At 46.1% G+C, this 57671-nt stretch carries 41 protein-coding genes, 2 tRNA genes and 1 other annotated feature (1 of these 44 cut by a window edge); of the genes, 12 read left to right on the forward strand and 31 right to left on the reverse strand.

Annotated elements, in window-relative coordinates; genetic code table 11:
• From NYE58_RS29320 to NYE58_RS29370, 11 genes are all read right to left on the reverse strand, one after another.
• Positions 1 to 284: the 5' end (the start) of an S-layer homology domain-containing protein gene (locus tag NYE58_RS29320; protein WP_341003698.1), read on the reverse strand. It extends 1693 nt beyond the left edge of the window; the window shows 284 of its 1977 coding nt (coding positions 1–284); it begins with the start codon at positions 282 to 284; its stop codon lies off the left edge, out of view.
• Positions 285 to 419: 135 nt separating this feature from the next.
• Positions 420 to 1202 (reverse strand): tyrosine-protein phosphatase, encoded by a 783-nt coding sequence (locus NYE58_RS29325; RefSeq protein WP_076277510.1) that lies wholly within the window; start codon positions 1200 to 1202, stop codon positions 420 to 422.
• Between the two features lie 102 nt (positions 1203 to 1304).
• Positions 1305 to 1973, reverse strand: coding sequence for a ribosome biogenesis GTP-binding protein YihA/YsxC (yihA, locus tag NYE58_RS29330; RefSeq protein WP_076277511.1), 669 nt, complete (start codon positions 1971 to 1973; stop codon positions 1305 to 1307).
• Positions 1974 to 1985: 12 nt separating this feature from the next.
• Complete coding sequence (gene lon, locus NYE58_RS29335; RefSeq protein WP_341003701.1) at positions 1986 to 4349, reverse strand: endopeptidase La; 2364 nt, start codon at positions 4347 to 4349, stop codon at positions 1986 to 1988.
• A gap of 234 nt (positions 4350 to 4583) precedes the next feature.
• Complete coding sequence (gene lonB / locus NYE58_RS29340; RefSeq protein ID WP_038573063.1) at positions 4584 to 6293, reverse strand: ATP-dependent protease LonB; 1710 nt, start codon at positions 6291 to 6293, stop codon at positions 4584 to 4586.
• A gap of 186 nt (positions 6294 to 6479) precedes the next feature.
• Positions 6480 to 7175, reverse strand: coding sequence for a BlaI/MecI/CopY family transcriptional regulator (locus tag NYE58_RS29345; protein WP_341003704.1), 696 nt, complete (start codon positions 7173 to 7175; stop codon positions 6480 to 6482).
• A gap of 201 nt (positions 7176 to 7376) precedes the next feature.
• A complete protein-coding gene (ispG, locus tag NYE58_RS29350) occupies positions 7377 to 8504 on the reverse strand; it encodes a flavodoxin-dependent (E)-4-hydroxy-3-methylbut-2-enyl-diphosphate synthase (RefSeq protein WP_036685055.1) in 1128 nt (375 codons plus the stop codon).
• A gap of 112 nt (positions 8505 to 8616) precedes the next feature.
• Positions 8617 to 9873, reverse strand: a complete 1257-nt coding sequence (gene clpX / locus NYE58_RS29355; RefSeq protein ID WP_036685052.1) for an ATP-dependent protease ATP-binding subunit ClpX — start codon at positions 9871 to 9873, stop codon at positions 8617 to 8619.
• Between the two features lie 12 nt (positions 9874 to 9885).
• Positions 9886 to 10476, reverse strand: a complete 591-nt coding sequence (clpP, locus tag NYE58_RS29360; protein WP_076129430.1) for an ATP-dependent Clp endopeptidase proteolytic subunit ClpP — start codon at positions 10474 to 10476, stop codon at positions 9886 to 9888.
• Positions 10477 to 10861: 385 nt separating this feature from the next.
• A complete protein-coding gene (tig, locus tag NYE58_RS29365; protein ID WP_036685045.1) occupies positions 10862 to 12196 on the reverse strand; it encodes a trigger factor in 1335 nt (444 codons plus the stop codon).
• A 98-nt stretch (positions 12197 to 12294) separates the two neighbouring features.
• Positions 12295 to 13140, reverse strand: coding sequence for a hypothetical protein (locus NYE58_RS29370; RefSeq protein WP_036685042.1), 846 nt, complete (start codon positions 13138 to 13140; stop codon positions 12295 to 12297).
• 279 nt (positions 13141 to 13419) lie between these two features.
• On the opposite strand from NYE58_RS29370, the gene NYE58_RS29375 reads away from it, so the two are divergent.
• Positions 13420 to 13493: transfer RNA gene (locus tag NYE58_RS29375), tRNA-Arg, on the forward strand.
• 608 nt (positions 13494 to 14101) lie between these two features.
• On the opposite strand, the gene pstA is transcribed toward NYE58_RS29375, so the two are convergent.
• The 4 genes from pstA to NYE58_RS29395 form a co-directional block, all read right to left on the reverse strand.
• Positions 14102 to 14929, reverse strand: coding sequence for a phosphate ABC transporter permease PstA (gene pstA / locus NYE58_RS29380; protein WP_341004312.1), 828 nt, complete (start codon positions 14927 to 14929; stop codon positions 14102 to 14104).
• A gap of 50 nt (positions 14930 to 14979) precedes the next feature.
• A complete protein-coding gene (gene pstC / locus NYE58_RS29385) occupies positions 14980 to 15927 on the reverse strand; it encodes a phosphate ABC transporter permease subunit PstC (protein ID WP_036685038.1) in 948 nt (315 codons plus the stop codon).
• 82 nt (positions 15928 to 16009) lie between these two features.
• Positions 16010 to 16870, reverse strand: coding sequence for a phosphate ABC transporter substrate-binding protein (locus NYE58_RS29390; protein WP_038573065.1), 861 nt, complete (start codon positions 16868 to 16870; stop codon positions 16010 to 16012).
• Positions 16871 to 16924: 54 nt separating this feature from the next.
• Complete coding sequence (locus NYE58_RS29395; RefSeq protein WP_076220484.1) at positions 16925 to 18361, reverse strand: stalk domain-containing protein; 1437 nt, start codon at positions 18359 to 18361, stop codon at positions 16925 to 16927.
• Positions 18362 to 18802: 441 nt separating this feature from the next.
• Here NYE58_RS29395 and NYE58_RS29400 point away from each other — a divergent pair, with 441 nt between their 5' ends.
• The 6 genes from NYE58_RS29400 (at position 18803) to NYE58_RS29425 (ending at position 25664) form a co-directional block, all read left to right on the forward strand.
• Positions 18803 to 18994 carry a hypothetical protein gene (locus NYE58_RS29400; protein WP_341003708.1) on the forward strand — a complete coding sequence of 64 codons (192 nt, stop codon included), beginning with the start codon at positions 18803 to 18805 and terminating at the stop codon, positions 18992 to 18994.
• A gap of 25 nt (positions 18995 to 19019) precedes the next feature.
• Positions 19020 to 19301: a hypothetical protein gene (locus NYE58_RS29405; RefSeq protein ID WP_341003711.1), complete on the forward strand. Its 282-nt coding sequence runs from the start codon at positions 19020 to 19022 to the stop codon at positions 19299 to 19301.
• A 412-nt stretch (positions 19302 to 19713) separates the two neighbouring features.
• Positions 19714 to 20445 (forward strand): ABC transporter ATP-binding protein, encoded by a 732-nt coding sequence (locus NYE58_RS29410; protein WP_076129437.1) that lies wholly within the window; start codon positions 19714 to 19716, stop codon positions 20443 to 20445.
• On the forward strand, positions 20442 to 21491 hold the full coding sequence (locus NYE58_RS29415) for an ABC transporter permease (protein ID WP_341003712.1): 1050 nt from the start codon (positions 20442 to 20444) through the stop codon (positions 21489 to 21491). The genes NYE58_RS29410 and NYE58_RS29415 overlap by 4 nt, the downstream gene beginning before the upstream one ends.
• Before the next feature lie 57 nt (positions 21492 to 21548).
• Complete coding sequence (locus NYE58_RS29420; RefSeq protein ID WP_341003713.1) at positions 21549 to 22238, forward strand: TetR/AcrR family transcriptional regulator; 690 nt, start codon at positions 21549 to 21551, stop codon at positions 22236 to 22238.
• Between the two features lie 81 nt (positions 22239 to 22319).
• Positions 22320 to 25664 (forward strand): DEAD/DEAH box helicase, encoded by a 3345-nt coding sequence (locus tag NYE58_RS29425; protein ID WP_341003715.1) that lies wholly within the window; start codon positions 22320 to 22322, stop codon positions 25662 to 25664.
• 73 nt (positions 25665 to 25737) lie between these two features.
• Here NYE58_RS29425 and NYE58_RS29430 read toward each other — a convergent pair whose 3' ends face one another.
• From NYE58_RS29430 to NYE58_RS29440, 3 genes are all read right to left on the reverse strand, one after another.
• A complete protein-coding gene (locus NYE58_RS29430) occupies positions 25738 to 27471 on the reverse strand; it encodes an exosporium glycoprotein BclB-related protein (protein ID WP_341003717.1) in 1734 nt (577 codons plus the stop codon).
• 427 nt (positions 27472 to 27898) lie between these two features.
• Positions 27899 to 30235: a collagen-like protein gene (locus NYE58_RS29435; RefSeq protein WP_341003719.1), complete on the reverse strand. Its 2337-nt coding sequence runs from the start codon at positions 30233 to 30235 to the stop codon at positions 27899 to 27901.
• A 45-nt stretch (positions 30236 to 30280) separates the two neighbouring features.
• Entirely contained in the window at positions 30281 to 30640 is a 360-nt protein-coding gene (locus NYE58_RS29440; RefSeq protein WP_036687001.1) for a hypothetical protein, read from the reverse strand.
• A 249-nt stretch (positions 30641 to 30889) separates the two neighbouring features.
• Positions 30890 to 31108: a binding site (T-box leader), on the forward strand.
• Positions 31109 to 31148: 40 nt separating this feature from the next.
• On the opposite strand from NYE58_RS29440, the gene NYE58_RS29445 reads away from it, so the two are divergent.
• The gene (locus NYE58_RS29445) at positions 31149 to 33014 is read left to right on the forward strand and encodes an arginine--tRNA ligase (protein ID WP_341003720.1); all 1866 of its coding nucleotides are present in this window, start codon (positions 31149 to 31151) and stop codon (positions 33012 to 33014) included.
• 59 nt (positions 33015 to 33073) lie between these two features.
• Here the strand turns inward: NYE58_RS29445 and NYE58_RS29450 are convergent, their stop codons facing one another.
• The 7 genes from NYE58_RS29450 to NYE58_RS29480 all read right to left on the reverse strand — a co-directional run bounded on the left by NYE58_RS29450 (position 33074) and on the right by NYE58_RS29480 (position 44095).
• Positions 33074 to 36418 (reverse strand): GH36-type glycosyl hydrolase domain-containing protein, encoded by a 3345-nt coding sequence (locus NYE58_RS29450; protein ID WP_341003723.1) that lies wholly within the window; start codon positions 36416 to 36418, stop codon positions 33074 to 33076.
• Between the two features lie 46 nt (positions 36419 to 36464).
• Entirely contained in the window at positions 36465 to 38633 is a 2169-nt protein-coding gene (gene bglX / locus NYE58_RS29455) for a beta-glucosidase BglX (protein ID WP_339809302.1), read from the reverse strand.
• A gap of 109 nt (positions 38634 to 38742) precedes the next feature.
• A complete protein-coding gene (locus NYE58_RS29460) occupies positions 38743 to 40347 on the reverse strand; it encodes an extracellular solute-binding protein (protein ID WP_076129208.1) in 1605 nt (534 codons plus the stop codon).
• Between the two features lie 57 nt (positions 40348 to 40404).
• Positions 40405 to 41304, reverse strand: a complete 900-nt coding sequence (locus tag NYE58_RS29465) for a carbohydrate ABC transporter permease (RefSeq protein ID WP_036686985.1) — start codon at positions 41302 to 41304, stop codon at positions 40405 to 40407.
• 17 nt (positions 41305 to 41321) lie between these two features.
• On the reverse strand, positions 41322 to 42245 hold the full coding sequence (locus NYE58_RS29470) for an ABC transporter permease (RefSeq protein WP_036687012.1): 924 nt from the start codon (positions 42243 to 42245) through the stop codon (positions 41322 to 41324).
• Positions 42246 to 42307: 62 nt separating this feature from the next.
• Entirely contained in the window at positions 42308 to 43057 is a 750-nt protein-coding gene (locus tag NYE58_RS29475; RefSeq protein ID WP_076278016.1) for an alpha/beta hydrolase, read from the reverse strand.
• Between the two features lie 24 nt (positions 43058 to 43081).
• Entirely contained in the window at positions 43082 to 44095 is a 1014-nt protein-coding gene (locus NYE58_RS29480) for a LacI family DNA-binding transcriptional regulator (protein ID WP_076142395.1), read from the reverse strand.
• A gap of 444 nt (positions 44096 to 44539) precedes the next feature.
• On the opposite strand from NYE58_RS29480, the gene NYE58_RS29485 reads away from it, so the two are divergent.
• Positions 44540 to 45448, forward strand: coding sequence for a serine hydrolase domain-containing protein (locus NYE58_RS29485; protein ID WP_076278017.1), 909 nt, complete (start codon positions 44540 to 44542; stop codon positions 45446 to 45448).
• A 1471-nt stretch (positions 45449 to 46919) separates the two neighbouring features.
• Here the strand turns inward: NYE58_RS29485 and NYE58_RS29490 are convergent.
• Both NYE58_RS29490 and NYE58_RS29495 read right to left on the reverse strand, forming a co-directional pair.
• Positions 46920 to 46993: transfer RNA gene (locus NYE58_RS29490), tRNA-Arg, on the reverse strand.
• 209 nt (positions 46994 to 47202) lie between these two features.
• Positions 47203 to 47559 carry a hypothetical protein gene (locus NYE58_RS29495; protein ID WP_036686975.1) on the reverse strand — a complete coding sequence of 119 codons (357 nt, stop codon included), beginning with the start codon at positions 47557 to 47559 and terminating at the stop codon, positions 47203 to 47205.
• A gap of 144 nt (positions 47560 to 47703) precedes the next feature.
• On the opposite strand from NYE58_RS29495, the gene asnB reads away from it, so the two are divergent.
• Positions 47704 to 49548, forward strand: coding sequence for an asparagine synthase (glutamine-hydrolyzing) (asnB, locus tag NYE58_RS29500; protein ID WP_341003724.1), 1845 nt, complete (start codon positions 47704 to 47706; stop codon positions 49546 to 49548).
• Between the two features lie 113 nt (positions 49549 to 49661).
• Here the strand turns inward: asnB and NYE58_RS29505 are convergent, their stop codons facing one another.
• From NYE58_RS29505 to NYE58_RS29520, 4 genes are all read right to left on the reverse strand, one after another.
• A complete protein-coding gene (locus NYE58_RS29505; protein ID WP_076146344.1) occupies positions 49662 to 50498 on the reverse strand; it encodes an aldo/keto reductase in 837 nt (278 codons plus the stop codon).
• 155 nt (positions 50499 to 50653) lie between these two features.
• Positions 50654 to 51109 carry a cupin domain-containing protein gene (locus NYE58_RS29510; protein ID WP_036686965.1) on the reverse strand — a complete coding sequence of 152 codons (456 nt, stop codon included), beginning with the start codon at positions 51107 to 51109 and terminating at the stop codon, positions 50654 to 50656.
• A 102-nt stretch (positions 51110 to 51211) separates the two neighbouring features.
• The gene (locus NYE58_RS29515) at positions 51212 to 52147 is read right to left on the reverse strand and encodes an SPFH domain-containing protein (protein WP_076129203.1); all 936 of its coding nucleotides are present in this window, start codon (positions 52145 to 52147) and stop codon (positions 51212 to 51214) included.
• Positions 52147 to 52671: an NfeD family protein gene (locus NYE58_RS29520; RefSeq protein WP_341003725.1), complete on the reverse strand. Its 525-nt coding sequence runs from the start codon at positions 52669 to 52671 to the stop codon at positions 52147 to 52149. The genes NYE58_RS29515 and NYE58_RS29520 overlap by 1 nt, the downstream gene beginning before the upstream one ends.
• Positions 52672 to 53183: 512 nt before the next feature.
• Between NYE58_RS29520 and NYE58_RS29525 the strand changes: the two genes are divergently transcribed.
• Together NYE58_RS29525 and NYE58_RS29530 are read left to right on the forward strand one after the other, a co-directional pair.
• Complete coding sequence (locus NYE58_RS29525; RefSeq protein ID WP_076278018.1) at positions 53184 to 55139, forward strand: glycosyl hydrolase family 18 protein; 1956 nt, start codon at positions 53184 to 53186, stop codon at positions 55137 to 55139.
• 60 nt (positions 55140 to 55199) lie between these two features.
• The gene (locus tag NYE58_RS29530; RefSeq protein ID WP_076278019.1) at positions 55200 to 57632 is read left to right on the forward strand and encodes a glycosyl hydrolase family 18 protein; all 2433 of its coding nucleotides are present in this window, start codon (positions 55200 to 55202) and stop codon (positions 57630 to 57632) included.
• Positions 57633 to 57671 lie beyond the last annotated feature (39 nt).

Here is a 57671-nt window from a genome sequence, read left to right on the forward strand (position 1 = left end):
GGCTCCAAAGCAAGCTTATCCAGAATTGGAGCAAAAATCTTTTCGAAAGTCGCCTCATCCAGCGCTGCAACCTCAGTCTTCAAATTGTAGAGATAAACTGCATCTGTTGCGGACAATTGTTTGTAAACAGCAAGAACTTTTTCCTTAACTGCGGTACTGCTACTAACTGTAGCCGCAGATGCTGTACCTACCGCACCAAGGCTACCCAGCGGAAGACCCGCTACGGATGCTGCTACCATACTTGCTGCTAATGTTGATACTACTAGTTTCTTTTTCAAAGTCACTAAATATCCACCTCTTCTTATGTAATAAAATATTGTACTACCATAGACCTAGAACCATTCGCCCAAATGCTACACTATTGCGTTTAGCATTAAATCACCCAATAAAACCCATTCTACCACTATTAGGTAGATTAGTCAGCCCTTTCGGAAAAAAAATCCAAACAATTTTTGTCGGTTTCTCCTTGTTTGTACGTGTTTTCCATGAATAACCTCGCCATTGGTCATAATTTGCTGAGCATTGCCGCAAACATAGTCGCGCAGCTCAGGGCCTAGTTCTTTCTCCATAACCACATAAGCAGCGTTTAATCCAAACGGACGATGAACACTGTCATGTGCATCAGAGGCCAATACATGTACTGCATTTCTACGGCATAGCTCCAGTGACAGCTTCTGAAGCTTATTCCCGAAAACGCCTGCAAGACTCTGTGCGGTTACCTGCCCTAGTGATCCTAGCTCTATCAATCTCTCTAGTTTAGAAGGATCAGCAGCTATTTCAGCATTGCGTTCCGGATGAGCGATGACCGGAACGAAACCTTGAATGATCAGCTCGTGGCAGATTTCTTCCATGTTACGTGGTACTCGTGATGAAGGCATTTCCAGTAAAATATACCGCGAATCTGCAAGACTCAGCAATTCCCCCCGCTCCAGATCATTCAGCAGATCACCGTAGATACGGATCTCTTGACCTGGAAGAACAAGCAGTGGATTACCAGCCTGACGAAGTCTTTCGTTCATCAGCTCCACAGCTTCTCTAATCTTGGGGGCGTTATTCATATATTGACCGTTGGCGTGATGTGGCGTGGCGATGACTGAAGTAATCCCTTCTCTGTGGGCGTCTTGCGCCATGGCAAGAGCGGCTTCCCAATCAGAGGCTCCGTCATCCAAAAAGGGTAAGATGTGGCAATGAATATCTATCATATGTTATCTATCGGTCCTTTTCCATAGAAATTTTAGTTTTAAACAAAAAAATACAACCATTCGTACTAGGAATGGTTGCTTGATTGTAAATGAGTTCTTATCTTACGCTTCGGTTGAATCCTCTTGCTGAGATTCATTTGCTATCATTTCAGCATCCTCTGAATCCGGAGATTCATTCTCAGAAGGGCGAATATACCCATCGATTAAGCCCCAAAGCTCGTCTTTGCCGAGACCAATTTCCGAGGAAAATGGAATAAAATTATCCCCTGGCAGCACGCCCAGCTCCTGCTTCATGGTCTTGATATGCTTTTGCCAGCGCGTCTTCGGAATTTTATCCGCTTTGGTCGCTACAACACACATTGGAAGATCGTAATGCTTCAACCAATCGAACATCATCTTATCATTGCTGGTAGGTGAATGCCGCAGGTCCACAATAAGCAGAACAAGCTTCAACGTATCGCGCTCAGAGAGGTATTTTTCAACCATTTTACCCCATACCGCGCGTTGCGTCTTGGAAACCTTGGCATACCCGTAACCTGGAAAGTCAACAAAATACATGCTGTCTTCATTGATACGGTAATAGTTCATGTGTTGTGTCTTACCAGGCGTGGAGCTTGTCCGAGCCAGATTCTTACGGTTAATCATTCGGTTAATGAGGGAAGACTTCCCCACATTGGAACGCCCTGCCAGAGCAACCTCTGGCAAGGAATCATCAGGGTACTGATCAGGGCCAACGGCACTGATAATAAATTCGGCAATATTAACTTTCATAGGACTTCCTTTCTAATGCACACTACTCGGTGGCTCACTGCTAATTTCATTATGATGCTCAACTAACGCATGATGCAAGACCTGATCCATATTAGATACTGATACGAACTCAACATCATTACGTACGCTCTCAGGAATATCTTTCAAATCCCGTTCATTGTCTTTGGGAAGAAGGATCTTTTTATATCCAGCTCGGTGAGCCGCAAGGGATTTCTCTTTCAATCCACCAATTGGCAGTACACGTCCCCGCAAGGTGATTTCACCTGTCATCGCCACATCCTTCGAAACATAACGTTTCGTGAGCGCGGAGATCAATGCGGTTGCAATCGTAATCCCTGCAGACGGACCATCCTTCGGAATTGCACCTTCCGGAATATGGATATGAATATCAATCTTCTCATAAAAATCGGGCTGGAGGCCCAGCTCCTCCGCCTTCGAACGAGTATAGCTGAATGCGGCCTGTGCCGACTCTTTCATTACGTCGCCAAGCTGTCCGGTAAGGGTTAGTTTACCTGTTCCCTGCACAACCGTAACTTCGATCAGCAATGTATCACCGCCAACCTCAGTCCAAGCCAGCCCAGTGACCGTACCGATCTGATCTTCAAGCTCGGCCATACCGTAACGATATTTGGAAGCCCCAAGATAATCCTTGATGTCGTCAGGAAGAATGACCACTTTCTCTTTTTCCTCAGACACGATTTGTTTCGCAGCTTTGCGGCATAATGCTGCAATCTGCTGTTCCAAATTACGAACACCGGATTCACGGGTATATTCGCGGACAATGCGTAATAAACTATCGTCTTCGATAATCAGTTGATCTTCTGCAAGACCGTGGTTTTTCTTCTGCTTAGGCAATAGATAACGGCTGCCGATTTGCAGTTTCTCCAGTTCCGTATATCCCGGAATGAACAACATTTCCATTCGATCCAGCAAAGGACGCGGAATATTATGCACTACGTTGGCTGTTGTTACAAACATTACGTTCGACAAGTCGAACGGCAGCTCTACAAAATGATCACTAAACGTGTTGTTTTGTTCTGGATCCAACACCTCAAGCAGCGCTGAAGATGGATCTCCACGGAAATCCGCAGCCATCTTATCGATTTCATCCAATAGGATAACCGGATTAATCGTACCCGCCGTCTTCATGCCTTGGATAATCCGGCCCGGCATCGCACCTACATAAGTCCGTCGATGACCTCGAATCTCCGCCTCATCACGTACACCGCCTAGCGAGATACGGACGAACTTGCGGTTGAGCGAGCGGGCGATGGAACGAGCCAGTGAGGTTTTCCCCACCCCTGGAGGACCTACAAGACATAAAATCGGACCCTTAAGCTTCTTAACCAACTGCTGAACGGCCAAATATTCCAATACCCGTTCCTTCGGTTTTTCCAAACCGTAGTGATCCTCATCAAGTACCTGCTCGGCCTTTTTGATGTCAAGATCATCCTCTGTCTGTTCACTCCAAGGGAGACTGAGCAGCCAATCTACATAGTTGCGAATAACGCCGCCTTCCGCAGAGCTGACTGGCATTTTTTCCAGACGGTCGATTTCTTTCTCCATCTTTTCTTTCACGCGTTCCGGAACATTTTTCTCTTCCATTAGCGTCCGCAGCTCTTCCGCTTCTCCTACCCGGCCTTCCTTCTCACCGAGTTCTTTCTGGATCGCTTTCATTTGCTCACGCAAATAATATTCCTTCTGCGTCTTTTCCATCTGCTTTTTGACACGTTGATTGATCTTACGTTCAAGCTCCAGCACTTCACGCTCATTATTAAGAATATCAAGAAGCTTCTCCAGCCGTTTACTGACATCAATTGTCTCGAGAATTTCTTGCTTATCCTTAATTTTTAGCGATAAATGACTCGTAATGACATCCGCAAGTCGACCAGGCTCTTCTATATCGGATACAGCAGCGAGGGTCTCTGGGGTCACTTTTTTGGATAACGTAATATAGTGTTCGAACTGATTGAGTACTGTACGCATCAGCGCGTCACATTCTTGATCGCTATCTTCATCTTCCGGCAGCTCACGCGCCATAACCTCATAGTACTCATCATTATCGATATAATTAATAATTTCGGCCCGTTCTACACCTTCAACCAGTACACGTATCGTACCGTTTGGAAGCTTCAGCATTTGCCGCACATTGGCAACAGTACCGACCCGAAAAATATCGTCCTGACCTGGCTCTTCAATATTCACTTCCGACTGGGAACAAAGAAGAATCAAATTATCTTCAACCATAGCTTTCTCTAACGCCCGAACTGACTTCTCACGGCCCACATCCAAGTGAAGAACCATGCTTGGGTACACAAGAAGCCCTCTTAGCGGCAATAAAGGAAAACGACGACCTTTTGTTTTATTTGTCATCATCGCTTTCGCACCTCCCATGGCTCTCAATTAATCTCATATGCATTCATTCTAACAAAAGCAGCCCCAAAACACCAACAGAGTCCTTAGATTTCAAGAAGAACCGACTTGCTTTTCCTTAAATAGAGACAACGTTTCTTGTAGCATTTAAAAAGGAAGCAGCAGAATTGCCTGCAGCCTCCTTTATTTTACAGCGACAAATCTCACCTTATTCTTCGAATTAGGGATCAATTTAGTTTAACCCTTTGCAGATTCACCAGCCGCATCGGCCTTCAGGAGTGAAGGTGCAGCGGAGAACAGCTCTCCAGCAACTGCAGGCAACCTTACATCTGCTGTATCGGCACCAAACAGATGACGGAACACCTCTTCTACTGTTTCCATTGGAATAACGCGTAATGGCGCGAGGTCAGCGAAGAGAGACTGCCAGTTTTCTTTTGGAATAAGCACTGTAGTGGCACCAGCTTGAAAAGCAGCTTCTACTTTGGCAATTACACCGCCCACTGGCTTAACTCGACCATGGATGCCTATCTCACCTGTGATCGCTACCGTGTTATCCACGGGAAGTCCACGAATAGCGGAGACAATTGCTACTGCCATCGCAACTCCAGCAGAAGGTCCGTCAATCGGTGTACCCCCTGGGAAATTCACATGTAGATCATAACGATCGGGCTCCAGATTCATCGTACGTAGTACAGTCAATACATTCTCAACCGAACCCTTTGCCATACTTTTTCGCCGAATCGTGCGGGAGCCTCCACCGATCTCTTCTTCATCCACCACACCGGTTACGTTCAGTCTGCCTTGGCCGTTCACAGCAGGCGCTGCGGAAACTTCGATTTCGAGCAGAGTCCCCATCCCCGGCCCATACACGGCAAGACCATTGACTAATCCAATCTGCGGTGCCGAAGGAATCTTGCGTTCCGTACGCAGCGGAAGCTGGCTACTACCTGCTACCCATTCTACATCAGCAGCATTTAGTGTATCTCTCTGCTCTGTTAAGGCTAACCCAGCAGCCAGTTGAATCATATTAACTGCTTCCCGGCCGTTGGTTGCATACTGTTGCACCACAGTGACTGCTTCCGGACTTGGTTTAAGCCCAATTTTCTGTATCGCGTCACGCGCGATGACGGCAATCTCATCCGGCAGCAGCGGGCGGAAATAAATCTCCATGCAGCGCGAACGCAGCGCAGGTGAAATCTCATCCGGAGAGCGCGTAGTAGCGCCAACTAGCCGGAAATCAGCAGGCAATCCATTTTGAAAAATATCATGAATATAAGCCGGAGTATTATTATCCTCCGAATTATAATAAGCGCTCTCTAGCAGGACCTTCCGGTCTTCAAGCACTTTAAGCAGCTTATTCATCTGAATAGGGTGAAGCTCTCCTATCTCATCCAGAAAAAGAATCCCGCCATGCGCCTTAGTGACCGCGCCCGGTTTCGGCTGTGGCACACCCGCCACACCCATGGCCCCTGCACCTTGATAAATAGGATCATGCACAGAGCCGATCAACGGGTCAGCAATACCACGCTCATCAAAACGAGCGGTAGTGGCGTCAATCTCTGTGAATTTGGCGTCACTTTTAAAAGGAGAAAGCACATTCTTTTTCGCCTCTTCCATGACAACACGCGCTGCCGCAGTCTTGCCCACTCCCGGCGGACCATAAATAATCACATGCTGCGGATTAGCGCTGCAAAGTGCGGCTTTCAGGGCGCGCAGCCCATCTTTTTGCCCGACAATATCTCCAATAGAAGCCGGACGTGTTTTCTCCGACAATGGTTTAGTTAATGTAATCATCCGCATTTTCCGTAACTTGTCCAGTTCCTTGCGCGACTCTCGTTCTACCGCTGTCTTATTTGTCTTCTGACCCCGCAGCAGATTCCAAAAGTATACGCCGATAACCAGCGCGAAAAAGAGCTGCACGATCATCACAACTATACTTAATTCCATAGGTCATCCTCCTGTTTCGTTCAGTCTACCTTTCCACCCTTGGCTACTATTAGGTAGTATAGCCGTTTCGGTAATTAGTAAACGCGAATTTGAGGATTTGTTGAATTGTTGCAGTAGGATAGACTCTGATAATTAACTATAAGGGCATTAATGAGTATGGGGAGTACGAATGTAGCTTAGATAATATTAAAAAAAGGAGATTGTTGAGGAGGTTGGAGAGGAAGGAATGCGGAGGAGTGAGGAGTTATACTCAACATTTTTGACGCCGATTCCCCTCTTCACAAGAGTAAGCCAGCCTTTTTCACAGAGATTCTTTAGCATCATGCGTACTGTTTTGGGATCTAGCGTGAAATAATCAGCGACTTCTTTAGGGCGTATCACCCCAGCTTGACGCATCACTAAACGCATGATTTCCTTCTCAGCGATTAGCAGTCTGCCACGCGGTGCATCTACAATTTGGTAGCGGCTTAGCGCCAAACGCAGCAGTGTAACACATAACTCAGGGCGCTGTTCAACATCATCATAGGCAAATGAAAATACTTGATAACCCATTCCGTACAGAAAAGTTTCACGATTTAGCTCATTACAAGACTTCAGCCTATCCATGTCTCTTACATGAGCTACATACCCTTTGATCTCAAACAAAAGCTTGATCGGCCCCGGCAAAAAAGCAAAATCAGCAAAATAAGCTCGTCTTTGTAAATCCAGCACCTCATACTCCGGATGAAGATCATTGAATTCACCACAAAGCGGCCACCAGACATTCTGCAAAAATAATTTCTCGGCGTGGCCATGACCTCTCTCCAGCCTCCCCCGACGTTCGCCCGTTCTGCTTGCAAGATGCTGCGCAATAAATTTTTCATGGGCTTGTTCATAGTTCATGTTTACTCATCCCTTCCTCCAAAATGGAAATAAACGCAAAAAAAACGCCCCATGAGCCCCGGATATACCGGAACTGCACAGGACGTTCTTCGCCACTTAGATCACTACTTACCTAACGTCGCCCAAAATTACTATACGATGCTAAGAAGTGTTTATAATATTATGAGATTGAAAATTCTTATAAATACCATTCAGACCAAGTTACTTCGACTGCACCGGAGGTGCAAGGTTAGCGTGGGCGCGGCCCGGGATTTCGCCCGTTGCCTCGTAAGCCACCACAATCGCATCAATTTCCTTCTTCAGCTCGTTTACGAGTTCAGCTTCAGGCACTTTACGGATCATTTGTCCGTAGCGGAAAAGCAAACCTTCCCCACGAGCGCCAGCAATACCGATATCTGCTTCACGTGCTTCACCAGGACCGTTAACAGCACAGCCAAGGACGGAAACTTTAATAGGCACCTTAAGCTTCGAAATGTATTCTTCCACCTCATTAGCGATGGAGAAAAGATCGATATCCAGCCGTCCGCAAGTCGGACAAGAGATCAGCGTCGCCGCGTTAGAGATCAGACCAAACGTCTTCAGCAGCTCACGCGCCACCTTAACCTCTTCAACCGGATCGGCACTAAGCGAGATACGCAGTGTGCTGCCGATGCCCATAGAGAGCAATGCACCAATACCTGCGGAACTCTTCACTGTACCAGCAAATAATGTGCCAGATTCTGTAATGCCCAAGTGCAGCGGATAAGGGATGACTTCCGCAGCCTGACGGTAAGCTTCGATGGCCATTGGCACATCGGATGCTTTTAGAGAAACGATAATGTCGTGGAAATCCAGTTCCTCCAGAATCCCAATATGGTATAACGCACTTTCTACCATAGCTTCTGGGGTTGGGTATCCGTATTTTTCCAAAAGGTGATTCTCCAAAGAACCAGCGTTTACACCAATCCGAATCGGAATTCCTTTTTCTTTACATGCTTTAACTACCGCTTCTACCTTTTCGCGACGACCAATGTTCCCCGGATTAATCCGTACCTTATCGATGCCGTTCTCAATAGCCATCAACGCTAGCTTATAGTTGAAATGAATATCCGCTACGAGTGGGATATGAATCTGTTTCTTGATCTCCTTGATTGCGGCAGCCGCCTCTTCATTGTTGACAGTTACGCGTACTAGCTGGCAGCCTGCTTCCTCAAGCCGCAATATTTCAGCTACAGTAGCCTCCACATCAGCGGTTTTGGTTGTACACATGCTTTGAATCGCAACCTCGTTGTTTCCCCCAATAATGAGCCCGCCAACATTGACAGGACGGGTTTGGTGTCTCAAGAACATGATTTTTCTCCCCCATAACGCCAAAGCTCCACCCCTTCGCTCCCGCTAATGTGAAGCGGGATAAGCGGAAGAAAGGTGGAGACTGTGACATGTATTGTTAAGGAAAAGCGGCTTACGCGCTTTCCTCTTTCTTCTTGTCTTTCTTAAGGTTGAGCTCAGGCAAAGCTTTCTCCTGAACGACCTGTTCCGTGATCACACAATCCTTAATATCATCGCGTGAAGGAACTTCATACATCACATCGAGCATGATGCTCTCAATAATCGCGCGCAGTCCACGGGCTCCCGTATTACGTTTGATCGCTTCCTTGGCAATTGCTTCGAGTGCCAATGGTTCGAACTTCAACGCTACGTTGTCCATTTCCAGCAGCTTGATATATTGTTTAGTGAGTGCATTTTTAGGCTCGGAAAGGATACGTACAAGCGTATTCTCATCAAGCGGCTCCAAAGTCGAGATGACTGGCAGACGGCCTACAAATTCAGGAATAAGACCGAATTTGAGCAAATCTTCAGGCAATACCATCGACAAATATTCACCAGGCTTAAGATCCTTTTGTCCTTCAACTGCTGCGTTGAAGCCAATGATTTTTTTACCGATACGGCGTTTAATCATTTGCTCCAGACCGTCAAAGGCACCGCCAACGATGAACAGGATGTTCGTCGTGTCGATCTGAATAAACTCCTGATGAGGATGCTTACGTCCGCCCTGCGGAGGCACAGAAGCAACAGTTCCTTCCAGAATCTTCAGAAGCGCTTGCTGTACACCTTCGCCGGAAACGTCACGAGTAATGGACGGATTCTCGGATTTACGTGCTACTTTATCAATTTCATCAATATAGATAATGCCGCGTTCGGCTTTCTCCACATCGTAATCTGCAGCTTGAATGAGTTTGAGCAGAATGTTCTCAACATCCTCGCCGACATAACCAGCTTCCGTTAAGGAAGTAGCGTCTGCAATAGCAAAAGGAACGTTGATAATCTTCGCCATCGTTTGTGCTAACAAGGTTTTACCAGAACCTGTTGGACCGAGCAAAAGGATATTACTCTTCGTCAGCTCAACATCTTCGATCTTGCTTTGGCTGTTCACACGCTTGTAGTGGTTATAAACCGCTACAGAAAGAGATTTCTTCGCTTGCTCTTGACCGATTACATATTGATCCAAAATATCGCGAATTTCCTTTGGTTTTGGAATGTCCTTCAGATCAAGCTCTTCCTCATGACCGAGCTCTTCTTCCACAATTTCCGTGCAAAGCTCGATACATTCGTCACATATATAAACGCCCGGTCCTGCTACAAGCTTACGAACCTGCTCTTGTGATTTACCGCAAAAAGAACATTTCAATTGCCCTTTTTCATCATTAAATTTAAACATCTAACCACCCCTTTAAGATTTCATCGGTGAAGAAAGAACCTGGTCAATAAGCCCATATTCCTTGGCTTCTTCCGCGCTCATGAAGTTATCGCGGTCTGTGTCCCGTTCGATTTTTTCAAGGGGCTGACCTGTGCGATCTACATAAATTTGATTCAGCTTCTGTCTCGTCTTGAGGATCCAGTCAGTGTGAATCCAAATATCAGACGCTTGACCTTGAACACCGCCGAGCGGTTGATGAATCATAACTTCGCTGTTGGTCAGCGCATATCTTTTGCCCGGCGCCCCAGCTGTTAGAAGGAGCGATCCCATGCTTGCTGCCATCCCTACACAAATGGTTGAAACATCCGGTTTGATATATTGCATCGTATCGTATATACCCATGCCGGCTGTTACTGAACCACCGGGTGAGTTGAGGTACAAGTGAATGTCCTTCTCGGGATCATCTGCTGCCAAAAACAGCAATTGAGCAATAACCAGATTGGCGACATCATCGTCAATCGCACTGCTTAAGAAAATGATGCGATCCTTGAGCAATCTGGAATAGATATCGTACGAACGTTCTCCACGACTTGTTGATTCCACAACCATTGGTACCAGACTCATGCCACCAACCTCTTTTCTCTGTACAGATTAGTCTTATCGTTTCAGAAATATTTTAACACGTTCACGGCGCGATGTCATTTTTTCACCACAGTGAACAGTCCGCTGCTTGTGAATTGTGACGTTACCGCCCCTATTACCTTATTGCCATACGTTCATACGGATACCTATGTAGTCACATATATTTGCGGCCGAGGATAAAAATAAGGCACGTAACGAAACTTACGTGCCTTATCATATCTGTATGGAGGCCGTGTAACTGGCCGTTCTAGGTAGTGTCAAGCTAAAACGCCTTTGGCGTCCTTTTAAGGACGGTAAGCGTTTATGCGAGAATTATAAGAATAAAGTATAAAGTGAAACTTATACCTTCTTATAATTTTAAAATATCCTACTCAGCTTTAGTGTCTTCAGCAGCTGGTGCTTCTTCTACTGCTTCAACTTCTACACTATTGCTAACAAGGAAATCAATGGTTTTACGCAACGAAAGCTCTTCGCTCAAGCTGCCCAGTGAACCGTTAGCTGCCAAGATACTGCGGATTTCTTCTGGAGTACGTTTGTAAGCTTCAGCCATAGTAGCCAACTCTTCGTTAACTTCTTCTTCGGAAACTTCAATGTTCTCTTGTTTTGCGATAACTTCCAATACCAGGTTGTTGCGAACGCGTTTTTCAGCATCGCCTTTCATTTGGTTCTGCAAGTCTTCACGAGTTTGGCCGGAGAAGCTAAGGAACATATCCATGTTCATACCTTGTTGACGAAGACGAGTGTCGAAGTCACGAACCATATTCTCAACTTCACTGTTGATCATAGCTTCAGGGATTTCAACTTCAGCGTTAGCTGCTGCTTTATCAACAACTGCATTCTCACGAAGGCCTTTCAGTTCTTCCTCTTTACGGGATTCGAGCTGAGCCTTCAAATCTGCTTTGTACTCATCCAAAGTTTCGAATTCACTTACATCTTTAGCGAATTCATCATCCAATGCAGGAAGTTGTTTGCGTTTGATTTCGTGCAGCTTCACTTTGAATACTGCTTTTTTACCCGCAAGGTTCTCTGCATGGTATTCATCAGGGAAAGTAACTTCAACATCTTTGAAATCTCCAGTAGCCATTCCTACCACTTGCTCTTCGAATCCTGGAATGAAGGAGTTGCTGCCAAGCTCAAGAGAGTGACGTTCAGCTTTTCCGCCTTCAAACGGTACATCATCAACATATCCGTCAAAATCGATTACAGCGATGTCGCCGTTAGCTGCTGCTTCTTCTTCAACTACTACAAGCTCAGCATGACGTTCTTGCAGACGAGCAAGTTCAGCACTCAACTCTTCTTCAGTCACTTCAGCTTTTTGTACTGGAACTTCCAGACCTTTGTAATCGCCGAGCTTCACTTCAGGTTTAACCGTGATCTTCGCTTTGAAGATAAAGGATTGGCCTTTAGCAAATTGCTCAATATCAACTTCAGGACGGTCTACAGGGAAGATGTCAGTTTGTTCAACTGCTTCACCGTAAGCTTCAGGAAGAAGAATGTCGATTGCATCTTGGTACAAGCTTTCTACACCAAAACGGGATTCAAAGATCGGCCGAGGTACTTTACCTTTACGGAAGCCTGGTACGTTAGCTTTTTTAACGACTTTGTTAAAAGCTTTATCAAGTGCTGCTGTTACGCGTTCTGCGTCTACTTCTACTTCAAGAACTCCAAGGTTCTTCTCTATTTTTTCCCATGTTGCTTTCATATTATACTTTTCCCTCCAAAATATAGGTTCACAAGTTTACTTCAAATAATGATACAATCCACGCACAGAATAACCATTATATTATATACAACATTACTTTATTTATCAAGTAGAGAAGTCTTTACAAAACCCTTGAGAGCACGATAAGCTCCCTCAAATTGAAAGCGCATGCCGTCTGTGATGCCATACATTCCACGTGTCTCTTCCTCTTGTCGGGAGCCGTTTAAACTCTCAGAAACAAATTGGTGCAACGCTCCTGCCCAAATATCCAGCAAAACGTCTTCGCCTTCCAGCAATTTCCGATATTCATCCGACCCATAAATCGACATGATGAACTGGCCCCAGAGCTCTTGTGCAAAATAATACAGCGTAGGCTCATGCACCTCAGCCTGCCCGGCTACCCGCTCCAGCACATGACTCACCTGCGGAGGAAAATCCTCCGTCTGCAGTGGCACGCTCTCGATCTCTACAAGTACCTTTTCATGTCCGCGAATCAGCTTCACTGTTCCCTGCATCCCACGCCGCTTAAGCGTCTGCAAGGTCCGAAATTGCAGCAGTGGATGAACATTATCCCCCTGTAGCCAAGTGGTCAGCTCCTCGTCAACGCCGCCACCTTCCAGATAGGATAGCTGCTCTAGTGCAAGTATTGTCGCCTCAGACAGAGGCTCGTTCATCACCCGCTGCAGCAGCTTTTTGGGATACCCCGTATCCTCGTTCATTTTAGATTTGGCCAAAAAGCGGGCCATATCCTCTTCCCTTAAATCTTCGTCTTCGGGGTGAACAGCTCCCTCCGCATCTCCATTCTGGGACGCGTAAGGAAATGCCGTTTCGAGCCATTCCAGCAGGGACCGCCATTCCTCGTAATTTCGCTCTTCCTGTCCTTGACACTGCAGCAAAAAACGAAGCAGCTCCATCGCTTCCCCGTAGCGTTCACTTTCCAGCATCACCGTCAGCTGGATTTGATAATAGTCCAGTGTCTTGGGGAAAAGGACGATATTCTCTTTGGTGGCGGGGGAATCCGAATGTTTAATGAGGGCACCTCCTTATGTCTACTTATGTGAATGGAATCCTAACCATTATAAAAGTTATTAATACCTTAAGCTTCTTCCGAAACTTAATAATTGTAGATTATAGCATACCCCGTACTCTTTTTAAAAAACAGCTTGAAAAAAAACACCCCATATGATATGATAACTCCTGCTTGCTTTTCTGCCAGCAACCATGTCCCGGTAGCTCAGCTGGATAGAGCATGCGCCTTCTAAGCGCACGGTCGGGGGTTCGAATCCCTTCCGGGACGTCATATAGAAACAGCCTTCCTTCGGGAAGGCTGTTTCTGTGTTCAGGGGAGGGGTTGGGTGGAGCTCAGGGTTATGTGAAGCTTAGCAATCGTTGATCAGTTTTTATGAGTCAGTTCCACATCATCCCTCGCCGCATTAGAACATTACGGCTAATTTTCCGGAGAAACGCCGCTACATGCTATCTAATTGCATTTTCTGCAACTAAAAGTACCCTTTTACCTCCAAAACTCGCTTTAATTGCATTTCATACACTTATATTCTCAGATTTACGCCTAGAATGGCCTTTTCACCATTTTTAACTGCACAAAGTACAATTAAACCCAAACAAACCTATCCCCATCAAAAATAAGTGTATAAAGTGCAATTAAAAACCACTCATTACTCACCGACTATTACTCTTCACATTCCCATTTCTGATTTTTATATATGGGAACTTTTTTAGCTCTCTATAAGCGTGGCCAATCTAATTACTCAAAAGACACGCGCATTAGCAATTTTATCGATGGATGGAGCACCTTGTTTATTTAATCGGGAATAAAAAACTGTTCACGGCGTTTTCTTCCGCCGAGAGACAGTTTTTTATGCATGTTCTTCCTATATGAGCGAATCAGCGCCCTTTGCGGCGATTTCCGAGCCAGAGCGGAAAACGGAAGGCAAAGTTAATAAACAGAACTACAAATACGAGTACTGCCGCTGATTTGTCAGCGATTTGCCGCGCATCTTCTACAATTGCTTCGGATTGTACATACCAGAGATGCACTGCAAGGGTTTCACCCGGTGAGAACAGGTTAAAGTCCCACATTTCGCCCGAGGTACTGAGACCAGCGGTAAGGATAATAACCGCAGACTCCCCGAAGGCGCGTCCAGCAACGAGACAAATCCCAGTAACAATGGCTGACATTGCAACGGGTAGAACTACTGTGCGGATCACGTGGAATTTAGTCATGCCCAGTGCATATCCAGCTTCACGCATCTCCTCAGGAACAGCACGAACCGCTTCCTCCGTCACACGTGCAAGCATAGGCAGATTCAAAAGCGCCAAGCTTACCCCACCGCCAAGAATCGTCAGGCCGATCCCAAAATATTCAGCAAATATCGCAAGTCCAAGCATACCAAATACAATTGAAGGAACCGAAGAGAGAGCTTCTACACATATACGCAGGCCGCCTGTAAAAGCATTATCCGGAGCATACTCCGCCATATAAATCCCCGCACCTAAACCGATAGGGACGGAAATAAGCAGCGAGATGAACAAAATATAAAAAGAGTTGAAAAGTACAGGACCGATCCCGCCACCTACGTCAATCTCTTCAGGCTGTTTAATCAGGAAGTCAGGCCGCAGTGCTGGCAGACCTTTACTAAGAATCGTGAAGAGCAGCCAGAAGATTAGCAGCATAACTAAAGCCCCAAGCGTATAAAACCCTATAGTCGCCATCTTATTGCGTCTCTGAGCACGCGCTGTATGCTTTGTACTTGCGAATCCGTTCACGCTGCATCCCTCCTTTTTCTACCCAGCACGCGGATGATCAGAATCAGTACAAATGAAATCACCAGCAGAAGAAAGGCCATCATATGTAGGGCATAATTCCAGGTTGACTCAAACTCTACATTCGAGATTTGCATAACGATGTTACTAGTCAAGACCGAGGCAGGTGTAAATAAGGTTTTTGCCAACTGTGGTGTGTTTCCTATAACCATAACTACAGCCATTGTCTCCCCCACAGCACGAGTCATCCCGAGAATGACCGCGGAGATAATTCCTCTGCTAGCCGCAGGCAAAACAACACGCATAATAACTTGCAGACGGGTAGATCCAAGAGCGTACGCAGCATCCCGATATTTGCGAGGAACAGCGACAATTGCATCATCACTGATTCGGCAAATTGTTGGCAGGACCATTAATGCGAGCACGAGGGCCGCAGCCAGTAATCCATCGCCCAAGCTCTCCCCACTAACTCTACGAAGAAATGGAAGTAATACCGTTAAGCCTAAATAACCATATACTATAGAAGGAATACCAACGAGCAAATCGAGCACCGGGCGAATGAAGGTCTTCATCCACTTCGGAGCAATCTCCGCACAGAGCACGGCCATACCCACAGAAATAGGTACTGCGATCAGCAGGGTCAAAGCCGTCAGTGAAAGTGTATTTACAATGAAGGCAGCAGCCCCAAAGGAGTCCTCTTCAGGCGTCCAGTTAAAAGAAAAGAAAAAGTCCGCAGGCGAGAGATGACCAAACAGAAGCAGCGCCGTTTTGCCGATAAATAGAATTACAAGTCCAAGCACGAAGCAAAGTGCAAGAATGCTGAATAAGAAATAAAAGCGGAATAATCGGTTGCTAAACATATGTCTACTGTGACGTTTGGAGTTGGCGCTAACTTCTGTAACGCCCTCCTTAACCTTAGTTGCCAGGTTGTGGACTGGTGCCCCCATACTTTCCCTCCTGTAAGCGGCCAACCCCGTATCAAAATCGGGGCTGGCCGCTGTTACCGTTCAATATGATCTTCAGATGTTATTAACCCTTCATTGCTGCGATCGGAATGAATTTAAGCTTTTTCAGAGATCCTTGTTGGAACTTTTTGCTTTGTACGTATTCGATAAATTCTTTAGTTGCGCCAGTAGGTTGACCTTTAGTCATGTAGTAACCATAAGCCCAAATCTTATAAGAACCGTTAATTACGTTGTCTGTAGTAGCTGCGATACCGTTGTGTTTCACTGCTTTTACGTCGCCACTTACATAAACAAGGTCGATATAACCGATGGAGTTAGGAGTAGTTCCTACTGCTGTTTTCATGTCGCCGGATGAACCTGTTTCTTTGTAGTTCTTAGCTTTTTTAACGATATCTCCGCCATCCAAGGCTTTAGCTTGATAGTTAACGCGGGTACCAGAACCGAAAGAGCGAGTGATGACAACGATATCTGCATCTGCGCCGCCTACTTCTTTCCAGTTGGTGATTTTGCCAGCGAAAATGCCTTTAAGTTGTTCTGTTGTGAGGTTATCTACACCCACATTTTTGTTTACAATCGTTGCAAAAGGAATGACAGCTACTTTGTTCGCTACCTGTCCGTCAAAAGCTTTGAAGCCTGGTACGTCGATGCTAGCATCCCAGTCGCAAGCGCCGATATCAGCGATGCCTTTTTTCACAGCTTGTGGTCCAGTTACAGAACCTTTACCAGATGCTGCGATTTTTACTTTAGGGTGCAGCTTTTGGAATTCTTTTGCCGCTTGCAAGGTCAATGGAAGAAGTGCGGTTGAACCGTTAACGGTGATTTTGCCACTAAGTGAATCTGCTGCTGCTGCAATCCCTGCAAAAGATGCGGTTACCGCGATTACGGCTGTTAAAGCCGTTACTGTTAATTTCTTGAAGATTTTCATTGTACTATTTTCTCCTCTCGGCTCTAGGCCGTTAAAATATGTTTGGGATAATCATTATTTAGTCAGTTGCAGCCCTTTACCGCCTTGGATAACCCATACGCTGTCGCCGCTCACAATCGCAAGCTTGCTTCCGTCTTTAGATACAGATACTTCAGATACATCTTCAGCCGTACGGAACAGTTCGGTCTTTGCACCACTACCATCGATAGAATAGATCACTGTGCTTCCGTCTGCCGTAGTACCTGCCACTACCAAACCATTGCTAACGCCAGTGGACCAATTCACTTCGATATCAAGTGCAATATTAGTGCTGGTTGCGTCCGCTTTTACAAGCTTTAGGGTATTCTTCGCATTGCCGTCTGCATCTGCGCTCAGGTATGCCACATTTCCATCAGCCAAAATCTCTGGATAAAGCTTGTTATCTGCTGTGGTTGTTAATGCAGCTGGTTTAGCATCTTTTGTAGCCAGATCAAGCTTATAAAGCTGCTCTCCTGCCGAGCTGAAGTCTACCGTAAGAGAATCTTCTGTGCTGTCTGCATCATTTTTAGCAACACCCGTCAAATTAACGATATAAACGGCGCTTTTTTCGTCAGCAGAAATGCGCAGTTCAGATTTATTCTCAACCTTGTCAGCCAATACGGATTTAACATCACCAGTCTCTACTGAGATTTTAGCGATTTTTTCTTGCTTGTCTCCTTGGATGAAATAAATGCTTTTCCCATCTTTGGACCAAACCAGATCTGTCTTCACGCTATTGTCGGTGCCTAGTGTTTTAACAGCTCCGCTAGACAAGTTAATCAGATTCAGCAAACCTTTCTCATCATTAAAAGCTCCCCACTGTTGATCCGGCGATACTGCAAAGTCCACCGCACTGTCATTTGACGAAAACACTTCATAGTTACCTGGTTCTGTACTGAATTTGATAAGCTGAGTAGTTTCAGCATCACTTTTGTTCGCAATCAGGTTACCAGCTGCCGTCCAGTGCAAAGTATCAAACAATCCTTCCGGACGTGCAAAGCTCAAAATCGTGCTAGCATCAGCGTCCAGCTCTCCACCTAATGCAATAACTAACTTAGTCAGCTCTACATAGGTTTTACCGTTATAAAACACTGGAGCCACTGTGAACGATTCGGAATTACCATCTACTTGATAGCTCTTTGAGCCTGTTTTGAGTTGCACATTATGTAGTCCTTTGCTGTCGTTAAGTTCAAACCCGCTTGTTCCCAGTACTACCTTAGCCCCAATTTCACCAGCTACCTGAGTCAGCGAGTAAAGCTTGTAACCACTGCTGTTAATGGTGTTAAACACAATCGGCGTTCCGTTTACATTCCAAGTAGTTGTACCTTCTTTAACTGCTGTAACAGCAGCGACTTGATTGGTAGCTACAGATTTTACATTACTGCCGGTGCTAGCTGCAGATACACTTCCAACGCCTACTGTTGCAAGAAGTGCTGAAGCCAACGTTGCGCTAATCCATTTACTGTTTTTCAATTAGATTCACCCTTTTCGTATAGGTAACTGCTAATGTCATTTTCGTCTACAATTGTCAATTCTGTTGCAGAGGAATGTAATGGAAATATTAACTAGTATTCTTTTTTTAAAAAAATCAGGTATATTAGCTCATTTAACAATTTTCTTGCTCTAAACCAAATGAACTAAAGAGCAAAAACAGCCTCTTTTCGTAAAAAGGTGCTTGGTGTGGCTACCTTATTTAGTTGGAGAATTGTTTGGGATTTAGTGTGATGTAGGGACTAGTTTGAGATTGCAGGCGGGTGGGGGAAGCTTGTTGCTGAGGTCGATGGGCACGGTGAGTATATGTGGAGTTCGCTTGGGCGCGTGGGGAAGCTTGTTGAGGAGGTCGCTGGGCACGTGGAGTATATGTGGAGTTCGCTTGGGCGCGTGGGGAAGCTTGTTGAGGAGGTCGCTAGGCACGTGGAGTATATGTGGAGTTCGCTTGGGCGCGTGGGGAAGCTTGTTGAGGAGGTCGCTGGGCACGGTGAGTATATGTGGAGTTCGCTTGGGCGCATGAGGGAAACTTGTTACTGGGGAGAGTCTGCTATCAATTATGTGGCTGCTGCTTACGATTTAAAAACTAACTGGTCTGTTGAGGTGCGTTCTGCGTAAGGGTCATCGTAGGAGATTCGGCTGATTGTACGGGATTTATACCGTTCTTTTGCTAAATTTAGCGGGATTGGGCTCATTGTGCGGGATTTATACCGTTCTTTTACTGACTTCAGCAAGAATGAGCTCACTGTACGGGATTTATACCGTTCTTTTGCTAAATTTAGCGGGATTGGGTACATTGTGCGGGATTTATACCGTTCTTTTGCTGACTTCAGCAAGAATGAGCTCATTGTACGGGATTTATACCGTTCTTTTGCTTGATTTATCTAAATCATGCCTATTTAGTGGCATTTATGCCCTTCTTTAGTCTGGTTTAGGTAAGCCCGTGCTATTTTGAGGCATATATGCCTCTCTTTTAGCTGATTTAAGTGGATCGACGCTATTTAGTGGCACTTTTGCCTTTTATTCAGATCATCTCTATATACATAGTAAAAGGACATGTTGAATTAACAAACGTCAATCGGGATTAAGCTAATACTGTGGGATACCTTTGTATAAAATATATGGTTTACAATTCCTAACTTTTGATGCACAGTAATGAGTGAGTACTCACTCATTATATAATTAGAGTGTTTAACGCAATGCAGTTCATCACCATCACCATCACCATCACCATCACCATCACCATCACCATCACCATCACCATCACCATCACCATCACCTTCTACACCTTCAACTCAAGTAAGTATCCCAGAACATTCAGAATCGAGGAGATAAACATGGGTTCAGAGGTTCCAGTTATTTCAGTGAGCCATGTCGGGAAAGCCTTTGGAGAGAAACAGGTGCTCGAGGATATTTCGCTTCAAGTGGAACGTGCGGAAACCTTTGGCATACTAGGGCCATCGGGCTCAGGAAAAACAACATTAGTGAAGCTGCTTACAGGTATCGATGAGGTAACCTCCGGCGAGGTGAAAATACTTGGCGTGACGATGCCGAAGCTGACTATGCTGCAACAGATTGGGTATATGGCCCAGTCTGATGCCTTGTACACGGAGCTTAGCGCGAAGGAGAATCTGGAGTTTTTTGCAGCGCTATATGGACTAAAGGGGGAGCAACGCTCCAAACGCATCACAGCCGTAATGGAGATCGTTAATTTACAAGATCATTTGCGAAAAAGAGTAGACCAATACTCCGGCGGGATGAAACGCCGCTTATCATTGGCGATCGCGCTGCTTCATGAACCGCCGTTGCTTATTCTTGATGAGCCTACAGTTGGCATAGACCCGGTGCTGCGGCTATCCATCTGGAAGGAACTAAAAGCGCTGAACCAGAAAGGCACCACCATTGTGCTGACCACGCATGTCATGGATGAGGCTGAAAAATGTGACCGGCTCGGAATGATCCGTGATGGCAAGCTACTTGCCGCCGACACGCCTGCCGGACTGCTGCAAGCCACCGGTTCAGCTTCTATTGAAGAAGCCTTTTTATATTATGGAGGTGTGCGTTCATGAGAATCCGAGCGATCACCATAAGGATTTTGCGGCAATTCATTCATGATAAAAGAACGATGGCATTAATGTTCATTGCACCACTCCTCGTTCTAAGCTTAATGAGCTTGGTCTTCAACGGTGACGCCTATGAACCAAAAATCGGTGTGTCCGGTGTACCTCTAAATATGTCAGCTGCGTTAAAAGAACAAAATGCCACCATCAAAGAATATGCCAGCGTAGAGCTGGGAAAGGAAGCTTTAGTAGAAGGAAAAATTGACGCTTTGATCACTTTGAACGGAACCGCCGGAGATTCGCAAGTAACGCCTCAAGTGCTGTTAGAAGGTAGCAACCCTACAGCCAATAAGGCAGTAATCATGACGCTGCAACAAATCTCCCAAAAACTTCTTCCAAGTACAAAGGAACAATTACAGCCGCAGATCAGCTATCTTTACGGTTCTGAGAATATGAAGACGATCGACCGTTTCGGTCCCATTATGATTGGCGTATTTGTTTTCTTTTTCGTATTCTTGATTGCAGGTGTATCCTTCTTAAGGGAACGAACCACAGGCACGCTTGAACGCCTACTTTCGACTCCATTAAAAAGATGGGAGATTGTGCTCGGGTATGTATGTGGTTTCGGCATATTTACCGTTTTTCAGGCGCTATTGATCTCATGGTATTCCATACAGATTCTTGGCATTATGATGACAGGCAGCTTTGGTTACGTGTTGCTGATAACATTACTCCTATCGATGACAGCGCTGACGTTGGGCACACTGCTGTCGGCTTTTGCAGCCAATGAGTTGCAGATGATTCAGTTCATTCCACTCATTATAGTGCCACAAATCTTCCTCAGTGGATTATTCCCGCTCGATACCCTTCCACTGTGGCTCCAGCGCGTTGGCCTCGCTACACCGATCTATTACGGATCAGAAGCTCTGATGAACATTATGGTCCGTGGCAAAGGATGGAGCGCAATTGCAATGGATGTCTATGTACTTATAGGATTTTCGCTGCTATTTATGCTGCTGAATGTATTGGCACTGCGCAAGCATCGCAAAATGTAACTTCACAAAAGCTATTATCATTGAAACAAAATGAATCAAGCATGGAGGGTTATTGTAATGAAAGAGGAAGTTTCTACGGAACAAAATATAGAAGAGCAGTGGATAGAAGAGCTGCTGACCCTTGGCAAAGACGAGAAACTGACACCGAAGCAGATTTCTATTCTACAAGCGGCGATTGAGGTGTTTTCCGAAAAAGGATACTCTGCGACATCCACGAGTGAAATTTCTCAGAAGGCGGGCGTGGCGGAGGGAACGATTTTTCGCTATTACAAGACTAAAAATGATCTGCTGCTTGCCATAGTAGGTCCTACCATGAGTCGCATGCTTGCGCCTTTTGTGCTGCGGAATTTCAACGGCGTGCTTGATATGCCCTACGACAGCTTCGAGGAGTTCCTGCGGGCATTTATGATCAATCGGCTGGATTTCGCCCGCAAGAATTTTAAAATTCTTAAGATTCTTATTCAGGAGATTCCTTTTCATCCAACAGTTAGAGCGCAGTTTGTAGAGAATATTCTTAGCAAAATACTTGAGCGCGTGATTGATATTGTTGAACATTTTAAGGAAAAGGGTGAAATCATCGAGGTGCCTACACCCACACTTATACGCTTCACACTCTCGTCTGTCGTAGGTTATTTGATGAATCGATTGCTGCTGCAGCCAGATAAGGACTGGAACGACGAGGAAGAAATCAACCTGACGATCGCTTTTATCATGCATGGAATAAGTAAAACAACACCCCCTATTTGATGCGCACGCCCGTTCTGTTATCATAAGTACTATATTAAATTCGGACTTTTCGAGATCAAGTTATGAGGAAGGAATTATGTTATGGGCTTTAGTGTATCAGAACGGGTAATCAAACTGCTGTGCGGCAAGTCTATTTTTGAAAAAGGATTAGCTTATTACCAAACTGAAAGTGTCGATATAATTGAAGTTGAAGAATACAATGACTCCATTCCAGATTTGCCCCGCTCTCGATATGAAACCATTGTTCAGGGGGCGATCGACTATGAAGTTATGGTGGTCATTGATATTGATGGGGATGTCCAGGCAGAGTGTAATTGTCCAGCCTACTCCCATGGGGGGCCATTCTGTAAACATATCGCGGCTGTGCTGATCAACGTTGACGCCCTTAAAACTGGCCGAGATCATTCAGAGCCTACCGGAGCTTCGCACCTGTCTTCTATAGAAGATACTGAGATTCTAACCCCACGTATTTTTACAGATACTGTGCGAGACAACGGGGGAAAGTCCAGAGATCAACAGCTCGTGAGCAGCCTACTGGGGATGTTCGGCAACCATATACCGCGTCCTAGCGGTACGGGGGCTTTTGTAGATAACAGACTTCCTCTAAATATAGAGTTTACATGCAAGCCGTTCACTTATAGTTACAGCCACACCATGCTGGGTATAGAAATGAAAGTCGGTCCAAAACGTCTATATATTGTTCAGAAAATAAGGGGATTTCTAGAAAGTGTACACCGCGGAGAATCCTTTGAGTTCACGAAACATTTTATCTATGATCCTGCCATTTACAGCTTCCGGAAGGAAGATACTGTTGTTCTACAGAAGCTGATTGATATTGTATTAAATGAAAAAATGTACCGCGATAACGTCACTCCTTACTCACCTTATGGGGGGAGTATTGGGGGAGATCGGTTGCTGGCCGTCCCTCCTTTTTTCTGGGAGTCGCTTCAGCCTGCGCTTTCAGAGGTCTCGTCGGTATTTTTGCAACAAGAAGAGGTGCTGTACGAAGGCATCCACGTGTCCAATGAGGCGCCTCCACTCAGCTTTGAATTTGAACAGGCAGAAGAGGATGGATATCATCTGGATATTCAAGGACTTGAGCAGATTTCGGTCTTAGAAGATTACGGGATAGTACTGTCGGAAGGTAAGTTGCTGAAGCTATCCCCTCAAGAATGCATACGCCTTGCTGAAATGAAAAAAATGCTGGATTCCTCCCGCCGAAATGGTATCGATATTGCCCCCGAGCAAATGGAGTCTTTTATGGACAAGGTTATTCCTGGTCTGAAAAAGCTAGGCAACGTCCATATCGCCGATTCCATCGCGGATCGGATTGTCCAACATAGGCTTATCGCGAGACTTTATCTGGACCGTGTGAGAGATCGGCTGCTCGCCGGACTAGAGTTCCAATATGGTGACATTGTGATCAATCCCTTAGATGAAAAAGCCCATGTTCGCGGGACGAATTTGATTCTTTTGCGAGACGGGGAGGGAGAAGCCCGCATTCTGGAGCTGATGGAGCACGAATCCTTCGCTAAAACCGAGGGCGGATACATTATGACAGACGAAGAGGGCGAGTACGATTTTTTGTACCATACCATTCCGCTGCTGGAACCGCTGCTTTCGGTCTATGCGACCTCCGCAGTCAAAGCAAGACTGTTCACGAGCACTACACCCCCAAAGGTGAGCATTAGTTGGAATGAAAAGACGGACTGGCTTGATTTTAAATTCGATATGGGCGGGATTCCAGAAGCTGAGATTGTTATGGTTCTGAAATCCCTGCAGGAAAAACGCAAATACTACCGCTTGCCTGATGGGGCCCTGCTAGCGCTGGAGAGCGAGGAGCTTCAAGAAATCATTACCTTTATGAATGATATAGGCATCCGGGAAGGTGAGATCAAAGGGGTGGAATTTTCTCTGCCCGTTGTTCGCGGGCTACATTTGACCTCCACGGATGCTAAGAGTGACTCCATTAAGCTGGGCAGATCCTTTAAAAGGTTACTTGCGAACATGCGGAATCCTGAGAATCTTGATTTTCCTATACCTGACAGTCTGGTTCCTGTGCTAAGGGATTATCAACAGTATGGGTTTCAGTGGCTGAAGACGTTGGCCCATTACCGTTTTGGTGGTATTTTGGCGGATGATATGGGGTTAGGCAAAACGCTGCAAAGTATCGCTTTTCTCCTGTCAGAACTTCCAGAGATCCGTCAGAATGGACTTCCTGCCCTAATTGTCGCTCCTGCGTCTCTCACTTATAACTGGCTTAATGAGCTTAAAAAATTCACGCCAGAGATCAAAGCTGTCATTGCAGACGGTAGTCTAATTGAGCGCGGGCGGATTTTAAAAAATACAGCAAAAGCTGATGTAATCATCACTTCTTATCCGTTGCTTCGCAGAGATGTTCAGCTGTATGCTAAAAAGTCTTTTCATACCCTGATTCTCGATGAAGCACAAACTATAAAAAACCATACTACACAGACAGCCCAAGCTGTAATGGCGCTTCAAGCCCGGCACCGTTTTGCACTTACGGGTACTCCCGTGGAGAATGCGTTGGAAGATTTATGGTCCATTTTCGGCACCGTGTTCCCTGGGTTGTTTCCAGGCAAAAAAGCTTTTCATGATTTACCAAGAGAAACGGTTGCGAAGCGGGCGCGTCCCTTTTTGCTGCGGCGCTTAAAGAGTGATGTGTTAAAGGAACTTCCGGACAAAATCGAATCCGTACAAGCATGTGAACTGCTGCCGGAGCAAAAAAAGTTATATGTAGCTTATCTCGCCCGTTTGAAAAAAGAGGCGCTTAAGCATTTGACCCAAGATAGCTTCGGCAATAATAATCGGATCAAAGTTCTGGCGGGACTAACTCGTCTGCGACAGTTGTGCTGCCACCCTGCTCTTTTTGTCGATGGATATGAAGGAAGCTCTGCTAAATTCGAGCAGCTGCTCGAAATTATAGAAGAATGTCGCAGTTCGGGTAAACGTATGTTAGTATTCTCACAATTCACAGAGATGCTCGGCCTGATTGGACGTGAACTAGGATATCAGGGCATTCCATACTTTTATTTAGATGGTCAAACGCCTGTTTCTCAACGAGTAGATTTATGTAATAAATTTAATGAAGGAGAGCGTGATATTTTCTTAATCTCCTTAAAGGCCGGCGGGACCGGGCTCAACTTAACTGGGGCAGACACTGTAATCCTTTACGATCTTTGGTGGAACCCTGCCGTCGAGCAGCAAGCTGCGGATCGGGCTCACCGTATCGGGCAGAAAAATGTAGTGCAAGTAATTCGTCTCGTCACCCAAGGCACCGTAGAGGACAAGATGTATGAGCTGCAGCAGAAGAAAAAGAACTTGATCGATGAGGTCATCCAGCCAGGTCAAGAAAGCTTGTCTACCCTCACAGAGCAAGACATCCGGGAGATTCTAATGATCTAAATAACAACGTTGGAGAAAAAATCAGGATATCCTGCAGCCCATAGGGCTATCGGGATATCCCTTTTTCTTCAGATTATGCGATTGTAACTCCTGCACTAGCATAGCCAGCAACAGTTGTTGCAACGTCAATGCCAGCCGTGACCGTCGAAGTGAAGACCAACAACAAGCGTTCTCCCACAGTTACAGGGATGCTCAAACCTGTGGTATTACCACTGCTAATAGTTCCAAGAGCAATTAATCCTGTAAGCGGAGGACTTAACGTAACTAAAGCCCCAGGTACTGCTGTGAAGGTATTGTTAGGTGTAGTAGATCTGTATAATTGAGCCGTGATTGTTACCGTAGACCCCACTAAACTAACGGAAGCTGTCGCACTGAAATAGGCTGCCATAGACGTAATCGTTCCAGTTCTAGGAACCGAGAACGCAAAGTTCAGCAAGGTTCCAGCCGCTCCGGTAAGATCTATAGTACCGCCTGTAATACTGATATTAGTTGCACTGCTACCAAAACCAACTGCACTTGAAGTATTCAAAAGCCCCCCTAATACAGTGGTCATTGCTACTGGAAGACCAGAAGAATATGGAATAATTGCACCTGAACCAGTAGCACCTGTTGCTCCAGTTACACCAGCAGTTCCTGTTGCTCCAGTTACGCCAGCACCTGTCGCTCCCGTTACTCCAGCACTTCCTGTCGCTCCCGTTGCTCCAGCACTTCCTGTCGCTCCAGTTACACCAGCACTACCTGTCGCTCCCGTTGCTCCAGCACTTCCTGTCGCTCCCGTTGCTCCAGCACTTCCTGTCGCTCCCGTTACTCCAGCACTTCCTGTCGCTCCCGTTGCTCCAGCAGTTCCCGTCGCTCCCGTTACTCCAGCACTTCCTGTCGCTCCCGTTGCTCCAGCAGTTCCTGTCGCTCCCGTTGCTCCAGCACTTCCTGTCGCTCCCGTTACGCCAGCACCTGTGGCTCCCGTTGCTCCAGCAGTTCCTGTTGCTCCCGTTGCTCCAGCAGTTCCTGTCGCTCCCGTTACTCCAGCGCTACCCGTCGCTCCCGTTACTCCAGCACTTCCTGTCGCTCCCGTTGCTCCAGCAGTTCCTGTCGCTCCCGTTGCTCCAACACTTCCTGTCGCTCCCGTTACGCCAGCACCTGTGGCTCCCGTTGCTCCAGCAGTTCCTGTTGCTCCCGTTGCTCCAGCAGTTCCTGTCGCTCCAGTTACACCAGCACCTGTTGCTCCCGTTGCTCCAGTACTTCCTGTCGTTCCCGTTGCTCCGACGCTTCCTGTCGCTCCAGTAGCTCCAGCACCTGTGGCTCCGGTTTCGCCAGTACTTCCTGTCGCCCCCGTTGCCCCTGCACTTCCTGTCGCTCCCGTGGCTCCAGCACCTGTGGCTCCGGTTACGCCAGCACCTGTCGCTCCCGTTGCACCAACGCTTCCTGTAGCTCCAGTAGCACCTGTAATTCCTATATTTTCTCCATATAATTCAGAGTAGACAAGGCGATGAGCAGTCACTAATTGACCTGTGCTACTCTTCCCCCAAACTGAAATTTGAATGGGATCATCAATCGTAATAGGTGTTGTGAATAGAAATTCAAATGAATCAAAGTTTGCATAATAATCCCTATTAACCACTTGATTAGGAGCTAAATTAACCTGTTCACTTACATATAAGGTTCTTGTCCCATTCATATAATAGCCTTCGACTTGAACCGTTGACGGAGTATCATCACTCTGATTGACAATTTTAAGAGTAACAAGCTGAGTAGGTCTTACACCGCCTACCAGATTATTTTCTATGGGACCAGTAGATAGTTGACTCAATTTTCAACACCTCATTTTTTATGAAATTATAATACTCGTATTATTTGAATTTCGAAAATCAACTCACCTGAACAAAACTATCCTCAAGAGTTACGTATAAACTAGGGTTTTATCTATAATCATTCCTCCCCCTGCTCTAAGTTGATAATCTATGAGCCTACAAATCAGTTCATATTTTTTGGCTCTTTATAGTATTATTCTTATTTTGAATTAAGGTGTGGACATCCATTTAAAAACTACTATTACACATATTTGATTTATTAAAATAAGCTAAAAATCTGTAATGGTTTAATAGAATAAGAATCTAATAAGCAACGTTCCAGTCGACTTATAACATATGCCAACAAAACAGAGGGTAACCCGAGAGCCACACTAACGGCTACCGAATTACCCCTGTTATAAACACTGAACTTGAAGATAAATAAGCTTAAGTTAATTCATGAACAGACCAGACGATACCTGCTGAGTTCGCTCCACCCAAATTCAAAGGAACCGTCAAACCATTTGCCACATAGAACAAGCCAATCACATCACCTGCGGTTAATGCAAATTCTCCAGCTAGCGTCACAGTACCACTTCCCAAAATTGCTCTCAAATCTAATATAAGCGCTACATTCACATCAAGTACTGGGAACAACCCACTTACCAGATTTGTTGCAGTAGGAGAAGTTCTCTGAACTACGAAAGCCGGATTAACTCCAGCACCAAGACTGATAGAAAGTGAGGCAGTTGTGGAATAATTGATAGTCGCTTCAATCGAATATCTACCAGTTGTCGGAATGGTATAATTTCCCCCAACTTCGTCGAAAGACGGGCTATCATAAAAAGGTGTTGTCACAGTCCAGCCAGTTAATTGTGTAGATGTGGAAATTGCCAATGAGGGTTTGAAAGCAGAAAACCCTTCTTGTTGAATGTTCGGACCTGTAGCTCCAGTTACTCCAGTTACTCCAGTTACTCCGGTAGCTCCGGTTACACCAGCTACTCCTGTTGCTCCTGTTGCTCCTGCTACTCCAGTCGCTCCGGTCACTCCAGCTACTCCTGTTGCTCCTGTTGCTCCTGCTACTCCAGTCGCTCCGGTTACTCCTGTTTCACCCGTTGCTCCTGTTACACCAGCTACTCCTGTTGCTCCTGTTGCTCCTGTTGCTCCTGTTGCTCCCGTTGCTCCTGCTACTCCAGTCGCTCCGGTCACTCCTGTTTCACCCGTTGCTCCGGTTACACCAGCTACTCCTGTTGCTCCAGTTGCTCCTGCTACTCCAGTCGCTCCGGTTACTCCTGTTTCACCCGTTGCTCCGGTTACACCAGCTACTCCTGTTGCTCCTGTTGCTCCTGTTGCTCCTGTTGCTCCCGTTGCTCCAGCTACTCCTGTTGCTCCCGTTACACCAGCTTCACCCGTTGCTCCGGTTACACCAGCTACTCCTGTTGCTCCCGTTACACCAGCTTCACCCGTTGCTCCGGTTACACCAGCTACTCCTGTTGCTCCCGTTGCTCCTGCTACGCCAGTCGCTCCGGTTACTCCTGTTTCACCCGTTGCTCCGGTCGCTCCAGTTGCACCAGTCTCTCCTGCTCCGGTCGCTCCGGTAGCACCCGTTGCTCCATCCGCTCCTGTTGCTCCATCCGCTCCCGTTGCACCAGTCGCACCAGTCACTCCATCTGCTCCTGTTGCCCCAGTCTCTCCTGCTCCGGTCGCTCCTGTGGCACCCGTTGCTCCATCGGCCCCCGTTGCTCCAGTCGCCCCAGTTACTCCGTCTGCTCCTGTCGCCCCTGTCTCTCCTGCTCCGGTCGCTCCTGTGGCACCCGTTGCTCCATCGGCTCCCGTTGCTCCTGTTGCACCTGTAGCTCCATCTGCTCCTGTTGCCCCAGTCTCTCCTGCTCCAGTCGCTCCCGTTGCTCCGTCTGCTCCCGTTGCTCCTGTTGCACCTGTAGCTCCATCTGCTCCTGTTGCCCCAGTCTCTCCTGCTCCAGTCGCTCCATCCGCTCCAGTTGCACCAGTCGCGCCAGTTGCTCCATCGGCTCCTGTAGCTCCAGTCTCTCCTGCTCCGGTCGCTCCTGTTGCACCCGTTGCTCCGTCTGCTCCCGTTGCACCAGTCGCCCCAGTTACTCCGTCTGCTCCTGTAGCTCCAGTCTCTCCTGCTCCGGTCGCTCCAGTTACTCCATCCGCTCCGGTTGCACCAGTTGCACCTGTAGCTCCATCGGCACCTGTTGCCCCAGTCTCTCCTGCTCCGGTCGCTCCAGTGGCTCCATCCGCTCCCGTCGCCCCGGTTGCACCAGTCACTCCATCTGCCCCTGTTGCACCTGTCGCCCCAGTCTCTCCTGCTCCGATAGCACCCGTTGCTCCGTCTGCTCCCGTTGCTCCTGTTGCTCCATCCGCTCCCGTTGCACCAGTCGCCCCGGTCGCGCCAGTTATCCCTTGCGTTACACCAAGCAATTCTGCATGTACAAGTCGATGGGCAGTCACAATCTGGCCAACGCTATTTTTTCCCCATACTGAGATTTGAATCGGATCATCTACCAGACTTGTAGTTGTAAAAATAAATTCAAACGCATCAAAATCGGCATAATAATCACGTGTTATAACTTCATTAGGTGCTACATTTATCAGCTCGCTGACATATAAAGTTCTTGTCCCATCCATATAGTATCCTTGAACAAGAGCCATTGATGAATCAATGTCACTTCGGTTATCAATTTTGACAGTAACATGCTGAGTAGGTCTTACACCCCCTACCATACTATTGTCTATCGGTCCGGTAGATAAATAACTCAATTTCTCATCACTCCTTTAACGTTAACTGTGTCACAAAAATAATTATTAAATTAATACTGCCTGCTTCTCCCACGCAACTATGCGATGAGGATCTACCAATGCCCCTGAGTTCTGTTTACCCCAGACTGAAATCCCAACCTCTGCTTCAACCGCTTCTACTGTTGTAAACACAAATTCAAATGCGTCCAAGTCGGCAAAATAGTTCTTAGTTAAAACTTGATTAGGTGCTAGATTTACTGTTTCATTCACATACATCGTTCTTGATCCGTTAAGAAGGAAACCTTGAATAACTAGATTATAAGGATTAAGAGAATCCCGATTAACTACTTTTACGGTTACCAGTTGCGACGGTCTGACCCCTAGGATCGGGCTGTTATCTATAGGTCCAGTAGAAAAAATAGCCATGTTTTATTCACTCCTCCCTTCCACTACAATTTGAAAGATTAGTGGCTCCGTATAGTAATATTCCTTGGCTTGAGTTAGCGTGTGGACTGTTGTGCAAAGGAACAGCTGGTCCTATAACAAGACAGCCTTCTTTTTCCAAATTTATAATCTACTAAACTGATAAGCTAACAACAAAGAGCAACCAAGATTGTTAAGAAGCTAACCACTATTGCTTTTTATGAAATATTAGGTATACTGGTAAAAATTAATTAAGCATCGATGAGCGGGAGAGTAGTTAACGAGATCTAGTCCTCAGCGAGCCGGGAGAGTGTAAGCCGGTACAGATCCCTTTAATGAAGCGCACCCGTGAGATGGACTTCTGAACCTTAGTAGGAAGTCCCGGCTGAAGGCCGTTATCCCGTAAGGTGGCTGAACAACTTGTTCAGCAACGAGAGTGGTACCGCGAGCGCTAAAGCCCTCGTCTCTTTTGAGACGAGGGCTTTTTTGTATTTTCAAAGGAGGGTATACCATGTTAAATCAAATCATCAAAGACGGAATCGAGCACAGTGTACAACGTGTATTCAATACCTTAGGAGCTGACTATCCAGAGGACATTGCCATTCTGATCGAACAGCCAGCAAATCTAGAACATGGTGATTATTCATGCAATATTGCTATGCAGCTAGCCAAAACTCTACGTAAATCCCCAATGGTCATAGCAGAATTAGTGAAAGCAGAGCTTCAATTCCAAGGGCGCTTCGCCGGTCTTTTACAAAAAGTTGAAGTCGCTGCTCCCGGATTTATCAATTTGTATATGAATTGGCAAAGCTGGGCTGAACATTCCTTTGAACTGCCTGCCAGCACTGGCGAAAAAGTCATCATCGAGCACACTTCTATCAACCCCAACAAAGCCGCCCACGTAGGTCATCTAAGAAACGCCTGTATCGGCGATACTCTAGTCAGAATTATGAAAAGAACTGGGTATAACGTAGAGGTCCATAACTACATTGATGATCTCGGCAATCAGCTGGCGGATACAGTTGTTGGATTATTAAATATACCTTTAGAAGGGAAACACCAACGTTTCGGTGATTTTTGCTGGGATCTTTATGCCAAAGTGAACAAAGAATATGCGCTGAACCCTGAGATGACACACAAGCGCACAGATATACTTCACTCCCTTGAACTAGGGGGCGGTAACGAAGCCTGGCTGGGCAACCTTGTAGCTGAACGCATCGTTAGAGAGCATGTAGAGGAAATGAAACATTTTGGAATTTATTATGATTTGCTGGTATGGGAGAGCAGTATTTTAAAAGAGGGATTTTGGGCAGCCGCAGCTGAGCTACTGAAGCAGACAGCCGTTTTTGTACAAGAGACTGAAGGTAAACTCGCAGGCTGCTGGGTGCTGAAGCAAGGAACAGAGGCTAACATTGGAGCGGATTCAGAGGAGCATCAGCTCGATAAGGTGCTGGTGCGTTCGAATGGGATTTTAACGTATACAGCCAAAGATATTGCCTATCATCTCTGGAAATTTGGTCTTTTGACCAAAGATTTCTCCTATAGCGAATTCTCGTCCGGTTTATGGACAACTGGATTAACTGGAACCCAAGAATCTTATGGGCAGGCGGACAGAGTCATCAATGTGATCGATTACAGACAGGAATATCCACAACAGATGGTTAAGCAAGCCTTAGGGGCACTAGGTTATAACGAGCAAGCAGACAAACTCCATCATGTGAGCTATGGTGTTGTATCTCTTAGTCCCGCTTCGGCGGCCGAGCTGGGTATAGATATTTCAGAAGGCAAATCTTCTTATGCTATGTCCGGACGTCAGGGAATCGGGATTAAGGTAAGCGATCTGGTGGAGCTTATGGAACAGAACATTGAGCACTCACGTTCCGATAAAGACGGCCTCTCCAGCCGATTGATTGCCACTGCTGCGATTCGCTACTATCTGCTGCGGTTTAATTTAGGAACGGAAATCGTGTTTGATTTCAAACAGGCTACCGAAATATCCGGCAATACCGGAGTTTATCTGATGTATACTTTTGCGCGTGCGACAAGCGTTTTGAGTAAAGCTACGATCCCAATCCTTACAGCTGCCGCACAGCTTCAGTTCCCTTCCGAATTGGAAAAAGCAGAGCTTGCGCTGCTAAGACAGCTAAGCCTCTGGCCCGAGATATTACATTCAACAAGTATAGAGTTAACGCCAAATACGCTCTGCACTTACGCACATACCTTAGCTACACTGTTCAACAACTTCTATTCTGTATGTCCGATTCTAAAAGGAGATCCAGCTACGATCGAATTCCGCCTCTGGCTCACTTCAAGATTCAAGGACATCTTGGGAGATGTGCTCGAAGTGCTTGGGTTACCGACACCGAGCCGAATGTAAAAAACACAAAAAAGGCAATTTCCGCGCTTAACGCGGAGATTGCCCTTCTATATATAATGTTACTTATAAATCTCTATCACATTTCCAGCTTCCGTGCTGAGACGATCAAAGTCCGCACGTTTGATGCGAACACCACCACTACGATAGCGGTTAGGTGTACCTTCTGTTTGCACTTCCGTACCGTTGATAGTAATTTGACTAATCTCACGACCTGTAAGGTGATAGATAAAGTCTACCTTAGTGCCTGCATATTCAAAGCTGAAGTGCATTCCATCCAGCGATTCCGGCAGAATCGGGTCAACAATTAAGTCTCCACCTTCCGTACGGATCCCCAGTGCATTCGAGATTAACTGGTTCATATAGATCCCAGGACCGCTGGAATAGATTCTCCAGCCACCTTTAACAGCTACGTCACCATTGCGCAGTTTATCGAAATTCTCCTGTGCCTCATAACGGGTGTTAAATTTACCATCCGAGCTACTGAAATAGGAGTTAGCTTGACGTAGTTCAGCGTTTGGCACCACATCGCGGATTCCGATCGGATTAATCGCTGCCAGACCCTTCCAGACCTGATCGGTTTTACCGAGCTTAGCCATAGCCTCTACATAACGGATATGTGCATGCACATATTGTAGTCCAATTTCCCGGCCAAAGTTAGCCGCTTGCTCCGCACGTTTGAAATGGGTGCTGACCCCGCCAACATATTGAGCTGGACGATTCATCAGACGTACACCGTCAGGACAGAATAGTTTATCCTGAATGACATCATAGTGTGCTTCGGCCTGTTCCGGAGTAAGCAGCTCACTGATCATACTGCGCGTCATTGGCAGCAGACGGTACTGAATACCTGTTTCTGTGTCACTTGGGTGCACCATAAGCTTAATCTGCTCAGGGTCCTCCATATACAGGAAGCCAGGAATCACTTCGGATTGAAGCATATGAGTATGGAAATCCTTACGGATTCCTTCCACCATCGTCTTCAGTTCCTCTGCCTCAGCTTGATCAACTGAACGAAGCACCTCTGAGAACTGATTAAGTGTCTGATAGGTAAGTGCCACTGTCCAGCTGCTGACCATATACTGCTTCAGCTGTGGATTTGCAGGCTGGAGCGTATCATCCCAGTCTCCATCACCGTAAGAAGACAGATGTGTGTCATGCAGGAAATGATCCTTAATATAAGCAATTTCCTTCCGTGCGTGATCCAGCAACGTCGCCTTTTCTTCTGTAAAGTCAAAGCTGTGCTTACGGGTATACGGTACTGTTGCTCCCAAGATGCTGTAATCCTGAGTTACTGCCAAGTAGTCTCCAAGCACCTTAAGCGGCCATACAATAATATCTCCATGACTTTCTTCTTGTTGTATCTTCGTATATTTATCAAACATGAACCACTGTGGCCAGTTGCCATCATCTTCATATTGATGACTGTACAGCGTCAGCAAAATTTCACGAACCTGTTCGTATTTTTGCGTAGCCATGAAATATTCCACAGGTCCCTGACATACATCCCGGGTTCCCCAAGCAGCGCCACCATATTGCTCTAAACCATGTGGAACCGAATAGTGAACCAGCATGTTATGTGTGTACCACCAAGTCAGAGCGTTAACCTTAAACAGTTCACCTTCTGTTCCGTCCCCAAGCGTCAGGCGGAAGCCATTCATCACACGAGCATAAAACGCGCGATAAGCAGAAATTTCTTCCTCAGCTGAACGATTTCTTGGAGCAAGTGACTTACCATCCAGAAGCCCTTGAATATTCAAGGTCCATTCACTGCTGGCAGACAGCTCCAGAACTGCTAACGGCGCTTCAGTTGGTTGAACAGGAGAGACAAGTCTACCTTCATCCTGCAGAGTTAACTCCGCACCCTGTACCTGTAATTTATACTGTAAGTCAGGATATTCACCAGCACTTAGTGCGCTTCTGTCAGCGGAGAAGATTACTGCTCCACCTTCTTGCTTAGATTGATATGGAAGCTCGTATTCATTAACGTTCATGGTGATTTGATTAGTGACTAAATAACGATAAGCTCGTCCGCTTTCCGAACGCACATTCAGGAATATCTCTGGCGAATCTTCGGTGGTGTAGTTCGTAATAATGAAGCATTCACCATCTGTTCTGTAATACCAACGAGCATAGTTGAAACCAACCTCAAATAGAGAAGGCATGGTCAGCAAACGATATTCACCGTTCCACTCTACATAAATGCGTTGTCCTGAAGCTTTTGGAATGTTAAGCGCATTTCTTGGATTGGACATTAGCTTGTTGAAATTGGTATTTCCAATTACCACTTGGGAGTTAAAGATCCCGTACATATAAGAAGTTGTTGTGATGACCTTATCATTAAGTCGAGCGTTATCCCCACTCATCAGGATATGGCCGTGTGGCCGTTCTACGCGCATTTCTTTCTCTTTTAATACTACGTGCTCATAATTCTCCGTGAAAAAGGAAAGTAGTGTGTCTCCTTCTCTCTCCTCCTGATAACGAACCGGAAACAAGACCCCGATCTCTTTCTCTGTCAGCGAATCTGCAGCCAGCGGTGCTCCCAGCTCCTTCGAGAAGAAAGAACGTTCAAGTGCTGCTTCAGCTTCTAAAGGTAAATCTTTAACAGCATCCCAAGCCGCAGCAATATCATTAGCAAATTCTAGCGCAGTGATCGCTTCTGGATGATCTTGCTTAAACAATCCGTAGAACACAAACCGTGTTTCCCCGCTCAGCTTCACCCGTTCCGATTGCAGCGCAGTATATGCGAATTCATATTGATAGATCTCATTACTTAATTGCTCAAGACCCAAGCTCTCTGGTTGGTTGGTTTCTTTATAGGACAGTCCAAAGAATTGAAAACCGTCTGTTGAGAAGCTTGTTGCCTTGGTAAGTGAACCCTGTTGCAGATATGGGAATTTCCCGCCCTGCGGCTGATTCTGTCTAGAGCAAACAACGTACCCGTTGGATTGATCCTCAAATACCGCATGATCGATATACTGTGACAGGTAAGCTTCATTACTGCGGACAGCGGCGATATCAGCAATCCCTACATCCTGTCCGTACACGAGATCTACCTCTGCATTTTGTCCAGTAAGCTTCACATCCCAGAACCAAGCTCCTCCTGCAGTAGGGGTGAAAATAACTTGATATTCAATATTTTCCGCAGTACCTTCCCAAACCAAACGGTTTCCAGCCTTACGTACAGTGCTTGAAGAATGAATGCCCAGCAAAGGAATGGCTTGAATGTTTCCATCATTGTGCACTCGCAAATATAGATTGGATAATGAACCATCCACAATGCTTGGCAGCAATTGATTGATCATTGTCCGTTCGTAGAGGACTTGGAACAAGTCCCCGCTGTTTGTAAAAGTGAAGGATAGATCCCCGGCGTTTAAACGGATGTTAGTATTCAAATTAGTAGTCATATTATACACTTCCTCCATTACGGCGTTACTGCCGTATATATTCTACTTATGCTAATGTTAAGCAAAAATCCCGTTCTTTAACCTCATTGCTGTTCGAACCGACGAATAATTTAAATCGTCCCGGATCGCTGCTAAAGCTTAGATCGCTATGATAGTAACGAAGCTGCTGTTCGGTAAGTGTAAAGGTCACTTCACGACTTTCCCCTGGTGAGAGGTTGATTTTGGCAAAATCCTTCAGTTCCTTCATTGGTCTGACGACCTCTCCGGAAATGTCTCGGATATACAGCTGCACTACCTCTTCCCCATCTACTTCTCCAGTATTGGTCACCGTAACTTTTATTTCAATAGGCTGATTTTCAGTCATAATTTCACCGGACAGAATTGGTTCACTATAGCTAAATGTCGTATAGCTCAGTCCAAAACCAAATGGCAAAAGCGGTTCATTAGGAATGTCCAGATATTGCGAGACATAACGTTTGTCGGCACCCGGAGCATGAAGTGGGCGTCCAGTGTTGAAATGATTGTAATAGACTGGAATCTGCCCAACGGATACCGGGAAAGACATCGTTAATCTTCCTGAAGGATTCTCATCTCCATAAAGTAGACTGGCAATTGCCGCTCCGCCTTCACTGCCCGGGAACCAAGCTTCCAAAATAGCATCCGCATGCTCGTACACACCGGCCAAGTCTAGTGGACGTCCATTAAACAACACCACCACGATAGGCTTATTCAGCTGTTTCAGACGTTGTAAAAGCTCAAGCTGCGCTTCCGGCAAACGGATATCTGAACGGCTGCCCGCTTCTCCACTCATCTCTGAATGTTCACCAAGCGCCAGTACAATCACATCAGCTTGCTTAGCAGCCGCTTCCGCCTCCAGCCACTGTTCCTCTGTAAAGCTATCGACTCCAGAACCTTCTGCAACAGTAATCTTACCCGCACCTGCGCGAGCTTGAAGTGCTGGTGCAAGACGGCTTGCCTCTTCCGTTGAACCCAACCACGACCACGGTCCAAGAATATCTCCGCTAGTAGCAAACGGTCCAATTAGCGCAATCCGTTGCTCTGCAGCAAGCGGCAGAACCTGATCATTCTTGAGCAGTACGCAGGATTTAGCCGCCAACTCACGCGCCGCATTTCGATGATCTTCACAGAAGATTACCTCACGCTCTTTCTCGACGTCAGCTCCGCGGAACGGATGCTCGAACAATCCCAATCTTTGCTTCAATTTCAAAATACGAAGCACAGCTTCATCAATAATCTTCTCATCTACTTGTCCATCTGCAACAAGCGCCGGAAGCTGATGAACATAACAAGCCGTCATCATCTCGATGTCTACACCAGCTTTGATGGCTTTAAGTGCTGCCTCAGCCTCATCCTCGGCGACACCATGTGGGATCAGTTCCTTCACTGCACCCCAATCCGAAATCAATACGCCATCAAATCCCCATTCTTCACGAAGCAGCTGGCGAAGCAGCTTGACGTTGCCGCTTATCGGAATCCCATCAATCGTATTAAATGAAGTCATAACCATTTCTGCACCTTCATCCAGTGCTGCACGATAGGCCGGCAGATAATATTCACGCAGCTGCCGTTCCGATAAATCCACCGTATTATAATCACGACCGCCTTCGGATAGACCATAGGCAGCAAAGTGCTTAATACAAGCCGCCAGACGATCTACATCACCAGTCAAGTCGCTTCCTTGAAATCCGCGCACAAACGCACGGGCAAACCTACCATTCAAATATGGATCTTCTCCTGTAGATTCCATTACTCTTCCCCAACGTGGGTCCCGTACAAGATCCGCCATTGGCGCATAAGTAACGTGCACACCGGAGACCGCCGCTTCTTTAGCCGCAATCTCGGCGCTCAGCTCTGCGCGATCCATATCCCAAGAGCAGCCAATTGCCAGCGGGACCGGAAAAATCGTCTTGAAGCCATGCACAATATCCGCCATCATCAGCAAGGGAATGCCCAATCTATTTTTGCGTAAATGGGCTTCCTGAACCGCGATGACTTGCGCTGCACCTGATAGACCAAGTACAGAGCCGCTGCTCTCGATCATGTGGTCCGTAATTCCCATGGATGCCATAGGGCCAGTGATTTGTCCTCCATCCTCTGCCCCTTCATAGAAATTAGCGGCTAGCTGCTGCAATTGTGCAATCTTTTCTTCAAGCGTCATCTGGTTCAACAAGGTAGTCAGTTGCTGCTCATTCATTTCAAATCCTCCATTGTTCAATTCTGCCGATGCCTATGAATGGAAAAACCCGTGTGCAAGAATTGCACGCGGGTCCTGTAGGTTCATTCCTACATGCATAGGGCGAAAGCTATTTTTTTAGATTGTTTAGTTCATCTAGAACCGGCTGAACGAGGGATTGTTTGCTCTTAACCCATTCTTTCCAGTTCGCCTCTAGATCGCCTGGTTTCAAAATCAGGTTAGTGTATTCTGTAGCATAGTCAAAGGAAGCCTGATTTTTAGCCTTGGAATCATACAACTGGTAGTCCCAGTCATATTCTGCCGTTGCTTTGTCTTTTAACGCAAGCTCAGCTTTTTCCTTGAACAGTTCTACAGAACGATCGCGATATTCTTTTTTGATCGCAGGGTTCACGACACTAAAGTCATCCGCCAAGACATACAGTCCTTCAAAACGGTTCGGATATTTCTTATCCAATGTTGTTCCTTCAGGGAGTAGGCTGATTAATTCGCCATTTTCGCCTTTTTTCCAGTCTGTTCCTTCAAAGCCCAAGTTAACAGTCAATTGACCTTCTTTACTTGTTGTATATTCCATGAAGTCCATAATCCGTTCAAATTTCTCTTTGCTAATATCTGGCGAGAAGATTACAGCAGACCAGAAGTTAACTTGATCAAGATTACGATATTTACCGTCATCGCCAAGTACAATAGCTGTGTGTACTAGGTCATCACTATTTACACCTAGGTTATCTTTCATTTTAACGTCCATGTCTTTTCTGTAAGAAGCCAAACCACCTAGACTCGTAATACCGGAAACACCGTTAACTGTGAACTTTTGGCCAGATTCACCATTTTTCCAAGTATAAAACTCAGGGTGCAGTAATCCTTCTTTATAAGTAGTTTGAAGTTCTTTCAGTGCCGCTAACGTTTCATCGTTGGCTGGACCCCATTGGTATTTGCCATCTGCATCTTTATAGAATGCTGACTCTACTCTGGAATGCACGCTATTAGCCATTACAATATTAGTCAAAGCATCGTTGATGTCATAAGAAATAGGAATGAGTTTATCTCCTACCTTGCCAGGGTCTTTCTCTTTAAGCAATCTAGCAAATTCCATCAGTTCTGTAGTAGTGTAAGCATCCTTCAATTCAAAACCAACGGCTTTAGCCCAGTCAGAACGCAGAGCAATTACTCCGATTTGGTTAATGAGCGGATCTGCCGGCTTGTTCTCAAAGTATACCGGTCTTGGCAGAACATAAGTGCCACCTACCGCTTTCTCCAATTCATCGCCAAGTCCTGTCAGCTTATAAGCGGCTGCCACATTCGGCCAGCGTTCTTTCCAGTCATCTGGCAGCTTGTACAGCAGCCCTTGATCAATGTAATTAAGCGCATCACCGTGAACATAGTTCCAGCTTGCTACGTCAGGAAGATCACCAGAGTTAATCCATAGGCGAAGCTTCTCAGCCCATGAATCCCATTCAATATAGTTGTAATCCCATTTAATATTGAACTTATCCGTAAAATATTTATGATACACGTTATCAAAATCAGATTCTGTTGTCTTAATGGTACTGGCTAACGAAATCTTCAACTCATCTTTATATCCATCTGTTGGATTGCCTGAATTTCCGCTATTAGCATTGTTGTCTGAGCTTGAGCATGCTGCCAACATGATTGGAGTAAGACATAAAACACCGGCAAGGATTGACTTTACAGATTTTCTTTTTAAAATATTCATTTTGTCCTCCTTAAATTGTGTGACTGACCCTCTTTTATATGGATAAATCATAAACCACTAGGTCTTGATAGCCCCTGTAAGTACCCCTTTGGCAAAGTGCTTTTGGAGCATTGGGAAGAAACACATAATAGGAACCATGGTAACGAATACTGCCGCCATTTTCATACCCATGGAGAATGATTGTTTACCCACTGCGTCAACACTTGTGGCATTCGATGCATTCACTTGGGCTTCCATAATGATAGATCGCAACACGTTCTGCAGTGGCATCTGATCCGCTTTCCGCAGGAAGATCATGGCGTCATACCATCCATTCCAGAAGGCTACTCCGTAGAACAATGTGATGGTAGCTACGATTGGAGCAGATAATGGCAGGACTACAGAGAACAGGATTCTCCATTCCCCAGCACCATCAAGTCGCGCAGATTCCATCAGGGACTCAGGCAGACTGCTAAAATAGTTCGACATCAGAATCAGGTTAAACGCACTGAAGCTTCCAGCCAGAATAACTGACCAAAGGTTGCCTGTCAGATGCAGATCCTTCATCACCAGGTACAAAGGTACAATCCCGCCATTAAAAATCATTGTGAACAGGACAAGCATAAAAATCAGCTTTTTACCCGGGAATTTATTGCGGCTAAGGCCGTAAGCCATACTTGTCGTTAAGAACAAGCTAAGCGGGAGTCCTAAGATTAAGATCTTAAAGGTATTCCAATACCCAGTCCCGATCCGCCCATCAGCAAAGAGTGCCCGATAGGATTCCAGTGTTGGGTTCTTCGGAAATAACATCATAGGGTTATCAGCGTATTCTTTTTGCGTAGAAAAAGAAATCATAATGACATTCCAGAATGGAATAAGAATGGCCAAAGCGCCCACACTCAGAATTACGAAAATCACATAATCCATAGCGGTCATTTTTTTATGGTCTTGCATAATGGTCAGCTTTTTTTTACTCATACATTTGCACTCCTTTCTTACCGGAATAAACCGTCTCCGCCCATAAGTTTGGCAGCTCTGTCTGCCAGAATCAGCAGAATCATATTAACAAGTGAACGGAACAAACTGACTGCAGTGGAGAATGAAAAGTCTGTTGAAGACTGGAACGTGATCCGGTAGATATACACATCTAGTACTTCCGAGACGTTTTTCGTTGCAGCGTTGCTCAAGTTAAAGATTTGGTCAAATCCAGATGACATCAGGCCACCGACAGAAAGGATAAACATAATCGTAATCGTCGGAAGAATGTTAGGCAGAGTAATGCGGAACATTTGCTGCAAGCGTGTAGCACCATCAATCTGTGCGGATTCATATTGGTCTGTATCAATACCAGAGATAGCGGCCATAAAGATAATGGCTCCCCAACCTGCTGATTTCCAGATATCCGTAAGATACAACATCGGAACGAACATTTTTTCAGAACCCAGGAAGTTAATGCCTGTCCCGCCAAACATTTGAATGAGGCTGTTAACCAGACCATCATAGGAAAGCACATTGATAACAACCCCGGATACTACGATCCATGACAGAAAGTTCGGAAATGTGAACACCGTCTGTAAAGCTTTTTTGTAACGATTCATGCGCAGTTCATTCAGCAGCAATGCCAATATGATTGGAAAAGGGAACTGAATAATCAGCTTACCGATGTTAATGGTTAACGTTCTCCATACGGCGTCAATAAAAGCCGGGTCACGGAACACATAGGTGAAATTCTCGAATCCGCTCCATGGGCTGCCCCAAATTCCTAAATTCGCTTTAAAATCTTTAAAAGCCAGAGATAGACCACCCATCGGCAGATAAGCGAATAGGAAAAGCCACACTAGTCCAGGAAGCACCAGAGTATAGACCATTCTGTTCTTCCAGACTTCCCTTAGGAACAGTTGGAATCTGCTGTCGTTCATTTTTTTAGCCGGTATTGCAACTTCGGATTTCAATTTGCATCTCCTCACTCTGCTTATGTCTTTTAGTTGTACAAGAAATCAAAGGTTGTCTTCAGATGTTCCTCCCAGAATCGCCATTCATGAGTTCCAGAGGTCTCAACATACTGAAATTCATAAGGGGTCGTCTCCAGGTAAGCTGCGAATTCCCGATTCATCTCCACAAACGGATCTTCCGAACCACAGCAAGCCAGAATCGAAGGCAGGTTACGTTTATCGTCGACCAATTTAGCAGCTAAAGCGTACAGATCCTGATCCGGCTTAATTTGTAAGCGTTTTCCAAAAGTACCCGCCATCTCCCTCGCCATGTCCTTGGACATTTGCGGATCGTTTAATCGTTTCTGGAGATCGGTAACTCCTGATAACGAAACCACTTTGCTGTAACGCTCGGGATAGGTAAGTCCACATTTCAGAGCACCATACCCGCCCATCGATAGACCAGCGATATACGTCTTCTGCGGATTATCATCCAACCTCATCATTCGGCCACAAAGCTCGGGAAGCTCATGGGTCACATAGTGGAAGTAATCCAGTCCGTACTCCATGTCTGTATAATAGCTCCTGTTTACTTGGGGCATTATGACTGTACAACCATATTGACTTGCATACTGCTCAATAGTAGTCATCCTGTGCCAAGTACTGGCGTTATCACCAGCACCATGCAGCAGGTAGAGCGTTCCTCCAGACATGTTGCCTGAATCGACGGGGGAGATAATACTGATGGTCGTTGTCATTCTCAAGGTAGGAGAACCTGTCTCAACTGTTAATAATGCCATGAGTTATCTCCTTTTCGTTCTTATTCATTTGTTTATTTTCTTGCAAGATCCCCGCTTAACCAGTACAGATTCGAATACCATATGTTTGTTTTGCGAATCACCTGTGATCAGGTCAAACAAAATTTCAACACTGGCCTTCGCCATATCCACTCCGGGTTGGCTGATCGTATCCAGAGATGGATGATAATATTCTGCCATTTCAATCCCGTCGAATCCGATAATCGAAACATCATTTGGAATTGATAAGCCCAAGGACAATAACGCCTTAGCCGCCCCAATGGCAATCGTATCTGATGCAGCAAAAACAGCAGTGATATCTTTTTTCTTATTGAGCAGACGTTTGGTAGCTGTAAAGCCAGAGCTTGGACTATATTCACAGTCCTCTACCATTGAAGGGTCGTACTCAATTCCATGCTCCTCAAGCGCCTTGATATATCCCATAAGCCGCCGGTTACCTGTTGTATTTTGCACCAGAGGAAATCTGGCCAAAAAACAGATATTGCGATGTCCTAATGAGATTAAATAGCTGACAGCTTTATAAGATTCCTGAAGATCATCAATGATCACGCTTGAAAAAACAGCAGGATCGACTTCTTTTGTAGTCGTGATGGTAGTCAGAACAAATGGAATTTTTAATTGTTTGAATTTATCTTCGGAATGATCATACGTTCCGCCCATAAAAATTACGCCATATAGATTTTTTTCTTTTACAAGCTGTAGAGCGATATCGATCTCGTCTACTCCATCTTCTACATGCTGGATCATTAGCGGACATCCCCGCAGATTCACCTGGCGTTCAACTTCTTTGATCATGTCGGCAAAAAACGGGTTTGAGATCCCTTTTACCATTAGCGCTATGGTATTGGATCGCGTTTTTTTCAAGTTGCTCGCATTACCGTTTGGAATATAGTTATGTTCTCTAACAACCGCCATCACTTTAGCTCTAGTTGTATCGCTTACAACACCGCTATTATTGATTACTCTGGAGACTGTGGCGATACCCACGCCTGATAGCCTTGCAATATCTTTGATATTCATATTTACCTTGCTCCACTCCTATGATGAGTCCCCCCTTCACCCGATGAAAATCAGGTTGTGGAAACGCATGAAATGATGGGAAACGTTTCCCACGACATCATTTTGAGTCCTTAGCGCGTTTTTTCCGCTTACTTCGTCCATTATGAACAGGTAATTTTTATAAGTCAACTAAAAAGGCAAAAAAAATTGTGATTCATCACTTTTTATTTGGTTAAAATTACAATAAGTCTATAGTTATTCAATCTACAAATTAGAAATAATTGGTATTTATATATCAAACAATAGTTTTCCTTGTTTTATTGACTTTAAAATAAGAATGGAATACCATCAATTTAGTGATTTTCATCGCAATAACAGAAAACGTTTCCACTCATTTTTCTAGTTTTTCTTTTTGTCACTTCGCTATCCTAGCTAGGAATATCAAGAGAAAGAAGGACTCTTTTTATGTTGAACATGGCTCCATTCGCAGCTAAGGCTCGTGAACGAAACCTGAATATTTTCAATGTTCGTGTGCTTCAAAACGGAAACCTTGTGGGAAAACTGGATCTCACGGAGGATATTCGGCGCTTGCAGCATTCCGTCAGCAAGTCTTTTACTTGTATGGCAGTAGGTCTTGCCATTGATGAAGGGAAGCTGACACTGGAAACAACGCTTAAAGATGTTTTTCCGGAGTATGCCTCTCCTCTTAAACCAACACCTCCATCCATGCAGCCCGGAGATATAACTTTGTTCGATTTGCTGCGAATGAGTACAGGGCACGACTCCCCTCCATTTTGGGCTGAAGAGAGATTAGCCTTGAAGGATAAAAATTGGGTGCAGCATTATTTGGCTCTGACTTTAGACAGAGCTCCAGGAGAGAAATTTACATACAGCAGCGGAGATACCATTATGATCTCTGCAATGGTGCAAGCCCGCGTCGGGCAAACCGTAAAGGATTATCTGGTACCTCGTTTGTTTGCACCTCTGGGCATAAACAATGTCGATTGGGAAACAACACCTCAAGGGGTAACCCTTGGCTGTGCCGGACTTCAGATTAGCACGGAAGAGTTAAGCCGGTTTGGACAGCTGCTTTTACAGCAAGGAAAGTGGCAGGGCCAGCAACTAATTCCCGCAGCATGGATCGATTTTGTTACACAAAAACAGATCGACAATGATGGAAACGGCGACTGGGGAGAAGGATACGGCTGCCAATTCTGGCTCTGCTCCCACGACGCTTACCGTGCCGATGGCGCTCATGGACAATTCTGTCTTGTGGTGCCGGACGCTCAAGCAGTCATTGCAATTAACAGCATGGAAGATAACATGCAGGGAATCCTGGATACCGTCTGGGAGGAAATCTGGCCGCTTCTTTAGGAGCGGTCTTTGTTTATGGCTTGAGGTTAGCGTGCGCATAATGGGTAATTTACATTCTTCGGCGATTAGTACATAACACCGCCAAGTAACCAGCACTGTTTGAGGCTGAGGAAGCTTGCGGACTATGATGACGTTATTTACTCTTTTATCGCCTTACGAGCAACGTTTCGGACTATAGTGCAGCTATTCCTGAGAAAGTAGCTCATTTGGGGCACGTTTGGCATCAATAGTGACGATGGAGTTCGATGACATCACAAATGTATCACTTTTCAGTATTTAAGGTCATCTGGGTCCGATAGCTGCTGCGTAGGTGCAAATGTGGGCTAAGATGCTGGAAGCTTGATGTTCAATGATGGTTAGTAGCTCAACACGCCCAAGCGTTCACACCAAGAAGTGCTCAAACCATAAGCCCGCGACGCCAAACACGCCATGCAGTCAACACCAATAGATGCACAACACCAAGTAACCAGCATTACTTAGACTGAGGAAGCTCGCGGACTCAGGTGACGTTATTTACTCTTTTATCGCCTTACGAGCAACGTTTCGGACTCCAGTGCAGCTATTCCTGAGAAAGTAGCTCTTTTGGGGCACGTTTGGCATCAATAGTGACGATGGAGTCCGATGACATCACAAATGTATCACTTTTCAGTATTTAAGGTCATCTGGGTCCGATAGTTGCTGCGTATGTACAAAATAAGTAACTCATCACACCAAGTAACCAGTATTTCCTGAGACTGAGGAAGCTCGCGGACTCAGATGACGTTATTTACTCTTTTATCGCCTTTTGAGCAACGTTTCGGACTCCAGTGCAGCTATTGCTGAGAAAGTAGCTCATTTGGGGCACGTTTGGCATCAATAGTGACGATGGAGTCCGATGACATCGCAAATGTGGCACTTTTCAGCATTTAAGGTCCTCTGGGTCCGATAGCTGCTGCGTATGTACAAATGTGGACTAAGATGCTGGAAGCTTGATGTTCAATGATGGTTAGTAGCTCAACACGCCCAAGCGTTCACACCAAGAAGTACTCAAACCGTAAGTCCCCACCGCCAAACATGCCATGCAGTCAACACCAATAGATGTACAACACCAAGTAACCAGCATTACTCAGACCGAGGAAGCTTGCGGACTCAGATGACGTTATTTACTCTTTTATCGCCTTTTGAGCAACGTTTCGGACTACAGTGCAGCTATTCCTGAGAAAGTAGCTCATTTGGGGCACGTTTGGCATCAATAGTGACGATGAAGTCCGATAACATCGCAAATTCTGCATTTCTCAGCATTTAAGGTCATCTGGGTCCGATAGTTGCTGCGTATGTACAAATGTGGGCTAGATGCTGGAAGTTTGATGTTCAACGGTGAATCGAATTTCGACGTTTAGATCAAGAAGGAAGACAAAGCACCCCGTGTGTGACCTCGAACTAAAACTTGCGCACGCAAAAACAGCCCTCCCGAAGGAAGGCTGTTAATTGACGTCCCGGAAGGGATTCGAACCCCTGACCGTGCGCTTAGAAGGCGCATGCTCTATCCAGCTGAGCTACCGGGACATATAAGAAATAAATACTATGTATTGACGCAACGATATTTATTATACCTTATTCAGCGGATTTTTCAAGTCAAAACAACTTAGAAAAATAATAAAAGTGTTTCCGGTACAGCTTTTTCACACGTCAGCGTAACCACAGGAAATGAAAAAAACGGCATTTCTGCCGTCCTTTTCTGCGATTCCAGTGTGCATTTTACAAACCTTCGATATTTACTCCAGCTTTCGAAAACGCTTCTCCAGCTGCTTTTTTAAATCCCCAAAAGTGAGTAATTCTCGTTGAAATTTGGAATGCTCATCTTCTGGCGACATGAAGTTACTGCCTGTAAATGCACTCGAGGTCACATCTTGAAAAGCGTCATGCATATTGTTATCAAACCAATCGGTGGAGGTATCAGCATCATTAGTCAGAATACGGACAATCTCATATCCTTCTTCACGCCGATCCTCAACGATATACACCAAAAGCGCAGGATCACTAACAGCACCCGGCAAAACACCCACTTCTGCACAAGGCGCACCATCGTACTCCATCATTCTGCGAATTTTGGCGTCTTTAATATAATACACCTGTCATCCTTCCCTCCTGGCAAATTCCCCTCTCCCCTAGTGTTCGGATAAGGACATACATTTTATGCCTTCCTTCGGCATATATCTGTATTACTTGGCAAAAAAGTAAGGACAACAATCGCACAAAAGAGAGGATGAACCATCATGTGCGGAATAACCGGATTTATCCAGTGGCGCGGAGATCTCACTCAGCACTCGCAGCTGCTGGTCAAAATGACTGAAACTTTAGCAAACCGCGGCCCCGATGCAGCCGGAACCTGGATCTCAGGCCCCTGTGCTTTCGGTCACCGCAGACTTAGCGTTATCGATCCGGAGAACGGTGCCCAGCCCATGATCACCCGCCATGAGGAACAGGTATACGCGATTGTTTACAACGGCGAATTATATAACGCCCTCGAACTCAAACAGGAACTTAAGCAGCGAGGGCATCAATTCCGCACCCAGTGCGATACAGAAGTGCTGCTGCATTCCTATATCGAATGGGGGCCGGATTGCGCAGAGAAGCTCAATGGAATCTTTGCTTTTGCAGTATGGGACGGTCTTCGGGACCAAGTCTTTTTTGCACGTGACCGTTTAGGTGTGAAACCCCTATTCTACAGCAAGGTTGATGATGTCCTGGTTTTTGGCTCAGAACCTAAAGCGTTACTGCAGCATCCTAAGGTTCAACCAGTCGTGGGTCCTGAAGGTCTCGCAGAAATCTTCATCATCGGTCCAGCGCGTACACCGGGTCATGGTGTTTATAAGGATATGCAAGAGCTTCGTCCAGGTCATGCTATGATCTATAGCCGTGAAGGTCTGCGCAGTTATGCCTATTGGAAGCTGGAAAGCGCAAAGCATACAGACAATGAAGCAGAGACAGCCGCTAAGGTGCGTGAACTGCTCCAAGATACACTAGAACGCCAACTGGTCTCAGACGTCCCTGTTTGCTCTCTTTTGTCGGGAGGGCTGGATTCCAGTGCGCTGACGGCACTTGCAGTGGATTACTACAACCGGAATGGTCAGGGACAAGTGGATACTTATTCCGTAGACTATGTAGATAACGACAAACATTTCAAAAGTCATACTTTCCAGCCGGGAGCAGATGGGCCGTGGATTAAACGAATGGTCGATGAATTGAATACAAACCACCACTACATCTCGTTCGATACACCGGAGCTTGTAGAAGCGCTGGATAATGCTTTGTACACTAGGGATTTACCAGGGATGACCGATGTGGACTCTTCGTTGTACTTATTTTGCCGGGAGATTAAAAAGAACGCGACAGTAGCTATTTCCGGTGAAGCGGCGGATGAGATTTTTGGGGGATACCCTTGGTTCCACCGTGAGGAAATGCTCTCCTCAGGCACTTTTCCTTGGTCAGTTGCTCCGAAAATGCGTGCAAGTCTACTTTCCCCAGAAATTAACGAGTGGATTCGTCCACTGGAATATTTGGGTGACAGATATAGTGATGCGGTGGCTGAAGTTCCGAAGTTGGATGGAGAAACAGGAAAACAAGCACAAATGCGCGTAATGTCCTATCTGAATATCACCCGCTTCATGCCTACTCTGCTAGACCGTAAAGACCGAATGAGCATGGGCGCAGGGCTAGAGGTACGTGTTCCTTATTGTGATCACCGACTCGTTCAATATGTATTTAATATTCCGTGGGAAATCAAGAATCTGGGGGGCCGTGAAAAAGGGATTTTACGTAAATCTCTTGAAGGCATTCTTCCAGACGATGTGCTCTACCGCAAAAAAAGCCCTTACCCCAAAACTCATAATCCTGCCTATTTAAATGCGGTACGAACTCAGGTATTAAACATTCTGGATGACTCCACTTCCCCCCTACTTCCGCTAATTGATGCTGCCAAAATCCGTGAGATCGCCGCTTCCCCGGAATCCTCAACCAATCTGCCTTGGTTCGGCCAACTCATGTCCGGTCCTCAGCTGTTTGCTTACCTCGCCCAAGTGGATCTCTGGCTGCGTAAATATAACGTCTCCATCCAATAAGCACGTAGAGAACTGAGGTAACCGACAAGCCAAACAGCAAGTCCCCGTATCCGGTGGCTTGCTGTTTGGCTTGTATTTGCAATAATTACTCTACGATCTTGTCTGAACGATCTTTAAAAATTAAAGTTGTCCGGGTCCGGGCCAAATCGATGGTCTTTGTTCAAGCCCTCGATAGCTTTGACATCCTCATCACTAAGCGTAAAGTCAAAGAATCCCGCATTCTCCTTGATTCGATCCGCATGTACGGATTTAGGAATCGTAATGACACCTTGCTGCAAATCCCAGCGAAGTACAATTTGAGCAGGGGTCTTGCCATACTTCTCAGCCAACTCGTTTAAGAGTGGTAGATCAAGATTCCCCTGCATTAATGGACTCCATGCTTCAAGCTGAATGCCCTGTTCATTGGCATATTTCAGCAGCTCGCGCTGAGTCAACAGCGGATGGAATTCCACCTGATTCACCACAGGCACCACTCCGGTATCCTCGATGATATCTTTCAGATGATGAACCTGAAAATTGCTCACACCGATAGATTTGATGAGGCCTTCTTTTTGCAGATGAATTAAGGCCTTCCATGTCTCACGATATTTCCCTGCCACCGGCCAGTGTATGAGATACAGATCTAGATAGTCCAGACCCAGCTTGCGCCGGCTATCCTCGAACGCTTTTAGCGTAGATTCATAACCTTGATCAGGATTCCGTACTTTAGTTGTAATAAACAACTCATCCCGGGCCACTCCACAATCACGAATAGCTTGTCCTACGCCTTCTTCGTTATTGTATCCGGCTGCCGTATCAATACTGCGATATCCTAATTCCACTGCGGTTTTGACCGCATGAATAACCTCTTCGCCATCTTTAGTCTTATACACGCCAAGACCCAGCCACGGCATGGTCACCCCGTCATTTAAAGTAGGACCACCCGAGAACGGTGCATTCAATTCACTCATCGCTTAACCCTCCAAGCTTATTGTTATTTCGTTAAACATACTTAACCTATTTATCCACTTAAGAAGCAAACGCTACCATAAAAAGTATAGCAGATGGCTTCATCATTCCCCAAATCCTTACAAAAAAACGGAGGCGTAAGCGCCCCCGCTCTTCTTTATTTCTCAATTAGTTTGAAATCATCAAAATGGAATTCAGGAGAAACAATACAGGATACCAGCGTCGGCTCTTTGCCTAACGAGCGCGCGGCCTGCCATACTCCCGCTGGAACAACCACTTGTGGCTGCTGGCCTGCAGCAATATCGAGACCCAGAATAACTTCCTGCACATCCTCAGGCTTATCTCCATTACCTCCGAGACTTAGCACGATTGGACTACCGGAATGCCACAACCAAACTTCATCGGACAATACAGTATGCCAATCAGATTGTTCGCCTTCGTGAAGTAAAAAATAAATTGAAGATGCCGAATGACGTGATCCAGAATAGCTATCGCCTAACACTTCCTGCGAAATTTCAAATTCCGAATTCCAAAGTCTTTTGTACCAACCACCCTCAACGTGAGGCTGTAATCCAAGCAGTTCAACTAGCGGTGAAATTTCTTTTTGCGTCACAGTAGCTTCTCTCCTTCAAAGTTAGCATGAACAACAATAGCTTCGTATGCATAAGGTTGTTTTTGCTTTTTACTTTAACGGAATAAGCTCGAATTGTAAAATCTATTTACTGTCCTTGCTCGCTTTGAAGACTTCTGCAATCGCTCCAAGACTTCCCAGCGTTTCAACAGCGCTTGTTGGTAAGAACACTTTATTAGCAGGACCTTTGGCAATCTCAGCCAGAGCCTCGAAGGAACGATAAGCCAGAACATGCTCATCCAGACCTGCCGAACGAATCAGCTCAATGCGTGATTTTTCTGCTTCTGCCACGGCTTGAATCGCTTTAGCCTCACCGTGTGCTTCCAGCTCTTGCGCCTGGCGAGAACCCTCTGCTTGACGGATACGCGCTTCTTTATCGCCTTCTGCTTTTAGAATCTTACTTTGTTTATCCCCTTCAGCGCGTAGGATCATATCCTGCTTGGCAGCTTCCGCCTCCAAAACAATGGCACGTTTGCTCCGCTCTGCTTTCATCTGCTTATCCATCGCTTCCTGAATATCCAATGGCGGTTTGATATCGATAACTTCCACACGCTCGATCCGTACACCCCACTTCTCAGTAGCTTCATCGAGAGCAAGACGGATGTCCGTCGAAATCTTTTCCCGTCCAGACAAGGTCTCATCCAATTCCAGCTTACCGATGATTTGCCGCATTGTTGCCGTCGAAATGTTTCTTACCCCATACACATAATCAGAAATACCATAAGTAGCTTCCTCTGGTCCAACCACCTGGTAGAAAATAATCGTATCAATCTGCACCTGCACGTTATCCTTTGTAATTACCGTTTGTGGAGGTACATTCGCTTGTTGAATCCGTAAATCATGGTACGTGCGCACCTGATCAATTACAGGAATCAGAATGTTCAACCCCGGTGTCAGCAGACGATTAAATTTACCGAGCCTTTCCACTACGCCTACCCGTTGCTGTGGTACGATTTTGACTGTTAATGCCACAAAAACTACGACCACTACAATAATAATTGCGATAATTGCCCATTGCATTAGTTCATTCCCCCCCATCGTTCTACTTCGATAATCGTCGTGCCTCTTTTCACTACTCTTACAACCTCATCCTTGCCCAGATTCTGATCAGAGCTCGCGCTCCACGTATCTCCGCCTACCTTCACTTGCCCGTAACGTCCCTGCTCTATCGGCTCAACAACTACTCCTTGCCTACCGATGATTTCTGTACCTGTATCCTTGAACCCACGTGAATGGCGAAATCTTGAAACCAGTGGTTTCGAGAATATAGTCAGACCAAGTGCGACCAGTGATCCAAGGACCACCTGAAACAAAATGGCTTCGGGAACAATCAGCGACACCAAACCTGCGGCCAAAGCACCAATACTAAGCCACAATAAATAAAAAGTAAGCGTCATCATCTCAACAACAAACAGGACACCGGCTGCGATCAGCCAAAACACCCACACAACCATCGGTGAGCCCACCACCTTCCGTATGATACTACTATAACGAAAAGAAACATCGATGCGTTGCATAGTTCCATAAATAAATATTTCAGGCATGTATATGATTTATATTCATTACATCGGTGGTTATGTGTTTCTTCATGAGTTTCTTGATAAAAGGCGAGTATACAAATCCAAAAGGGTTCACTTTTTGAAGAGTCACTATAAATTAGAAAATTCTCCCCCTATATCACCTGATTTTATCCCTAGCGCAATTGCAAGCTATGCTTGAGAATAAGAGTTACCATCACCCATTTATATCTAATTCATCCTAATTATCCAACTTCCAAACAACCTCCTCTATTCATTCAAACCATACACAGCATGTTACATCTTTTAAAATCCAAGAAACAGCAGCACACAAAAAGCATAAAAGAAAGCGCTTACTGATTGGGTAAGGCTTGATTTGGACCGCTGCTTTTTTGCTGCTGAATCTACGAATTGAACTTCAATAGAATGATAGGGACGCCAAGGGTGATGGTGCACTACAACCGACGGGAGGTGAAGGTCAGGACATCTTGCCGAAAAGAATTTCGAACTACACTTTGAATCTAGGAGGTAGAAATTCAATGATCTTCACGAAAAAAGCTTCACGCAAAACCTTTGCAATTGCGATGATCGCCGCGCTTGTTCTGACACTCTTTTCCACCCTGGGCGGCAGTCCCAAAACAGCCAACGCCGCACAGGATTACAAACTGGTTGGTTATTACGCTTCATGGGCCGCTTACGGGCGTGCTTACAATGTAACTGATATCGATCCTACCAAAATGAATGTCATTAACTACGCTTTTGCGGATATTTGTTGGAATGGCATCCATGGCAATCCCGACCCCACTGGACCTAATCCGGTGACCTGGTCTTGCCAGAATGAGCAAGGCCAAGCCATCAGCGTTCCGAACGGTACGATTGTTCTTGGTGACCCGTGGATTGACACTGGAAAAAGCTTCGGGGATGACAAATGGGATGATCCCATCAAAGGTAACCTGAAGCAGCTATGGAAGCTGAAGGAAAAGAACCCGAACCTGAAGACCCTAATCTCCGTTGGGGGCTGGACCTGGTCGAACCGTTTCTCGGATGTAGCTGCGACAGCTGCGACCCGTGAGGTTTTTGCCAATTCCGCGGTTGATTTTATTCGAAAATACAAGATGGACGGCGTGGATCTCGATTGGGAATATCCAGTAAGTGGTGGACTCGCAGGCAATAGCTACCGTCCTGAAGATAAAGAAAACTATGTACTGCTGCTGCAAAAAGTTCGCGAAAAGCTGAATACAGCCGGCGCGGCGGATGGAAAAACCTATCTGCTGACCATTGCTTCCGGGGCAGGCCCAACGTACATCAACAATAATAATCTGGCTGGCATTGCTTCCGTTGTCGACTGGATCAATATTATGACCTATGACTTTAATGGGAGCTGGAACACCACCACCGGACATAATGCTCCGTTGTACTATGATCCCGCAGCTTCCGCTTCGGGCTTAACCGAACCGCAAAATTTTAACATCGATAAAGCGGTAACCTCCTATCTTGCGAATGGTGTACCTGCGAACAAGCTTGTACTTGGCATGGCTTTTTACGGTCGTGGTTGGGGCGGAGCTCCTGCTTCAGGAAACGGCCAATATCAGGTGTCCGCTGGCATCTCACCAACGGGTACATGGGAAAAAGGCAGCTATGATTTCTATGATCTCGAAGCCAATTATATCAACAAAAACGGTTATACCCGCTATTGGAATGATACATCCAAAGTGCCTTATCTCTATAATCCAACAAATCAAACCTTTATCAGTTATGACGACGTAGAATCCTTTGGCCACAAGATCAGCTACCTGAAGTCCAAGGGTCTTGCAGGTGCTATGTTCTGGGAAACAAGTGGTGACCGGAACAAAACACTAACCAATAAACTAAACGCCGATCTTGGTGGCGGAGTGGTGCAGCCGACACCGACACCATCCACATCACCAACACCTACACCAACTGCAACCGCTACACCTACTGCAACACCAACGCCAACTGCAACCGTGACGCCAACCCCAACGCCTACACCGGGACAATGTTCGGCAGCGACCTGGGGTGCAACAACCGTATACACTGGCGGACAGCGTGTCTCCTACAATGGCTCAGTCTATGAAGCCAAGTGGTGGACGCAAGGGGATCGTCCTGATCTTAGCGGAACTGATGGGGTCTGGAAATTCATCAGCGTATGCGGAACAGCGACACCAACACCAACTGCAACTGTGGCCCCAACTTTAACACCTACGGTAGCACCAACGGTAGCACCAACGCCTACCGCAACCGTTGCACCTACGCCTACTTTAGCGCCAACACCAACTGCAACCGTTGCACCTACACAAACTCCTTTACCTACCGCTACGCCTACTTCGGAAGGGTCTAGCTGGGGAACAGGCGTTGCGTACAAAACAGGTGATGTCGTCGCTTACAACGGAAAAACATATACCTGCTTGCAGCCCCACACTTCACTTCAGGGCTGGGAGCCAGCCACCACACCTGCGCTATGGAAGCTCAATTAAAGACTTGCAGGAAGCATCGTTCCTGAAATAACATTATCCCCCTTTGGAGGTATATTAAATATGATTGCAAAAGCACGTGCTAAGCGCAAAATATCCATAAGTTACCTTGCTGCGCTAATGAGCCTAATCGTTCTGGTTCCACTTTACACCGGGACAGGTGCATCCTTACCAGTGGCCCATGCTGCGGAAACAACACCTTCCGCTCCCGCTCCAGCAGCTGATCATCCTCGCAAAATCGTTGCTTACTTCCCAGAGTGGGGCGATCAGGAGAACAAAGGATTTTACACCGTAGACAAGATTCCGTGGGATAAAATTACCCATATTAACTACGCCTTCGCCAAGGTAAATCCTCAAACGAACAAGATTGATCTCATGGACCGTACAGCTGCAATCGAAAAAGACTATCCCGGTCAGCTGACCACCCTGCCTTTTAAGGGGCATTTTAACCAACTGGTTAAGTACAAACAGCTCTATCCTGATGTCCGCACCCTAATTTCTGTTGGCGGCTGGTCGGGTTCCGGAGGGTTCTTCAACATGGCGAATTCGGAAGCCGGGCGAGAAGCTTTTGCCAATAGTGTTGTGGATTTTCTGCGTACCTATCAGTTCAACGGAGTAGACATCGATTGGGAGTACCCTTCTGGCACTGGGCAGTCCGGTAATCCTAACGATTTTGCCGTGGCAGAACCTTTGCGTACAGTTAATTACAACAACTACGTTCTTCTTATGAAAAAACTCCGCGAAAAGCTCGATCTGGCAGGTTCACAAGACAATCAGAAATATGACCTGACTATTGCGGCCACCGCCTCTTCCTGGATTCTTGGGGGCATGAAGCTTGGGGAAGCCAATCAGTATTTAGACTGGGCGAACCTTATGACCTATGATTTCCATGGGGCTTGGAATGGATATGTTGGGCCGCATTCTGCACTGTACCCGGATTCCCGCGATACTGAAACTGCTGCGCTGGGTACTCCGGTTCTGAATACCGACTGGGCGGTCCGATACTATCTTGGAACGCTTCCTCCGGAAAAAATCGTGATCGGAGTTCCTTATTATTCACGAGGCTGGAAAAATGTGAATGGAGGCATCAACAATACCGGCCTTTACGGCACAGCTCCGACAACCGGTGGGGGAGCAGATGGCCAATACGGGATCTGGAATGATCCCGCACCAGAGCAGCCTGCTGGTGCAAATCCGATCTGGCATGTGCTAAATCTGCTCAAAGATCCAGCGAATAAACGTTACTTCGATCCTGTTACCAAAACACCGTACTTGTTCAACGCAGACAAGAAGGTTTTTCTTACGTATGAAGATAAGGAATCGCTTGGCTACAAGCTGGATTACATCAAGCAAAAAGGCTTGGGAGGTATGATGTTCTGGGAACTAACGGGCGATTACTCTGAGCAGAGCGATGGCACTTATACGTATGGCAATTCTCTGACCGATTTTGCCTATGATCAGCTGAAGACAGCCTCGCCGCCGGGCGGAGCTCCTAAGCCGCAGTTGCCTGAACCTAAAAACTTCAACCTCAGCTTCAGCGGCGCCTATGATCATCCGAACTATACCTATTCATTAAAAATAACGAACAATACCGGCACAGATATTTCCGGTGGCTGGAAGCTGGAGTTCGACCTGCCAACAACTACAACCCTAACCTCGGCATGGGGAGCCGGTAGCGTTGAGCAAATCTCCACGGCCTGGGATTTCAACCGCTACCGTATTACAGGTACAGCTACTCAAACTATTGCGAATGGAGCTTCACTTGAAATTCCGGGTATGATGAAGCTGAATTTTTCAGGCGGTCCACAGCGAATCACCCTGAACGGAAACTCGTCCCAACAGGAATACGATAAACTGTACGGAGGCATTACGCCAACACCAACACCGTCTGCATCACCGACAGCAACACCGACTCCGACGACTACACCAACAGCAACACCAACGGCAACACCTACAACAACACCGACTCCGACGGCAACCGTGACGCCAACGCCAACTGTAGCGCCAACACCTACTCCTACGCCGGGACAATGTTCGGCAGCGACCTGGAATGCGGCAACCGCATATACTGGCGGACAACGCGTTTCCTACAGCGGCTCACTCTATGAAGCCAAGTGGTGGACACAGGGAGACCGTCCCGATCTTAGCGGACCGGACGGTGTCTGGAAATACATCAGCGTGTGTGGAACAGCAACTTCTACACCAACGGCAACTGTAGCTCCAACAGTAACACCGACGGTGGCACCGACGCCTACTGCAACCGTTACTCCAGCGCCTACGGTGGCACCGACGCCCACCGCAACCGTAACACCGACGCAAACTCCATTACCGACTGCTACTCCTACTTCGGGAGGGTCTAGCTGGGTAACAGGAGTTGCTTATAAAGTAGGTGATGTCGTCGCCTACAGTGGAAAAACGTATTCCTGCTTGCAGCCTCACACTTCACTTCAGGGGTGGGAGCCAGCTTCCACACCTGCTCTTTGGAAGCTGATATAATCCGGTACTCTCCTTGATTCCAACAAGGAGAACATCCCA

This window comes from Paenibacillus sp. FSL L8-0708, assembly GCF_038009325.1.
In the GTDB taxonomy this organism is placed as follows: domain Bacteria; phylum Bacillota; class Bacilli; order Paenibacillales; family Paenibacillaceae; genus Paenibacillus_AQ; species Paenibacillus_AQ odorifer.

Coding starts and splice junctions, on each gene's coding strand:
- NYE58_RS29460 (WP_076129208.1), bottom strand. CDS start 40,347: ATGAATATTTTAAAAAGAAAATCTGTAAAGTCAATCCTTGCCGGTGTT.
- lonB (WP_038573063.1), bottom strand. CDS start 6,293: ATGGAATTAAGTATAGTTGTGATGATCGTGCAGCTCTTTTTCGCGCTG.
- pstC (WP_036685038.1), bottom strand. CDS start 15,927: ATGGGGGCACCAGTCCACAACCTGGCAACTAAGGTTAAGGAGGGCGTT.
- NYE58_RS29425 (WP_341003715.1), top strand. CDS start 22,320: ATGGGCTTTAGTGTATCAGAACGGGTAATCAAACTGCTGTGCGGCAAG.
- clpX (WP_036685052.1), bottom strand. CDS start 9,873: ATGTTTAAATTTAATGATGAAAAAGGGCAATTGAAATGTTCTTTTTGC.
- NYE58_RS29470 (WP_036687012.1), bottom strand. CDS start 42,245: ATGAACGACAGCAGATTCCAACTGTTCCTAAGGGAAGTCTGGAAGAAC.
- yihA (WP_076277511.1), bottom strand. CDS start 1,973: ATGAAAGTTAATATTGCCGAATTTATTATCAGTGCCGTTGGCCCTGAT.
- NYE58_RS29370 (WP_036685042.1), bottom strand. CDS start 13,140: ATGCTGGAAAGTGAACGCTACGGGGAAGCGATGGAGCTGCTTCGTTTT.
- NYE58_RS29520 (WP_341003725.1), bottom strand. CDS start 52,671: ATGCCTGAAATATTTATTTATGGAACTATGCAACGCATCGATGTTTCT.
- NYE58_RS29420 (WP_341003713.1), top strand. CDS start 21,549: ATGAAAGAGGAAGTTTCTACGGAACAAAATATAGAAGAGCAGTGGATA.
- NYE58_RS29415 (WP_341003712.1), top strand. CDS start 20,442: ATGAGAATCCGAGCGATCACCATAAGGATTTTGCGGCAATTCATTCAT.
- NYE58_RS29410 (WP_076129437.1), top strand. CDS start 19,714: ATGGGTTCAGAGGTTCCAGTTATTTCAGTGAGCCATGTCGGGAAAGCC.
- NYE58_RS29325 (WP_076277510.1), bottom strand. CDS start 1,202: ATGATAGATATTCATTGCCACATCTTACCCTTTTTGGATGACGGAGCC.
- NYE58_RS29465 (WP_036686985.1), bottom strand. CDS start 41,304: ATGAGTAAAAAAAAGCTGACCATTATGCAAGACCATAAAAAAATGACC.
- NYE58_RS29515 (WP_076129203.1), bottom strand. CDS start 52,147: ATGCAATGGGCAATTATCGCAATTATTATTGTAGTGGTCGTAGTTTTT.
- NYE58_RS29450 (WP_341003723.1), bottom strand. CDS start 36,418: ATGACTACTAATTTGAATACTAACATCCGTTTAAACGCCGGGGATCTA.
- NYE58_RS29440 (WP_036687001.1), bottom strand. CDS start 30,640: ATGGCTATTTTTTCTACTGGACCTATAGATAACAGCCCGATCCTAGGG.
- tig (WP_036685045.1), bottom strand. CDS start 12,196: ATGAAAGCAACATGGGAAAAAATAGAGAAGAACCTTGGAGTTCTTGAA.
- NYE58_RS29505 (WP_076146344.1), bottom strand. CDS start 50,498: ATGAGTGAATTGAATGCACCGTTCTCGGGTGGTCCTACTTTAAATGAC.
- NYE58_RS29390 (WP_038573065.1), bottom strand. CDS start 16,870: ATGAAAATCTTCAAGAAATTAACAGTAACGGCTTTAACAGCCGTAATC.
- bglX (WP_339809302.1), bottom strand. CDS start 38,633: ATGAATGAGCAGCAACTGACTACCTTGTTGAACCAGATGACGCTTGAA.
- clpP (WP_076129430.1), bottom strand. CDS start 10,476: ATGAGTCTGGTACCAATGGTTGTGGAATCAACAAGTCGTGGAGAACGT.
- lon (WP_341003701.1), bottom strand. CDS start 4,349: ATGATGACAAATAAAACAAAAGGTCGTCGTTTTCCTTTATTGCCGCTA.
- NYE58_RS29530 (WP_076278019.1), top strand. CDS start 55,200: ATGATTGCAAAAGCACGTGCTAAGCGCAAAATATCCATAAGTTACCTT.
- pstA (WP_341004312.1), bottom strand. CDS start 14,929: ATGGCGACTATAGGGTTTTATACGCTTGGGGCTTTAGTTATGCTGCTA.
- NYE58_RS29475 (WP_076278016.1), bottom strand. CDS start 43,057: ATGGCATTATTAACAGTTGAGACAGGTTCTCCTACCTTGAGAATGACA.
- NYE58_RS29345 (WP_341003704.1), bottom strand. CDS start 7,175: ATGAACTATGAACAAGCCCATGAAAAATTTATTGCGCAGCATCTTGCA.
- NYE58_RS29485 (WP_076278017.1), top strand. CDS start 44,540: ATGTTGAACATGGCTCCATTCGCAGCTAAGGCTCGTGAACGAAACCTG.
- ispG (WP_036685055.1), bottom strand. CDS start 8,504: ATGTTCTTGAGACACCAAACCCGTCCTGTCAATGTTGGCGGGCTCATT.
- NYE58_RS29445 (WP_341003720.1), top strand. CDS start 31,149: ATGTTAAATCAAATCATCAAAGACGGAATCGAGCACAGTGTACAACGT.
- NYE58_RS29480 (WP_076142395.1), bottom strand. CDS start 44,095: ATGAATATCAAAGATATTGCAAGGCTATCAGGCGTGGGTATCGCCACA.
- NYE58_RS29525 (WP_076278018.1), top strand. CDS start 53,184: ATGATCTTCACGAAAAAAGCTTCACGCAAAACCTTTGCAATTGCGATG.
- asnB (WP_341003724.1), top strand. CDS start 47,704: ATGTGCGGAATAACCGGATTTATCCAGTGGCGCGGAGATCTCACTCAG.